52 protein-coding genes and 4 tRNA genes (2 of these 56 cut by a window edge) are annotated in these 56732 nt (G+C 65.5%); 46 read left to right on the top strand and 10 right to left on the bottom strand.

The window, feature by feature from the left end; translation table 11 throughout:
• Window positions 1-87, bottom strand: the beginning of a protein-coding gene (locus tag AAID08_RS28665) for a LysR substrate-binding domain-containing protein (protein WP_054504512.1). 795 nt of this gene lie to the left of the window's left edge; 87 of the gene's 882 nt are visible here — the first part of the coding sequence; it begins with the start codon at window positions 85-87; its stop codon lies beyond the left edge, outside the window.
• Window positions 88-209: 122 nt separating this feature from the next.
• On the opposite strand from AAID08_RS28665, the gene AAID08_RS28660 reads away from it, so the two are divergent.
• From AAID08_RS28660 to AAID08_RS28645, 4 genes are all read left to right on the top strand, one after another.
• Complete coding sequence (locus AAID08_RS28660; protein ID WP_054504511.1) at window positions 210-797, top strand: cysteine dioxygenase family protein; 588 nt, start codon at window positions 210-212, stop codon at window positions 795-797.
• A 5-nt stretch (window positions 798-802) separates the two neighbouring features.
• A complete protein-coding gene (gene metC, locus AAID08_RS28655; RefSeq protein WP_054504510.1) occupies window positions 803-2014 on the top strand; it encodes a cystathionine beta-lyase in 1212 nt (403 codons plus the stop codon).
• Between the two features lie 2 nt (window positions 2015-2016).
• Window positions 2017-3612, top strand: coding sequence for a rhodanese-like domain-containing protein (locus AAID08_RS28650; protein ID WP_175167888.1), 1596 nt, complete (start codon window positions 2017-2019; stop codon window positions 3610-3612).
• Window positions 3613-3778: 166 nt separating this feature from the next.
• Window positions 3779-4780, top strand: a complete 1002-nt coding sequence (locus tag AAID08_RS28645; protein ID WP_175167889.1) for a tripartite tricarboxylate transporter substrate binding protein — start codon at window positions 3779-3781, stop codon at window positions 4778-4780.
• A 7-nt stretch (window positions 4781-4787) separates the two neighbouring features.
• Here AAID08_RS28645 and AAID08_RS28640 read toward each other — a convergent pair whose 3' ends face one another.
• Genes AAID08_RS28640 through AAID08_RS28625 form a run of 4 tightly spaced genes read right to left on the bottom strand, consistent with a single transcriptional unit; the run spans window position 4788 to window position 9355 of the window.
• Window positions 4788-5549: a DeoR/GlpR family DNA-binding transcription regulator gene (locus AAID08_RS28640; protein WP_175143567.1), complete on the bottom strand. Its 762-nt coding sequence runs from the start codon at window positions 5547-5549 to the stop codon at window positions 4788-4790.
• A 17-nt stretch (window positions 5550-5566) separates the two neighbouring features.
• Window positions 5567-7249 (bottom strand): ABC transporter permease subunit, encoded by a 1683-nt coding sequence (locus tag AAID08_RS28635; protein WP_395757214.1) that lies wholly within the window; start codon window positions 7247-7249, stop codon window positions 5567-5569.
• A gap of 37 nt (window positions 7250-7286) precedes the next feature.
• Window positions 7287-8294 (bottom strand): ABC transporter ATP-binding protein, encoded by a 1008-nt coding sequence (locus tag AAID08_RS28630; protein ID WP_395757213.1) that lies wholly within the window; start codon window positions 8292-8294, stop codon window positions 7287-7289.
• Between the two features lie 50 nt (window positions 8295-8344).
• Window positions 8345-9355, bottom strand: a complete 1011-nt coding sequence (locus tag AAID08_RS28625) for an ABC transporter substrate-binding protein (RefSeq protein ID WP_020925801.1) — start codon at window positions 9353-9355, stop codon at window positions 8345-8347.
• 214 nt (window positions 9356-9569) lie between these two features.
• Between AAID08_RS28625 and hisN the strand changes: the two genes are divergently transcribed.
• The 17 genes from hisN (at window position 9570) to rpoC (ending at window position 28417) form a co-directional block, all read left to right on the top strand.
• Window positions 9570-10376, top strand: a complete 807-nt coding sequence (gene hisN, locus AAID08_RS28620; RefSeq protein ID WP_054504529.1) for a histidinol-phosphatase — start codon at window positions 9570-9572, stop codon at window positions 10374-10376.
• A gap of 64 nt (window positions 10377-10440) precedes the next feature.
• The gene (locus AAID08_RS28615) at window positions 10441-11826 is read left to right on the top strand and encodes a glutamine synthetase family protein (RefSeq protein ID WP_054504504.1); all 1386 of its coding nucleotides are present in this window, start codon (window positions 10441-10443) and stop codon (window positions 11824-11826) included.
• Between the two features lie 43 nt (window positions 11827-11869).
• Complete coding sequence (locus tag AAID08_RS28610; RefSeq protein ID WP_395757212.1) at window positions 11870-13261, top strand: aldehyde dehydrogenase family protein; 1392 nt, start codon at window positions 11870-11872, stop codon at window positions 13259-13261.
• Window positions 13262-13281: 20 nt separating this feature from the next.
• Window positions 13282-14445 carry an iron-containing alcohol dehydrogenase gene (locus tag AAID08_RS28605; protein ID WP_064527423.1) on the top strand — a complete coding sequence of 388 codons (1164 nt, stop codon included), beginning with the start codon at window positions 13282-13284 and terminating at the stop codon, window positions 14443-14445.
• A 113-nt stretch (window positions 14446-14558) separates the two neighbouring features.
• A tRNA-Tyr gene (locus tag AAID08_RS28600) sits at window positions 14559-14645 on the top strand.
• Between the two features lie 150 nt (window positions 14646-14795).
• Window positions 14796-14869: transfer RNA gene (locus AAID08_RS28595), tRNA-Gly, on the top strand.
• 12 nt (window positions 14870-14881) lie between these two features.
• A tRNA-Thr gene (locus tag AAID08_RS28590) sits at window positions 14882-14956 on the top strand.
• 68 nt (window positions 14957-15024) lie between these two features.
• The gene (gene tuf / locus AAID08_RS28585) at window positions 15025-16215 is read left to right on the top strand and encodes an elongation factor Tu (RefSeq protein WP_020925806.1); all 1191 of its coding nucleotides are present in this window, start codon (window positions 15025-15027) and stop codon (window positions 16213-16215) included.
• Between the two features lie 164 nt (window positions 16216-16379).
• A tRNA-Trp gene (locus AAID08_RS28580) sits at window positions 16380-16455 on the top strand.
• A gap of 64 nt (window positions 16456-16519) precedes the next feature.
• Entirely contained in the window at window positions 16520-16900 is a 381-nt protein-coding gene (gene secE, locus AAID08_RS28575) for a preprotein translocase subunit SecE (protein ID WP_006389585.1), read from the top strand.
• 9 nt (window positions 16901-16909) lie between these two features.
• On the top strand, window positions 16910-17443 hold the full coding sequence (gene nusG / locus AAID08_RS28570) for a transcription termination/antitermination protein NusG (RefSeq protein WP_006389586.1): 534 nt from the start codon (window positions 16910-16912) through the stop codon (window positions 17441-17443).
• Window positions 17444-17504: 61 nt separating this feature from the next.
• The gene (rplK, locus tag AAID08_RS28565) at window positions 17505-17936 is read left to right on the top strand and encodes a 50S ribosomal protein L11 (protein WP_006389587.1); all 432 of its coding nucleotides are present in this window, start codon (window positions 17505-17507) and stop codon (window positions 17934-17936) included.
• A gap of 2 nt (window positions 17937-17938) precedes the next feature.
• Complete coding sequence (gene rplA / locus AAID08_RS28560; protein WP_006389588.1) at window positions 17939-18640, top strand: 50S ribosomal protein L1; 702 nt, start codon at window positions 17939-17941, stop codon at window positions 18638-18640.
• Between the two features lie 270 nt (window positions 18641-18910).
• The gene (gene rplJ, locus AAID08_RS28555) at window positions 18911-19435 is read left to right on the top strand and encodes a 50S ribosomal protein L10 (RefSeq protein WP_006389589.1); all 525 of its coding nucleotides are present in this window, start codon (window positions 18911-18913) and stop codon (window positions 19433-19435) included.
• Between the two features lie 81 nt (window positions 19436-19516).
• Window positions 19517-19897: a 50S ribosomal protein L7/L12 gene (rplL, locus tag AAID08_RS28550; protein ID WP_006389590.1), complete on the top strand. Its 381-nt coding sequence runs from the start codon at window positions 19517-19519 to the stop codon at window positions 19895-19897.
• 163 nt (window positions 19898-20060) lie between these two features.
• Window positions 20061-24173 (top strand): DNA-directed RNA polymerase subunit beta, encoded by a 4113-nt coding sequence (gene rpoB, locus AAID08_RS28545; RefSeq protein WP_020925808.1) that lies wholly within the window; start codon window positions 20061-20063, stop codon window positions 24171-24173.
• A complete protein-coding gene (gene rpoC / locus AAID08_RS28540) occupies window positions 24173-28417 on the top strand; it encodes a DNA-directed RNA polymerase subunit beta' (protein WP_054504550.1) in 4245 nt (1414 codons plus the stop codon). The genes rpoB and rpoC overlap by 1 nt, the downstream gene beginning before the upstream one ends.
• A 111-nt stretch (window positions 28418-28528) precedes the next feature.
• On the opposite strand, the gene AAID08_RS28535 is transcribed toward rpoC, so the two are convergent.
• The gene (locus AAID08_RS28535) at window positions 28529-28924 is read right to left on the bottom strand and encodes a TssQ family T6SS-associated lipoprotein (protein WP_064527425.1); all 396 of its coding nucleotides are present in this window, start codon (window positions 28922-28924) and stop codon (window positions 28529-28531) included.
• 157 nt (window positions 28925-29081) lie between these two features.
• Here AAID08_RS28535 and AAID08_RS28530 point away from each other — a divergent pair, with 157 nt between their 5' ends.
• On the top strand, window positions 29082-30389 hold the full coding sequence (locus AAID08_RS28530; protein ID WP_395757211.1) for a serine/threonine protein kinase: 1308 nt from the start codon (window positions 29082-29084) through the stop codon (window positions 30387-30389).
• Between the two features lie 18 nt (window positions 30390-30407).
• Here AAID08_RS28530 and AAID08_RS28525 read toward each other — a convergent pair whose 3' ends face one another.
• The 3 genes from AAID08_RS28525 to AAID08_RS28515 are packed head-to-tail and all read right to left on the bottom strand — an operon-like array spanning window position 30408 to window position 34602.
• Entirely contained in the window at window positions 30408-32732 is a 2325-nt protein-coding gene (locus AAID08_RS28525; RefSeq protein WP_395757210.1) for a CHASE2 domain-containing protein, read from the bottom strand.
• A gap of 10 nt (window positions 32733-32742) precedes the next feature.
• On the bottom strand, window positions 32743-33852 hold the full coding sequence (locus tag AAID08_RS28520) for a FecR domain-containing protein (RefSeq protein ID WP_395757209.1): 1110 nt from the start codon (window positions 33850-33852) through the stop codon (window positions 32743-32745).
• Window positions 33853-33885: 33 nt separating this feature from the next.
• Complete coding sequence (locus tag AAID08_RS28515; RefSeq protein ID WP_395757208.1) at window positions 33886-34602, bottom strand: response regulator transcription factor; 717 nt, start codon at window positions 34600-34602, stop codon at window positions 33886-33888.
• 260 nt (window positions 34603-34862) lie between these two features.
• Between AAID08_RS28515 and AAID08_RS28510 the strand changes: the two genes are divergently transcribed.
• The 24 genes from AAID08_RS28510 (at window position 34863) to AAID08_RS28395 (ending at window position 56717) form a co-directional block, all read left to right on the top strand.
• Complete coding sequence (locus AAID08_RS28510) at window positions 34863-35564, top strand: response regulator transcription factor (RefSeq protein ID WP_054504555.1); 702 nt, start codon at window positions 34863-34865, stop codon at window positions 35562-35564.
• A 494-nt stretch (window positions 35565-36058) separates the two neighbouring features.
• Complete coding sequence (rpsL, locus tag AAID08_RS28505; RefSeq protein ID WP_005017264.1) at window positions 36059-36436, top strand: 30S ribosomal protein S12; 378 nt, start codon at window positions 36059-36061, stop codon at window positions 36434-36436.
• 175 nt (window positions 36437-36611) lie between these two features.
• A complete protein-coding gene (gene rpsG, locus AAID08_RS28500; RefSeq protein WP_006389600.1) occupies window positions 36612-37082 on the top strand; it encodes a 30S ribosomal protein S7 in 471 nt (156 codons plus the stop codon).
• A gap of 18 nt (window positions 37083-37100) precedes the next feature.
• Window positions 37101-39203: an elongation factor G gene (fusA, locus tag AAID08_RS28495; protein ID WP_054504556.1), complete on the top strand. Its 2103-nt coding sequence runs from the start codon at window positions 37101-37103 to the stop codon at window positions 39201-39203.
• Window positions 39204-39283: 80 nt separating this feature from the next.
• Complete coding sequence (gene tuf, locus AAID08_RS28490) at window positions 39284-40474, top strand: elongation factor Tu (RefSeq protein ID WP_020925806.1); 1191 nt, start codon at window positions 39284-39286, stop codon at window positions 40472-40474.
• Between the two features lie 74 nt (window positions 40475-40548).
• On the top strand, window positions 40549-40860 hold the full coding sequence (rpsJ, locus tag AAID08_RS28485; RefSeq protein WP_003806903.1) for a 30S ribosomal protein S10: 312 nt from the start codon (window positions 40549-40551) through the stop codon (window positions 40858-40860).
• Between the two features lie 332 nt (window positions 40861-41192).
• Complete coding sequence (rplC, locus tag AAID08_RS28480) at window positions 41193-41882, top strand: 50S ribosomal protein L3 (RefSeq protein WP_006392074.1); 690 nt, start codon at window positions 41193-41195, stop codon at window positions 41880-41882.
• A 4-nt stretch (window positions 41883-41886) separates the two neighbouring features.
• Window positions 41887-42504: a 50S ribosomal protein L4 gene (gene rplD, locus AAID08_RS28475; RefSeq protein ID WP_006389605.1), complete on the top strand. Its 618-nt coding sequence runs from the start codon at window positions 41887-41889 to the stop codon at window positions 42502-42504.
• On the top strand, window positions 42501-42797 hold the full coding sequence (gene rplW / locus AAID08_RS28470) for a 50S ribosomal protein L23 (RefSeq protein ID WP_006216557.1): 297 nt from the start codon (window positions 42501-42503) through the stop codon (window positions 42795-42797). The genes rplD and rplW overlap by 4 nt, the downstream gene beginning before the upstream one ends.
• Complete coding sequence (gene rplB / locus AAID08_RS28465) at window positions 42798-43625, top strand: 50S ribosomal protein L2 (protein ID WP_006389607.1); 828 nt, start codon at window positions 42798-42800, stop codon at window positions 43623-43625.
• Between the two features lie 12 nt (window positions 43626-43637).
• Window positions 43638-43913, top strand: coding sequence for a 30S ribosomal protein S19 (gene rpsS / locus AAID08_RS28460; protein WP_006216555.1), 276 nt, complete (start codon window positions 43638-43640; stop codon window positions 43911-43913).
• Between the two features lie 3 nt (window positions 43914-43916).
• Entirely contained in the window at window positions 43917-44246 is a 330-nt protein-coding gene (gene rplV, locus AAID08_RS28455) for a 50S ribosomal protein L22 (RefSeq protein ID WP_006389608.1), read from the top strand.
• A 9-nt stretch (window positions 44247-44255) separates the two neighbouring features.
• Window positions 44256-45047 carry a 30S ribosomal protein S3 gene (gene rpsC, locus AAID08_RS28450; protein WP_006389609.1) on the top strand — a complete coding sequence of 264 codons (792 nt, stop codon included), beginning with the start codon at window positions 44256-44258 and terminating at the stop codon, window positions 45045-45047.
• A 2-nt stretch (window positions 45048-45049) separates the two neighbouring features.
• The gene (gene rplP / locus AAID08_RS28445) at window positions 45050-45466 is read left to right on the top strand and encodes a 50S ribosomal protein L16 (protein WP_006389610.1); all 417 of its coding nucleotides are present in this window, start codon (window positions 45050-45052) and stop codon (window positions 45464-45466) included.
• A gap of 13 nt (window positions 45467-45479) precedes the next feature.
• Window positions 45480-45671, top strand: coding sequence for a 50S ribosomal protein L29 (gene rpmC / locus AAID08_RS28440; RefSeq protein WP_003806912.1), 192 nt, complete (start codon window positions 45480-45482; stop codon window positions 45669-45671).
• A 2-nt stretch (window positions 45672-45673) separates the two neighbouring features.
• Window positions 45674-45955, top strand: a complete 282-nt coding sequence (rpsQ, locus tag AAID08_RS28435; protein ID WP_006216549.1) for a 30S ribosomal protein S17 — start codon at window positions 45674-45676, stop codon at window positions 45953-45955.
• 227 nt (window positions 45956-46182) lie between these two features.
• On the top strand, window positions 46183-47523 hold the full coding sequence (locus AAID08_RS28430; RefSeq protein WP_054500210.1) for a Wzz/FepE/Etk N-terminal domain-containing protein: 1341 nt from the start codon (window positions 46183-46185) through the stop codon (window positions 47521-47523).
• Complete coding sequence (locus tag AAID08_RS28425) at window positions 47520-48497, top strand: CpsD/CapB family tyrosine-protein kinase (protein WP_064527432.1); 978 nt, start codon at window positions 47520-47522, stop codon at window positions 48495-48497. Before AAID08_RS28430 ends, AAID08_RS28425 begins: the two co-directional genes overlap by 4 nt.
• 11 nt (window positions 48498-48508) lie before the next feature.
• Window positions 48509-49903, top strand: coding sequence for an O-antigen ligase (locus AAID08_RS28420; RefSeq protein WP_054500212.1), 1395 nt, complete (start codon window positions 48509-48511; stop codon window positions 49901-49903).
• Window positions 49900-52185: a capsular biosynthesis protein gene (locus AAID08_RS28415; protein ID WP_175189543.1), complete on the top strand. Its 2286-nt coding sequence runs from the start codon at window positions 49900-49902 to the stop codon at window positions 52183-52185. Before AAID08_RS28420 ends, AAID08_RS28415 begins: the two co-directional genes overlap by 4 nt.
• Entirely contained in the window at window positions 52182-53111 is a 930-nt protein-coding gene (locus AAID08_RS28410; RefSeq protein WP_175143572.1) for a glycosyltransferase family 2 protein, read from the top strand. The genes AAID08_RS28415 and AAID08_RS28410 overlap by 4 nt, the downstream gene beginning before the upstream one ends.
• Window positions 53112-53115: 4 nt before the next feature.
• Entirely contained in the window at window positions 53116-54306 is a 1191-nt protein-coding gene (locus AAID08_RS28405; protein ID WP_395757207.1) for a glycosyltransferase family 2 protein, read from the top strand.
• The gene (locus AAID08_RS28400) at window positions 54303-55589 is read left to right on the top strand and encodes a lipopolysaccharide biosynthesis protein (protein ID WP_395757206.1); all 1287 of its coding nucleotides are present in this window, start codon (window positions 54303-54305) and stop codon (window positions 55587-55589) included. Before AAID08_RS28405 ends, AAID08_RS28400 begins: the two co-directional genes overlap by 4 nt.
• 63 nt (window positions 55590-55652) lie before the next feature.
• Entirely contained in the window at window positions 55653-56717 is a 1065-nt protein-coding gene (locus AAID08_RS28395; RefSeq protein WP_395757205.1) for an acyltransferase family protein, read from the top strand.
• On the opposite strand, the gene AAID08_RS28390 is transcribed toward AAID08_RS28395, so the two are convergent.
• On the bottom strand, window positions 56689-56732 hold the 3' end of the coding sequence (locus AAID08_RS28390; protein WP_144656178.1) for a capsular biosynthesis protein. Its footprint extends 973 nt past the window's final position; the window shows 44 of its 1017 coding nt (coding positions 974-1017); its start codon lies beyond the right edge, outside the window; it ends in the stop codon at window positions 56689-56691. The genes AAID08_RS28395 and AAID08_RS28390 overlap by 29 nt on opposite strands.

Genomic DNA, 56732 nt, shown 5'->3' with positions numbered 1-56732 from the left:
GTGCAGCCGGTTGGCCGCTTCGGAAAACGTTTCGTAACGCGCGATCGCGGTCAGCGTGCGTAGCAGGTCCAGATCGAGATTGCGCATGGGGGCGGTGGGTCTAAAGTATTAGCAGTGCTTATGGAATATTAAGGCAATTTAAATTGTTGGCGCCCCGGCGCGGCGATACAGTGACCGTAATAACTCATGAAAAACGAGGGAAAGTCACTGTGAGCACCACGCACCCCCAGCAGCAGGGCATCGATAGCGCCATCGGAAATATTAAAAATACTTTAGGAAATAAGGGCCTGAACCGCGACAGCCTGAAGGCCGTGCTGGACGAGCTGATCGGCCTGGCCAGCCACACCGACTGGTGGGCCCAGGACCGCTATCCGGCGCCGGAAGAGGGCGAGCGCCAGGCGCGCTACCTGATCGGCGAAGACGCCGACAAGAGCTACGCGCTCTACCTGAACGTGATGCGCCCCGGCAAGCAGATCGTGCCGCACAACCACACCACCTGGGCCTGTATCGCCGCCGTGGAAGGCGTGGAATACAACTACGTCTACGACCGCACCGACGACGGGTCGGTGCCGGGCGTGGGCCGCCTGGAAAAGACCGGCACCGTGGTGGTGGGACCCGGCAGCGGCATCGCGCTGATGCCCGACGACATCCATGCCGTCGAGATCCAGGGCGACAGCGTCATCCGCCACCTGCACATGTATGGCCGCGCCCTGGAGACGCTGACCGAACGACTCGCTTTCGACCTGGCGGCAGGCACCTGCAAGGTCATGCCGATCGGCGTGCAGACCCGCCGCTGAACATCATGAACAAGCCCCTGCGGCCCGCGACGCGCCTGCTGCGCGCCGGGCGTCCCCATGCCGGCTGGGTCAATACCCCGGTCACGCGCGCCAGCACCTATGTGTTCGACAGCGTCGCGGCCTGGCGTGACACCCGCGCGCGCCGCGAACAGGAACGCCTGCCGTCGTACGGCGCGCGCGGCACCGACAGCACGCACGCGCTGGAAGACGCGCTGGTCGAGCTGGAGCAGGGCCATCGCGCCCAGCTCTATCCGACGGGCCAGGCCGCGATCGCCGTCGTGCTGCTGGCCTATCTGCGCGCCGGCGACCATGTGCTGGTGACCGACGCGGTCTATGAGCCGGTGCGCCGCTTCTGCGCCGAGCACCTTGCGCGGCTGGGCATCGAATTCACCTTCTATCGGCCGGACGGCGCCGGCCTGGCGCAGTTGCTGCGTCCCAACACGCGCATGATCTATGCCGAGTCGCCCGGCTCGCTGACCTACGAGATGCCGGACCTGCGGCAACTGGCCGAGTTGGCGCGGCGCCACGATTGCTGGCTGGCTGTGGATAACACCTGGGCCTCGGGATTGCTGTGCCAGCCGCTGGCGCTGGGCGCGGATATCTCGATCCTCGCCGCCACCAAATACCTGGGCGGCCATGCCGACGTGATGATGGGGGCGGTGGTGACCAATGCCCGCGCCTGGCGCGCGTTGGAACGCGCCAGCATCGACTTCGGCCAGACCGTCGGCGCCGACGACGCCTTCCTGGTGCTGCGCGGCATGCGCTCGCTGCCGCTGCGCATGGCGCAGCACGCCCGCAGCGCCCTGCGCGTGGCCCAGTGGCTGCAGGGCAGGGCGGAAGTGGCGCGCGTGCTGTGCCCGGCCTTGCCCGACGATCCCGCGCATGCGGTCTGGCGGCGCGAATGCTCGGGCGCCAACGGCCTGCTGACGCTTGAGTTCGCCGCCGGCATCACCGACGCCGACATGGAACGCGCCATCGACGCGCTGCGCCTGTTCGGCATCGGCGCTTCCTGGGGCGGCTTCGAAAGCCTGGTGATTCCCGTCAATCTGTCCAAAGCGCGTTCCCTGCCCGTCGCCCCGCACGGCGCCATGCTGCGCCTGCATATCGGTCTGGAGGAGCCGGACGACCTGATCGCCGACCTCGACCAGGCATTCGGCCAATTGCGGCCCGGCCTGCAGACCCAGAACGCCCCTTCCTCCGATTCCCTGCGGATTTAACGATGCATTCCCATTCCCACCTGACACTGGCCGATATCGACTCGCACACCCTCAAGGGCTGGCTGCATGACGGCGGCGAGATTGCGCTGCTGGACGTGCGCGAGCATGGCCAGTACGGCGAGTCCCATCTGTTCTATGCGGCGCCCGTGCCGTTCAGCCGGCTCGAGGCCGACATCGCGCGCCTGGCGCCGCGTCGCGACGTGCGCCTGGTGGTTTATGACGAAGGTGGCGACGACGACGTCGCCGCGCGTTCGGCGACAGCGTTGCGCGCCCTGGGCTACACGCGGGTCTATCGCCTCGCCGGCGGCATCGCGCAATGGCAGCGCGACGGCTATGCCGCCTTCGCCGGGGTCAACGTGCCGAGCAAGACCTTTGGCGAACTGGCCGAAGAGGTTTTCCACACCCCGCGCATCAGCGCCGCCGACCTGGCCGAGCGCCAGCGCCGCGGCGACGACCTGATCGTGCTGGACGGCCGGCCCTACAGCGAATACCAGAAGATGAGCATTCCCGGCGGCATCTGCTGCCCCAACGGCGAGCTGGCCCTGCGCGCCCACACGCTGGCGCGCGACCCGAGCACCACCATCGTGGTCAATTGCGCCGGCCGCACGCGCAGCATCATCGGCGCACAGACGCTTATCAATCTGGGCGTGCCCAACCCGGTCTATGCACTGGAGAACGGCACGCAGGGCTGGTATCTCGCTGATTTCAAGTTGGAGCATGGCGCCAGCCGCCGCTACGACGACACGGTGGCCGCCGCGGACCTGCCCGACCTGGCGCAGCGCTCGGCTGGCCTGGCCCGCCGTCACGGCGTGCCGGAAGTGAACGCCGCGCAGGTGCGCGCCTGGCTGAACGACGCCAGCCGCAGCACCTTCCTGTGCGACGTGCGCAGCGCCGAGGAATTCGCGCGCGGCTCGCTGCCGGGCGCCCAGCACACGCCCGGCGGCCAGTTGATCCAGGCCACCGACCAGTACCTGGCGGTGCGCGGCGCGCGCATCGTGGTGTTCGATGGCGAAGGCGTGCGCGCGCCGGTGGTGGCCAGTTGGCTGCGCCAGATGGGCTGGGACGCGAGCGTGTTGCGGGAAGGCGTGGCCGCCGACCTGCAAGCGCCTCTCGCCCCGGCGGCGGAGCCCGCGTTGACGCTGCTCGACGACGCGGCCCTGGCCGCCGCGCAGGCGCAAGGCGCCCAATTGCTCGACATACGTCCCAGCATGCGCTATCGCGCGCAGCACATCGACGGGGCGCGCTGGTCGGTGCGGCCGCGTTTCACCGACCTGGCGCTGGATCCCTCGCGTCCGCTGGTGCTGCTGGCCGAAGAACGCGCGGTGGCCGCCTGGGCCGCGGCGGACCTGCGCGCGCTCGGCGTGCGCGACGTCAAGGCCAACCTGGGCACGCCCGCGGGTTGGTCGGCTGCCGGCCTGGCGCTGGTGTCTACGCCGGCCGAGCCGGCCGACGCCGATTGCATCGACTACCTGTTCTTTGTGCACGACCGCCACGACGGCAACAAGGCCGCCGCGCGCCAGTACCTCGCCTGGGAGACCAACCTGGTCAAGCAGATCGACGCGCGCGAACGCGCCGCCTACCGCTTCCCGGCCGGGTGACCGCCGTGACTGCATGATCCTCGCGGCCGCCGTGGCGGCCGCGCCCAACGCTTCATCCGATCAGCACGCCCCGACGCTTTCGACGGCGGGGCGCGGACGGTTCATGGCGAACCGAAATGCAATGGACGGCCGAGCATCCGGCCGCCAACCACAAGGGGAAATACCGATGATCAAGCTCAATCTGCAGCATGCCTGCAAGACCGCCGCGGCCCTGGCCTGCCTCGCCTGGGGGATGAATGCCCACGCCCAGGCGCCGGCGCCATTGGCCGACTATCCCAAGCAGCCCATCACCGTGGTCTCGCCGTTCCCGCCGGGGGGCGGCAACGATGGCGTCGCGCGTCTCCTCGCGCAGGAACTGGGCGCCATCACCGGCCAGAGCGTGGTGGTGGAAAACCGCTCGGGCGCGGGCGGCAACGTTGGCACTTCGCAGGTCTCGCGCGCCAAGCCCGACGGCTATACGCTGGTGATGTCGCAGACCAGCGTGATGGCGGTCAACCCGCGCCTGTACAAGAACGTGGGCTTCGATCCGCTCAAGGATTTCGTGCCGATCTCGCAGATCACCTCGGCGCCGCTGGTGCTGGTGGCGCGCAGCGAAAGCGCCTACAAGTCGCTGGGCGACTACCTGGACGCCGCGCGCAAGCAGCCCGGCGTCATCACCTACGCCACGCCCGGCAACGGCACCATGAGCCACCTGATGGGGGCGCTGCTGTCGCAGAAGGCCAACGTCAAGCTGGTGCACGTGCCGTACCGTGGCGCCGCGCCCGCGATCACCGACCTGATGGGCGGCACGGTCGACATGCTGATCACCTCGCCGGCCTCGGCCGAGCCGATGGTGGCGGCCGGCAAGCTGCGCATCCTGGCGCTGAGCCATGAGAACGGCATCGGCATCTTCAAGGGCGCGCCGACGCTTGGCCAATCCGGCATGGACGGCATCACGGCCGACGACTGGTACGGCCTGTTCGCGCCGGCCGGTACGCCGCCCGAACGCGTCGCCTACCTGGCGCAGGCGGTGGCGCAGGCCATGAAGTCGCCCAATGTGATCGCCAAGATCCAGGCCGGCGGCAGCCAGCCCGTCGGCAGCGCGCCCGATGCGTTCGGCAAGCGCCTGCAACAGGACACCGCGTACTGGGCCGACATGGTGAAGGTGGCGGGGGTGTCGGTGGATTGAGGCGGCGCTACACCACCAGCATCTTGCCGACCGCGCTCTTCAGGGCCGCGAAGGCCGGCTGTTTCTGTGCGTTGGTGTTGGTGACGAGGTGATCGATGCGGTTCACCTCGCAGTACGACACCCGGCTGCACAGGCCGATCTTGCTGAAGTCGGCCAGCAGGATGCGCTGTTTGGCGTTGGCCGCCATGGCGCGCGCCACCTCGGCTTCGCGCAGGTCGTAGCTGGTGGCGCCGCATTCGGCATCCACGCCCACCGGCGACAGCAACGCCACGTCGGCGCGGTAGCGGTGGATCTCGGCGACGGTGATGTCGCCGGCGGTGGCGCACACCGGCCCGCCCACCGATCCGCCCAGCATGATGAGTTCATTGGCGCCGTTGCCGGCGGCGCCGACCTTGAGTGCCACGTCGAAAGAATTGGTGATGAGGGTCAGGCCGCTCAGCTTGGCCAGCTCGTCCGCCAGCATGCTGGTGGTGCTGCCGGCGTCCAGGAACAGCGTCTGGCCGCTCGTCACCAGGCCGGCGGCGGCGCGCGCGATGGCGCGCTTGTACTTGACGCGGGTATGCACGCGTTCCGTGATGGGCGGCTCGCTGTGCACCGGCACCGCGCCGCCATGCACGCGGCGCAATTCGCCCATCGCCTCCAGCTCCAGCAGATCGCGCCGGACGGTCTCCCGCGATACCCCCAGTTCGCCGACGATACGGTCGGTCGATACTTGCTGCAGGGAAGACAGCAGGGCGCGGATTCTCTGATACCGCTCTTCTTGCCACATATCGGATGCTTCCTAATCTATTTGCGGCGTCGCGCCGGCAGCGCGATCAACGCGCGCATCGCCAGCAGCGAACCGCCCACGACCAGCATGATAAGCGTCGAATAGGCCGCGGCCTGCGAGACGAACCCGGCTTCGTCCAGCCGCAGTACGGAAACCGGCGCGACGCTGACCGACGGCGTGACCAGGAAGATCACCGCCGACAGCGTCACCATGGAGCGCATGAAGAGGAAAAAGAACACGCCCAGCACCGTTGGGGCGATCTGCGGCAGCACCGCGTCGCGCAGCACCTGCACAGTGCCGCCGCCCAGGCAGCTCACCGCCTCCTCCAGCGCCTGCGGCACGGCGCGCATGCCGGTCATCATCGTCAGGAAGCCCTGCGTGTGATAGTGGTAGAAGTTGCATAGCGCGATCAGCGCGGCGCTGCCATACAGCGCGTAGAGCGGATTGGCGGGCGAATTGAAGGCGAAGATGTACGACAGCCCCAGCACCAGCCCCGGCACGCCCACGGGCAGCACCGACACCAGGTACACCAGCTTGGCCCAGGCGCGCGGGATGCGGCACACGCCGAAGGTCAGGAAGAACAGCAGCAGCACCCCGCCGGCCGCGGCCGCCAGCGACAGGTACAGCGAGGTCCACAGCGGCGCATAACCGCCGCTGACGGTGATGTCGTAGTGCTTCAAGGTCCACTCCATGCGGTACGGCCACAGCCGCATGAAGCTGGCGAACACCACCGTGCCCACCGTCACCACGATGGCGCCGGCGCACAGCAATACGCCGGCCGTGAACGCCAGGTCGCGGCCGCGCGCCGGTTGCGGCGTGACGCGCAACCCGCTGGGCGAGGCGGCGCCGAACTGGCGCTGCGACGCCACCCGTTCGATCTGCACCGAGATCAGCGACGGCAGCAGCAGCAGGATGCCGACCACCGAGCCCATGCCGAAATTCATCTGCCCCGACACCTGGCTGTAGATCTCGGTGGCCAGCACGCGATAGTTGCCGCCGATCACCGCGGCGTTGCCGAAGTCGGTGATGGTGATGACGAACACCACGAACGCCGCGCTCAGCAGCCCGAATTTGCAGTTGGGCAGCGTGATGTCGAAGAACTGCCGCGCGCTCGACGCGCCCATCACCTCGGCCGCGTCGTAATAGCGCGCATCGGTGTTGCGCAGCGCCGCCTGCAGGATCAGCACGGCCTGGGGCAGGGCGTAGAACACGTTGGAGATCAGCAGGCCCCAGAACCCGTAGATATCGAATTCCCAGCCCGTCCAGCGATGCACCAGGCCGTTGCGTCCAAGGATGAAGATCAGCCCCAGCCCCTGCACCAGCGACGGTGCCAGCAGCGGCAGCACCAGCGCCAGCTTCACCAGCGCCTTTCCGCGCATGCGGCTGCGGTCCAGCCCGAAAGCGATGGCAAAGCCCAGCAGCAGGCTGACGGCGGTGGTGGCCGCGCTCATCGTCAGGCTGTTGGCGGTGGCGGTCAGGATGCCGCGGGTGGCGAACACGTCGGCGTAATTGCCCAGGCCGATAGCGCCGTCCTTTTCCACCAGACTGCGCCAGCCGACCGTGGCCAATGGATACAGGAAGAACAGCGCCAGGCCCGCCATCGGGATGCCGACGCAGGTCCATAGCAGCAGTCGATCCAGGGATGCCGACGAGCGATTGGCCCGCGGCGAAGTGGCGGCGCCGATACGAACCGTGTTCATGCCATGACTCCCGCGCGTGCCGGCGTGGCGGACGCAGTCATACGCGAACCCAGGCGCATTGTTCCGGCGCCAGGTCCAGCCGCACGGGCGCGCCCTGCGACAAGCCCGCCGCGCCCTGTTGTTCGACCAGCAACTCGCGACCTCGCCAGTCCACCCGCACGCGCGTCAGGTTGCCCATGAAGGTCATTTCGCGCACCCGGCCCGGCCCGCGCTCGTCGGCGGCGATGCGCAGGCTTTCCGGCCGCAGGCAGGCCTCGAAACGCTCGCTGGCGCCGTCCGGCCGGGTCGCCAGCAACGCCGGCATGGCCTCGCGCACCCAGTCGGTCGGCAGCAGGTTGCTCAGGCCGACGAAGTTGGCGACGAAGCGTGTGCTCGGCCGCAGATACAGGTCGGAAGGCGATCCCACCTGCTCGACGCGGCCGTCATTCATGCACACGATCTTATCGGCCAGCGTGAGCGCTTCCTCCTGGTCGTGCGTCACCATGATGGTCGGGATCCGCAGGCGTCGCTGCACCTCGTGGATCTCGGCGCGCATGTCGGTGCGCACGCGCGCATCCAGCGCCGACAGGGGTTCATCAAGCAGGATCAGCGCGGGGTCCACCGCCAGCGCGCGCGCCAATGCCACGCGCTGCTGCTGGCCGCCGGACAATTGGTGGGGATAACGCTGTGCATAATCCGGCAGCTTGATCAGCGCGAGCAATTCGCGCACCCGTGCGTCGATGCGCTCGCGCATCTCGCCGCGGATGCGCAACCCGTAGCCGACGTTCTCGGCCACCGTCATGTTGGGAAACAGCGAATACGACTGGAACACGATGCCGAAGCCGCGCTTGCGCGCTGGCAGCGCCGACAGGTCGCGTCCGCCCAGCGTGATGGTGCCGCTGTCGAATGGCAGCAGGCCGGCGACGATGCGCAGCAGGGTGGTCTTGCCGCAGCCGCTGGGTCCCAGCAGGCAGACGAATTCATGTTCGCCCACTGACAGGTCGATGCCTTCCAGCGCCACCGCGCCGTCGAAGGTCTTGCGGATCCCGCGCAATTCCAGGTACATGGCCACTCCAGGCGGTGGCGTGGCGGCCGGCGCGCCGGCCGCGCGCGCCGTCAGCGTTTGATGGTGTCCTGCCAGGTCTTGATGGTGGCGTCGCGTTCCGCCGCCGATTTCTGGAAGTCCACCGGATACAGCACGGCGGTCAGGTCCTTGGGCAGGCCCGCGGCTTCGGCCGCCTTGTTGGGGGCGGCGCCGGGAATCGTCACCAGCTCCTTGTACTTGCTGTACAGCCCGCCGGCCTGCGCCGACAGCGTCCAGTCGAGGAAGCGCTTGGCGTCCGCGGGATTCTTGGCGGTCTTCATCAGGCCCGAGGCTTCCAGCTCATAGCCCACCCATTTCGACGGGATCACCATCTTCACCGGAAAGCCTTCCTCGATCGATTGCATCGCCGGGAACGCGAACGACACGCCGATCGCATACTCGCCGGCGCGCGCCATCTTGCAGGGGCGCGACCCCGACGGCGTGTACTGCGCCACGTTCTTGTCCAGGTCCTTGAGCAGCGCCCAGCCTTTCTCGGCGCCCAGGCCCTGCAGCAGCGCGACGATCTGCAGATAACCGGTGCCGGATGCCGCCGGACTGGGGATGACGATCTCGCCCTTGTAGACCGGCTTGGTCAGGTCTTCCCACGAGGTCGGCATCGGCAGGTTCCTGGACTTGAGCCGGTCGGTGTTGACACAGAACGCGGCCACGTAGCCGGTGGCGGCGAACCATTTGTTGTCGGCGGCCTTGTATTGCGCGGGCAGGGCTTCGATGCCCTTGGCCGCATACGGTTCCAGCAGCTTCTGCAGGCGCGGATCCAGCATGTTGCTGACCGCGAAGCCCCAGATCACGTCCTGCTGCGGATTGCCGGCCTCGGCGATCAGGCGAGCGCCCAGGTCGCCGGTGGACAGGCGCAGCACATTGACCTTCACGTCGGGCAGGGCGGCGTTGGCGGCCTTCAGGTAGGCGGCGATCTCGTCTTCCTCCAGCGCCGTGTAGACGGTGATCGCGCCGGCGTGGACGGCCTGGGCAAAACCTAGGGAAATTACTGCAACCACAAGACCAAGCTTCTTCTTACATTGCATGATGGGACTCCGGAAAGGAATACATGGCAACGGCGATGAGCTGCTTTTCTGCGGACGGCGACCTGCGGGCGGGGCGGTAGGGTTGCGCGAGGAAACGTTGCGTTTCCCGGGTTGCGTTTTTAGGTATATTTGCAAATTTGTGGCAACGTGTCTAGACTGGAAAAACCCGAATCGCATGGGTCTTTCCGCGCCGCGTTACGCCTCGGAGCTCGTCATGCAAACTTCGCCGCTGCCCACCGCGCAGCAATTGGCCGCGTTTTCCTCGTTCGCCCAGACGCTGGCGGACCAGGTCCGGCCCTTGTCGCGCCAGTGGTTCCGCCACCCCCTGATGGTCGAAACCAAAGCGGATGAAAGTCCCGTCACCCGTGCCGACCGCGAGGTTGAGCAAGCGCTGCGCGAAGCCATCGCCCGCCAGTATCCGGATCACGGCATCTTCGGCGAGGAATACGGCGCCAGCCATGCCGAGGCCGAGTGGGTGTGGTCGCTCGACCCCATCGACGGCACCCGCGCGTTCATCTCCGGCAATCCCCTGTGGGGCACGCTGCTGGGCCTGCTGCACCGCGGCCGCCCGGTGCTGGGCCTGATCGACATTCCCATGATGGCCGAACGCTGGCTGGGCGTTGCCGGTTCGCCCGCGCGCCTGAATGGCGAACCCTGCCGTACCCGCCCCTGCACTGAACTGGGCCAGGCGATTCTCTACGCCACCTCGCCCGACATCTTCGAAGGCGCCGACCTGGACGCGTTCGAGGCGCTGGCGCGCTCGGTGCGCATGCGCCGCTATGGCGGCGATTGCTACAGCTATGGCCTGCTGGCCAGCGGCCATGTCGACCTGGTGGTCGAGGCCGGCCTGCAGCCGTATGACTACCTGGCGCTGATGCCCGTGATCGAAGGCGCGGGCGGCGTCATTACCGATTGGTCGGGGCAGCCGTTAGGCCTCGCGTCGCAGGGCCGCGTGATCGCGGCCGCCACGCCGCAACTGCATCGCGAGGCGATGCGGATGCTGGGGGCGGCCGTGACCTGAAACACCGCGCCCCGCGACCCCGCACGTCAACGCAACGCTTCAGCCACGACAAGGTGAACGAGCCATGCATGCACTAGGGGTAGCAACGGTGGAAGACGCGGAGCGGCTGGTCCAGGCCAGCACGCTTTCGCATATCAAGATCGGCCTGTCCGACGTCGATGGCGTCATGCTGGGCAAGTACGTCAGGCGCGACAAATTCCTGGCCGCGCTGCGCGGCGGGCTGGCGTTCTGCGACGTGGTGTTCGGCTGGGACCTGGACGACCAGCTCTACGACAACACCAAGTACACCGGCTGGCACACGGCCTATCCCGATGCCAAGCTGCGCATCGTGCCCAGCACCTGCCGCCGGTTGCCGCTGGAGCAGGGGCCCGGGGGCGAGGACATGCTGCTGTTCCTGGCCGAGTTCGAAGGCCCCGCCGCCGACATCTGCCCGCGCCGCCTGCTGCACCGCACGCTGGACCGCGCCGCCGGCATGGGCTTCGAGGTCTACGCCGCGCTCGAATACGAGTTCTTCATGTTCCGCGAGACGCCGCACTCGGTGCGCGCCAAGCACTACCGCGACATGGAGAACTGGACCCCCGGCAACTTCGGCTACTCGGTGCTGCGCAGCACCGTGCAGGGCGACTTCTATCGCAAGCTGCTCGACATGTGCGAGCGCATGGACATGCCGATCGAAGGCCTGCATACCGAGACCGGCCCAGGCGTGCTGGAGGCGGCCATCGCGGTCGACCAGGCCGCCGCCGCCGGCGACAAGGCCTTCCTCTTCAAGACCTTCACCAAGGCGCTGGCGCAGCAGAACGGTCTGATGGCCACCTTCATGGCGAAGTGGTCGCACGATCATCCCGGTCAGAGCGGCCACATCCACCTGTCGCTGCGCGACCGCACCAGCGGCCGCTCGGCGTTCCACGACGAGTCGCGCCCGCACGGCATGAGCGTGACGCAGGAAGCCTTCATGGCCGGCGTGCAGCGCTACCTGCCCGAATTCATGGCGCTATACGCGCAGACCATCAACAGTTATTCGCGCCTGGTGCCGGGCTACTGGGCCCCGCTGGACGCGACCTGGGGCATGGAGAACCGCACCACCGCGCTGCGTCTCATCCCGGGCAGCGACAAGTCGCAGCGTGTCGAAGTGCGCATCGGCTCGGCCGACGCCAATCCGTATCTGGCGCTGTCGGCCGCGCTGGCGTCGGGCCTGCGCGGCATCGAACAGGGCCTGCAACCCGAACCGATGGTGCAGGGCAACGCCTACACGCAGCAGTTTCCCGAGCACCTGCGCCTGCCCACGACGTTGTGGGAAGCGGCGCAGCGCCTGCGCCAGTCCGAAGCCGCGCGCGAGCTGTTCGGCGATGCCTTCGTCGAGCATTACGCCGCCACGCGCGAATGGGAAGAACGCCAGTTCCGCCGTCACGTCACCGATTGGGAACTGGCTCGTTATTTCGAGATCATCTGAACGCCGCCGCTTCATCTTTTCACCACGCATGCACAGGGTCGCCATGACGCAGGAACTCATCACCATCAGTCCCATCGACGGCCGCGAAGTCGTGCGCCGTCCCTACGCCAGCGAGGCGCAGGTCGCGCAGGCGCTGGCCGACGCGCAGGCCGCGCAGGGCGCCTGGCACGCGCTCGGCATCGAGCAGCGCGGCCGCATCCTGTCCGATGCGGTGACGCGCTTCGTCGTGGGCAAGGCCGAGATCGCGCGGGCCATCACGATCCAGATGGGCCGTCCCCTGCGCTACACGCCGGGTGAGGTCGATGGCTTCGAGGCGCGCGCGCGCCACATGATCGGCATCGCCGCCGAAGCGCTGGCGCCGATCCAGGTGCCCGAGATCGCCGGCTTCACGCGCTTCATCAGCCGCGAGCCGATCGGCGTGGCGTTGACGATCGCGCCGTGGAACTATCCGCTGCTGACGGCCGTGAACAGCATCGTGCCGGCGCTGATGGCCGGCAACACCGTCATCCTCAAGCACTCCGACCAGACCCCGCTGTGCGCCGAACTCATCGGCCGCGCCTTCAGCGAAGCGGGCGTGCCGCATGGCGTGTTCCAGTACCTGCACGCGAACCACGACGTCGCGCAACGCCTGATCCGCGCGCCCGAGATCGGCTATGTCTCCTTCACCGGTTCGGTGCGCGGCGGCCAGAGCGTGGAGCAGGCCGCCGCCGGCCGCTTCATCGGCGTGGGCCTGGAGCTGGGCGGCAACGACCCCGCGTATGTGCGCGCCGACGCCAACCTGGCGCATGCGGTCGAGACGCTGGTGGACGGCGCCTTCTTCAATTCCGGCCAGTCCTGCTGCGGCATCCAGCGCATCTACGTGGCGCGCGACCGCTACCAGGATTTCATCGATCGCGCCGCGGCGCTGACCCAGGAGTACGTGCTGGGCGATCCCCTGCAGCCGGACACCACGCTCGGTCCGGTGGTGCGCACGCGCGCCGCCGACGAGGTGCGCGAGGTGATCGCCGAAGCCGAAGCGCGCGGCGCCCGCAATCTGGTCGATGCCGCGCGTTTCGACGCCGCGCGCGCCGGCACGCCTTATGTGGCGCCGACGCTGCTGACGCAGGTGGATCACCGCATGCGCGTCATGAACGATGAATGCTTCGGCCCCGTGGTCGGCGTGATGCCGGTCGACAGCGACGAAGAGGCCGTCGCCTTGATGAACGACAGCCCCTATGGCCTGACCGCCGCCATCTTCACGCAGGATGAAGAGGCCGCATTGCATCTCGGCCGCCAGTTGCGCACGGGCACCGTCTTCATGAACCGCTGCGACTACCTCGATCCCGCGCTGGCGTGGACCGGCGTCAAGCACACCGGCCGCGGCGTTTCGTTGTCGCGCGTCGGCTACGAACAGCTCACCCAAGCCAAATCCTTCCATCTGCGCCGCAACGCCTGAGCGCGCGACCAGGAGCCGACATGACCGTCCCCAGCGTCAACTGGAACTATCCCACCGCCATCAAGGCCGGCCCCGGCCGCATCAAGGAGTTGCCCGACTGGTGCCGCGAACTCGGCATGGCGCGCCCCTTGTTGGTCACCGATCCCGGCCTGGCCGCGCTGCCCATGATCGCCGACGCGGTGCGCGGCTGCCGCCAGGCCGGACTCGAATGCGGCCTGTTCCACGAAGTGAAGGGCAACCCCACCGGCAGGAACGTGGACGATGGCGTGGCGCGCTATCGCGAAGGCCGCCACGACGGCGTGATCGCGTTCGGCGGCGGCTCGGCGCTGGACGCGGCCAAGGCCATCGCGCTGATGGCCGGACAGAAACGCCCGCTGTGGGATTTCGAAGACGTGGGCGACAACTACCTGCGCGTGAACGTGGCCGGCATGGCGCCAGTCGTCGCGGTGCCGACCACCGCGGGCACGGGCTCGGAAGTGGGGCGCGCCTCCGTCATCACCGACGAGGCGGCGCAGGTCAAGCGCATCATCTTCCACGCGCGCATGCTGCCCGCGATCGTCATCCTCGATCCCGAGCTTACCGTCGGCCTGCCGCCGCGCATCACCGCGGCCACCGGCATGGATGCGCTGTCGCACAACCTCGAAGCCTACTGTTCGCCGTTCTTCCATCCGATGGCCGCCGGCATCGCGCTGGAAGGCATGCGAATGATCAAGGAATACCTGCCGCAGGCCGTGGCCGATGGCGCCGACCTGCAGGCGCGCCAGCAGATGCTGGTGGCCTCCAGCATGGGCGCCACCGCATTCCAGCGCGGGCTCGGCGCGATGCACGCGCTGGCGCATCCGCTGGGGGCGTTGTACGACGCCCACCACGGCATGCTCAACGCCATCCTCATGCCCTACGTGCTCAAGGCCAACCAGCACGCGGTCGCGCCGCGGCTGCAGGCGCTGGCGCGCTATCTGGCGCTGCCGGACGACAGTCCCGGCGCCGTGCTCGACTGGGTCCTGGCGTTGCGCGAGACCGTCGGCATCCCGCACACCCTGGCCGACATCGGCATCGACGACGCGCAAGCCGAGCGGGTAGGGCGCATGGCCAGCGAGGATCCGTCCGGCGGCACCAACCCCGTCGTCTATACGTCAGACCAGTACGCCGAACTTTTTCGTGCAGCCGTTCGCGGAATCTTGTAAGCTTCGCCCCCTCTGCGCGGAAACGCGGCAGGCAGAACGAAAGTTTTGAATATTTTTCGTCCCAGGCGTTTGACAGCGGATTTGAAAGTGTTCATAATCTCAAGTTCTCCGCTGGAGGGGTGCCCGAGTGGTTAAAGGGGGCAGACTGTAAATCTGTTGGCCTTGCGCCTACGTTGGTTCGAATCCAACCTCCTCCACCAGAGACCCAAACCTGAATCCAGGCGATGTTTGCCTGGATTTTAAAATGTAGGCCTAGGGAACTGGGCGGCCTTCGCAACGAAGGTGGCTGGTTCTCCAAGGCCTTAATTTTGAAAGTCTGGGATAGATAGTGAGGTGGTGAAAGGACAGCCGCGGGTGTAGCTCAATGGTAGAGCAGAAGCCTTCCAAGCTTACGACGAGGGTTCGATTCCCTTCACCCGCTCCAAGCAGTACACATGCCCATGTGGCTCAGTGGTAGAGCACTCCCTTGGTAAGGGAGAGGTCGCGCGTTCGATCCGCGCCATGGGCACCACAAATTCCAAAGTCTTATCTTCAGTCAGCAGCTTCAGTCAAAAGCGCAATCCAGGTCAGGAGTCAGCCATGGCAAAAGGCAAGTTTGAACGTACCAAGCCGCACGTGAACGTGGGTACGATTGGTCACGTTGACCACGGCAAAACGACGTTGACGGCGGCCATCACGACCGTTCTGTCGACCAAGTTCGGCGGCGAAGCCAAGGGCTACGACCAGATCGACGCGGCACCTGAAGAAAAGGCTCGCGGCATCACGATCAACACGGCCCACGTCGAGTACGAAACGGAAACGCGTCACTACGCGCACGTTGACTGCCCGGGCCACGCTGACTACGTCAAGAACATGATCACGGGCGCCGCCCAGATGGACGGCGCGATCCTGGTCGTGTCGGCCGCTGACGGCCCGATGCCGCAAACGCGCGAACACATCCTGCTGAGCCGCCAGGTTGGCGTGCCGTACATCATCGTCTTCCTGAACAAGGCCGACATGGTTGACGACGCCGAGCTGCTCGAGCTGGTGGAAATGGAAGTTCGCGAACTGCTGAGCAAGTACGACTTCCCGGGCGACGACACCCCGATCGTGAAGGGTTCGGCCAAGCTGGCGCTGGAAGGCGACAAGGGCGAACTGGGCGAGCAAGCGATCCTGTCGCTGGCCCAAGCCCTGGACACCTACATCCCGACGCCCGAGCGTGCCGTTGACGGCGCGTTCCTGATGCCGGTCGAAGACGTGTTCTCGATCTCGGGTCGCGGCACCGTGGTGACCGGCCGTATCGAGCGCGGCGTGATCAAGGTTGGCGAAGAAATCGAAATCGTCGGTATCACCCCGACGGTCAAGACGACCTGCACCGGCGTGGAAATGTTCCGCAAGCTGCTGGACCAAGGTCAAGCCGGCGACAACGTGGGCATCCTGCTGCGCGGCACCAAGCGTGAAGACGTCCAGCGCGGCCAGGTTCTGGCCAAGCCGGGCTCGATCACCCCGCACACGGACTTCACCTCCGAGGTGTACATCCTGTCCAAGGAAGAAGGCGGCCGCCACACCCCGTTCTTCAACGGCTATCGTCCCCAGTTCTACTTCCGCACGACGGACGTGACCGGCACGATCGACCTGCCGGCCGACAAGGAAATGGTCCTGCCGGGCGACAACGTGACGATGACCGTCAAGCTGCTGGCCCCGATCGCCATGGAAGAAGGCCTGCGTTTCGCCATCCGTGAAGGCGGTCGTACCGTCGGCGCCGGCGTCGTCGCCAAGATCCTGAAGTAAGCAATACCCGGATGGGTAGAGTGGGCTCTCAAGCCCCTCTATCCATCTTTGCTGTAAAAGTAGTATGATGTATGGTTCCGCAAGCCGCTACACATGGTAGTGGCTTGATAGATGAAGCGGAACGATGAAAGTGCAGTGCACGTGAGTGCGAATGTGAGTGTTTTAGGGGCATAGCTCAATTGGCAGAGCGTCGGTCTCCAAAACCGAAGGTTGTAGGTTCGATTCCTACTGCCCCTGCCACCGCCAGGATAAACCCGCGGGAGATCATCGCGAGTTACGCATTCACGGCGGCTCGCGTCGCAATATGTCTAATACCAGCGTAGAAACCGTAACCAGTACCGCCGACCGGGTCAAGCTCGGGCTGGCGGTTCTTGTCGTTATTGCTGGCATCGTCGGGTTTTCCGTGCTCAGCGCACAACCGATGCCTGCTCGTATCGGCGTCTTTGTCGGTGGCCTCGTGATCGCGGCCGTGATCGCCTGGTTCAGCGAGCCGGGGCGCCGCACGCTGAGCTTTGCCAGCGAGTCCTACAACGAAGTCAAGCGTGTCTCGTGGCCCACCCGCAAGGAAACGACCCAGATGACGGGCATCGTTTTCGCGTTCGTGGCGGTCATGGGCATTTTCATGTGGGTGCTCGACAAGGGCATCGAATGGATTCTCTACGGCCTGTTGTTGGGCTGGAAATAAGGACGGCGAATGAGTAAGCGTTGGTATGTCGTCCATGTGTACTCCGGCATGGAAAAAAGCGTACACAAGGCCCTGAACGAGCGCATCGAGCGCGCGGGCCTGCAAACGTCTTTTGGCCGCATTCTTGTGCCCTCCGAGGAAGTCGTCGAGGTCAAGGGTGGCCAGAAGTCGATCACCGAGCGCCGCATTTTCCCCGGTTACGTCCTGGTTGAAATGGACCTGACCGACGAAACGTGGCACCTGGTCAAGAACACCAACCGCGTCACCGGCTTTTTGGGTGGCTCGGGCAATCGTCCGACCCCGATTTCCGAAAAGGAAGTCGAAAAGATCCTCTCCCAGATGGAAGAGGGCGTCGAGAAACCCCGCCCCAAGATCCTGTTCGAAGTGGGCGAGATGGTTCGGGTCAAGGAAGGTCCGTTTGCGGACTTCAACGGCAACGTCGAAGAAGTCAACTACGAAAAGAGTAAGGTTCGCGTGTCTGTCACGATCTTCGGTCGTGCCACCCCCGTCGAACTGGATTTCAGCCAGGTCGAAAAGACCTGATTTCAACCCCCGGGGAGCCCTGGCCGCGCGCTAGGGCGATATAACCCGCAAGGAGCAAAGCATGGCGAAGAAGATCGTCGGCTTTATCAAGCTGCAAGTGCCGGCTGGTAAGGCTAACCCCTCCCCCCCGATTGGCCCGGCCCTGGGTCAGCGTGGCCTGAACATCATGGAATTCTGCAAGGCGTTCAACGCCAAGACCCAAGGCATGGAGCCTGGTCTGCCGATTCCGGTGGTGATCACCGCTTTCGCCGACAAGAGCTTCACCTTCATCATGAAGACCCCGCCCGCGACGGTCCTCATCAAGAAGGCCGCCGGCGTGCAGAAGGGTTCGTCCAAGCCGCATACCGACAAGGTCGGCACGCTGACCCGCGCGCAAGCTGAAGAAATCGCCAAGGCCAAGGGCCCCGATCTGACCGCCGCTGATCTGGACGCCGCCGTCCGCACGATCGCTGGCAGCGCCCGCAGCATGGGCATCACGGTTGAGGGGATCTAATCATGGCAAAACTGAGCAAGCGCGCCGCCGCCATTGCGCAAAAGATCGACCGCACCAAGCTGTACCCGGTCGCCGAAGCCCTGACCCTGGTCAAGGAAACCGCTGTCGCCAAGTTCAACGAATCGATTGACGTGGCCGTGCAACTGGGCATCGACCCGAAGAAGTCGGACCAACTGGTCCGCGGCTCGGTCGTGCTGCCCGCCGGTACCGGCAAGTCGGTCCGCGTCGCCGTGTTCGCCCAAGGCGACAAGGCTGAGGCCGCCAAGGCCGCTGGCGCCGACATCGTCGGCCTGGACGACCTGGCCGACCAGATCAAGGCCGGTCAGATGGACTTCGACGTGGTCATCGCCTCGCCCGACACGATGCGTGTCGTCGGCGCCCTGGGTCAGATCCTGGGCCCGCGTGGCCTGATGCCGAACCCGAAGGTCGGCACCGTGACCCCCGACGTCGCCACCGCCGTCAAGAACGCCAAGGCCGGTCAGGTTCAGTACCGCACCGACAAGGCCGGCATCATCCACGCCACGATCGGCCGCGCGTCGTTCGGCGTGGAACAGCTGCAAACCAACCTGGCCGCGCTGGTCGACGCCCTGCAAAAGGCTCGTCCCGCCGCTGCCAAGGGCATCTACCTGCGCAAGCTGGCCGTTTCGTCCACGATGGGCGGCGGTGCGCGCGTGGAAATTGCCTCGCTGTCGGCTACCAACTAAGCCAACAGTTGTAAACGTACTTTGGGCCGCATCCGGATTCCTCCGGATGCTGCTGTCAAAGACCGCTGGAGCAGGTCAGCGCGAAGGTTCTCCTTCCGCTGGAAGCAGTACCCTCGCTGCCCCGCTTAATCCCGAAGCTCGCAAAGTTCGGATCCAGCGTAGACGGCGTCCCCAGGAAGATTTCTTTACCCGAAGAACTCGACCAGGCGCCGCATTCGGTTGACGCGCAAGGCTCCGGCCCCAGGCGTCTTTTGATGGAGTGTTCAAACCGTGAGTCTCAATCGTCAAGAGAAAGCGGTGGTAATCGAGGAAGTCTCGGCCGAAGTGGCCAAGGCGCAATCGATTGTTATCGCCGAGTACCGTGGTCTGGACGTCGCCTCTGTCACCGTACTGCGCAAAACTGCGCGTGAATCGGGCGTGTATCTGCGTGTTCTGAAGAACTCGCTGGCCCGTCGTGCTGTTGCCGGCACGGCTTTCGAGCCGTTGGCCGAGCAACTGACCGGTCCGCTGATCTATGGCATCAGCGCTGATCCGGTTACGGCGGCCAAGGTCCTCGCAGGTTTCGCGAAAAGCAACGACAAGCTGGTCATCAAGGCGGGCGCTCTGCCCAACAGCCTGCTGAACCAAGAAGGCGTGAAGGCTCTGGCCACCATGCCCTCGCGCGAAGAGTTGCTGTCGAAACTGCTGGGCACCATGCAAGCCCCCATCGCGCAATTCGTGCGTACGCTCAACGAAGTTCCGACCAAGTTCGCCCGTGGCCTCGCCGCCGTGCGCGACCAGAAGGCCGCGGCTTAATCCCCGCCCTTCACGGAAATTCGCTGAACGACCGAGCGACACCCAAACCCTGGCATTACCCAATATTTGGAGTTCTTAAAAATGGCACTTAACAAAGCTGAAATCCTTGACGCCATCGCTGGCATGACCGTGCTCGAACTGTCCGAGCTGATCAAGGAAATGGAAGAGAAGTTCGGCGTGTCGGCTGCTGCCGCCGCTGTGGCCGTGGCCGCTCCGGCCGCCGGTGGCGCTGCCGCCGCTGCTGAAGAGCAGACCGAGTTCACCGTTGTCCTGGCTGAAGCCGGCGCCAACAAGGTTTCCGTCATCAAGGCCGTGCGCGAGCTGACCGGTCTGGGCCTGAAGGAAGCCAAGGACCTGGTCGACGGCGCGCCGAAGCCCGTCAAGGAAGGCGTTGCCAAGGCTGACGCCGAAGCCGCCAAGAAGAAGCTGGAAGAAGCTGGCGCCAAGGTCGAAGTCAAGTAAGACCTGCGTCAATTTGCCCGGGGACAGCGCAATTTGCCGTCCCCGGGCTTTTGCGTTTCCAGGAAACCCCTGCTGGGGTCATGCCCTTTCCAGAGGGGTTTCCTGGAGTCGTATCACCTGGGGCCGTGGTTGACGGCCCATGCAACCTCGAGTCGGAGTGCTCATGCCTTACTCGTACACCGAAAAAAAGCGCATCCGCAAAAGCTTCGCCAAGCGTGAAGACGTTCAAAACGTTCCCTTCCTTTTGGCGACTCAGCTTCAATCCTACCTAACTTTCCTGCAGGCGGATACCGCCCCGTCCGATCGCGTAGCCGACGGTTTGCAGGCGGCGTTTTCGTCGATTTTCCCGATCGTTAGTCACAACGGTATGGCGCGCTTGGAGTTCGTGAGCTATGTGCTCGGCGAACCGGTGTTCGATGTCAAGGAATGTCAGCAACGTGGCCTGACCTATGCCTCGCCCCTGCGAGCCAAGGTCCGCCTGGTGCTGCTTGACCGCGAAGTCAGCAAGCCCACCGTCAAGGAAGTGAAGGAACAGGAAGTCTACATGGGCGAAATTCCGCTCATGACGGGCACCGGTTCGTTCGTCATCAACGGCACCGAGCGTGTCATCGTCTCGCAGCTGCACCGCTCGCCTGGCGTGTTCTTCGAACACGACCGCGGCAAGACGCACAGCTCGGGCAAGCTGCTGTTCTCGGCCCGCGTGATTCCCTACCGCGGCTCGTGGCTGGACTTCGAATTCGACCCCAAGGACATCCTGTTCTTCCGCGTCGACCGTCGCCGCAAGATGCCTGTCACGATCCTGTGCAAGGCCATCGGCATGACGCCGGAATCGATCCTGGCCAACTTCTTCGACTTCGACAACTTCGAGTTGAAGAGCGAAGGCGCCATGATGGAATTCGTGCCCGAGCGCTGGAAGGGCGAAATGGCCCGCTTCGACATCGCGGACCGCTCCGGCAAGGTCATCGTCGAAAAAGACAAGCGTATCAACGCCAAGCATCTGCGCGACCTGGCTGCCGGCGGCATCCAGCGCATCTCCGTGCCGGAAGACTTCCTGTACGGCCGCGTGCTGGCCAAGAACATCGTTGACGCCGATACCGGCGAAGTCATCGCCAACGCCAACGACGAGATCACCGAAAGCGTGCTGGGCGCCCTGCGCGCCGCCAACGTGCACGACATCCAGACGCTCTACACGAACGACCTGGATCGCGGCCCGTACATCTCGCAGACGCTGCGCACCGATGAAACCGCCGACCAGATGGCCGCGCGCGTTGCCATCTACCGCATGATGCGTCCTGGCGAACCGCCCACCGAAGAAGCGGTGGAAGCGCTGTTCCAGCGCCTGTTCTACAGCGAAGAAACGTACGATCTGTCGCGCGTCGGCCGCATGAAGGTCAACAGCCGCCTGGGCCGTGGTGAAGACATCACCGGCCCGATGACGCTGACCAACGAAGACATCCTTGAAACCATCAAGGTGCTGGTCGAGCTGCGTAACGGCCGTGGCCAGATCGACGACATCGATCACCTGGGCAACCGCCGCGTGCGTTGCGTCGGCGAACTGGCCGAGAACCAGTTCCGCGCCGGCCTCGTGCGCGTCGAACGCGCCGTCAAGGAACGTCTGGGCCAGGCCGAGACCGAAAACCTGATGCCGCACGACCTGATCAACTCCAAGCCGATCTCGGCCGCCATCAAGGAGTTCTTCGGTTCGAGCCAGCTTTCGCAGTTCATGGACCAGACCAACCCGCTGTCGGAAATCACGCACAAGCGTCGTGTCTCCGCACTGGGCCCGGGCGGTCTGACCCGCGAGCGCGCCGGCTTCGAAGTCCGCGACGTGCACCCGACCCACTACGGCCGCGTCTGCCCGATCGAAACGCCGGAAGGCCCGAACATCGGCCTGATCAACTCCATGGCGCTGTACGCTCGCCTGAACGAGTACGGCTTCCTGGAAACGCCTTACCGCAAGATCGTCGACGGCCGCGTCAGCGACCAGATCGACTACCTGTCGGCCATCGAAGAAAGCCATTACGTGATCGCGCAGGCCAACGCCGCGCTCGATGACGAAGGCAAGTTCGTGGACGACCTGGTGGCTTGCCGTGAAGCCGGCGAAACCATGCTGACCGCCCCGGCCAACGTGCACTACATGGACGTGGCCCCGTCGCAGATCGTGTCGGTCGCCGCTTCGCTGATTCCGTTCCTGGAGCACGACGACGCGAACCGCGCGCTGATGGGCGCCAACATGCAACGTCAGGCCGTGCCTTGCCTGCGTCCGGAAAAGCCGGTCGTGGGCACGGGTATCGAGCGCACCGTGGCCGTTGACTCGGGCACCACCGTGCAGGCGCTGCGTGGCGGCCTGGTCGACCACGTCGACGCCGAGCGCGTGGTTATTCGCGTGAACGACGAAGAAAACGTCGCCGGCGAAGTCGGTGTCGATATCTACAACCTGATCAAGTACACGCGTTCCAACCAGAACACGAACATCAACCAGCGTCCCATCGTCAAGCGTGGCGACCGTGTCGCCAAGGGTGACGTGCTGGCCGACGGCGCATCGACGGACCTGGGCGAACTCGCCCTGGGCCAGAACATGCTGATCGCGTTCATGCCCTGGAACGGCTACAACTTCGAAGACTCGATCCTGATCTCCGAAAAGGTCGTGGCCGATGACCGCTACACCTCGGTGCACATCGAGGAACTGACGGTTGTCGCTCGCGATACCAAGCTGGGTCCGGAAGAAATCACGCGCGACATCAGCAACCTGGCCGAGACGCAACTGAACCGCCTGGACGATTCGGGCATCACGTACATCGGCGCCGAAGTCAGCGCCGACGACGTGCTGGTCGGCAAGGTCACGCCCAAGGGCGAAACCCAACTGACGCCGGAAGAAAAGCTGCTGCGCGCCATCTTCGGTGAAAAGGCGTCCGACGTTAAGGACACCTCGCTGCGCGTGCCTTCGGGCATGACCGGCACCGTGATCGACGTGCAGGTGTTCACCCGCGAAGGCATCGTGCGCGACAAGCGCGCCCAGTCCATCATCGACGATGAACTGCGCCGCTATCGCCAGGACCTGAACGACCAGCTGCGCATCGTTGAAAACGACCAGTTCGACCGTATCGAGAAGATGCTGGTCGGCAAGACCGTCAATGGCGGCCCGCGCAAGCTGGCCAAGGGCGCGACGATCACCAAGGCCTACCTGGCCGACCTGGATCGCTGGCAGTGGTTCGACATCCGCCTGGCCGACGAGCCCCACGCCGTGGTGCTGGAGCAGGCCAAGGAATCGCTCGAGCAGAAGCGTCACCAGTTCGACCTGGCCTTCGAAGAGAAGCGCAAGAAGCTGACGCAGGGCGACGAGCTGCCCCCGGGCGTGCTGAAGATGATCAAGGTCTACCTGGCCGTGAAGCGTCGTCTGCAGCCTGGCGACAAGATGGCAGGCCGTCACGGCAACAAGGGCGTGGTCTCGCGCATCACCCCGGTGGAAGACATGCCGCACATGGCTGACGGCACGCCGGCCGACATCGTTCTGAACCCGCTGGGCGTGCCCTCGCGGATGAACGTGGGCCAGGTGCTGGAAGTGCACTTGGGCTGGGCTGCCAAGGGCGTGGGTCACCGCATCGCCGACATGCTGCGCGACGAGCGCACCGCGCAGGTCAAGAACGTCCGTGCTTACCTGGACAAGGTCTACAACACGACCGGCACCGGCGCGCGCATCGACGAGCTGACCGACGAAGAAGTCATGGAAATGGCCCAGAACCTCAAGAACGGCGTGCCGTTCGCGACGCCCGTCTTCGACGGCGCGACCGAAGAGGAAATCACCAAGATGCTGGAACTGGCCTATCCGGACGACGTCGCCAAGCGCATGGCCCTGACGCCCTCGCGCACGCAGGCGTGGCTGTACGACGGCCGCACCGGCGAGAAGTTCGAGCGTCCGGTCACCGTCGGCTACATGCACTACCTGAAGCTGCACCACTTGGTCGACGACAAGATGCACGCGCGTTCGACCGGCCCGTACTCGCTCGTGACGCAGCAGCCGCTGGGCGGCAAGGCGCAGTTCGGTGGCCAGCGTTTCGGGGAAATGGAAGTGTGGGCGCTGGAAGCCTACGGCGCCGCCTACACCCTGCAGGAAATGCTGACGGTGAAGTCCGACGACATCACCGGCCGCACCAAGGTATACGAAAACATCGTCAAGGGCGATCACGTCATCGATGCCGGCATGCCGGAATCGTTCAACGTGCTGGTCAAGGAAATCCGCTCGTTGGCCCTGGACATGGATTTGGAGCGTAACTAATGAAAGCGCTACTCGACCTCTTTAAGCAAGTCTCGCAAGACGAGCAATTCGATGCCATCAAGATCGGCATCGCCTCGCCCGAGAAGATCCGTTCGTGGTCCTACGGCGAAGTTCGCAAGCCCGAGACCATCAACTACCGCACGTTCAAGCCCGAGCGTGACGGTCTGTTCTGCTCCAAGATCTTCGGCCCGATCAAGGACTACGAGTGCCTGTGCGGCAAGTACAAGCGCCTGAAGCACCGTGGCGTGATCTGCGAGAAGTGCGGCGTTGAAGTTACCGTTGCCAAGGTTCGCCGTGAACGCATGGGCCACATCGAGCTGGCCAGCCCCGTCGCGCACATCTGGTTCCTGAAGAGCCTGCCGTCGCGTCTGGGCATGGTGCTCGACATGACCCTGCGCGACATCGAACGCGTCCTGTACTTCGAAGCCTGGTGCGTGATCGAACCCGGCATGACGCCGCTCAAGCGCGGCCAGATCATGTCGGACGACGATTTCCTGGCCAAGACCGAGGAATACGGCGACGACTTCCGTGCCCTGATGGGCGCCGAGGCCGTGCGCGAACTGCTGCGCACCATCGACATCGACCGCGAAGTGGAAACGCTGCGCGGCGAACTGAAGGCCACCAGCTCGGAAGCCAAGATCAAGAAGATCTCCAAGCGCCTGAAGGTGCTGGAAGGCTTCCAGAAGTCCGGCATCAAGGCCGAGTGGATGGTCATGGAAGTGCTGCCCGTGCTGCCGCCGGACCTGCGTCCGCTGGTGCCGCTGGACGGCGGCCGCTTCGCGACCTCCGACCTGAACGACCTGTACCGCCGCGTCATCAACCGCAACAACCGTCTGAAGCGCCTGCTGGAGCTGAAGGCCCCTGAAATCATCCTGCGCAACGAAAAGCGCATGCTGCAGGAAGCCGTCGACTCGCTGCTGGACAACGGTCGTCGCGGCAAGGCCATGACCGGCGCCAACAAGCGCCAGCTCAAGTCCCTGGCCGACATGATCAAGGGCAAGAGCGGTCGTTTCCGTCAGAACCTGCTGGGCAAGCGCGTCGACTACTCGGGCCGTTCGGTCATCGTGGTGGGTCCGCAGCTCAAGCTGCACCAGTGCGGCCTGCCCAAGCTGATGGCCCTGGAACTGTTCAAGCCGTTCATCTTCAATCGCCTGGAGATGATGGGCCTGGCCACGACCATCAAGGCCGCCAAGAAGCTGGTGGAAAGCCAGGAACCGGTGGTCTGGGACATCCTGGAAGAAGTCATCCGCGAACACCCGGTCATGCTGAACCGTGCGCCCACGCTGCACCGTTTGGGCATCCAGGCGTTCGAGCCGGTCCTGATCGAAGGCAAGGCCATCCAGTTGCACCCGCTGGTCTGCGCGGCGTTCAACGCCGACTTCGACGGTGACCAGATGGCCGTCCACGTGCCGCTGTCGCTGGAAGCCCAGCTCGAAGCGCGCACGCTGATGCTGGCGTCGAACAACGTGCTGTTCCCGGCCAACGGCGAACCGTCGATCGTGCCGTCCCAGGACATCGTGCTGGGTCTGTACTACACGACGCGCGAGCGCATCAACGGCAAGGGCGAAGGCATCTTCTTCACCGACGTCGCTGAAGTGCAACGCGCCTACGACAACGGCGAAGTGGAGCTGCAAAGCCGCATCACCGTGCGCCTGAAGGAACACGAGCGTGACGAGAATGGCGAATGGCAGCCGGTGATCCGCCGCCACGAAACCACCGTCGGCCGCGCGCTGCTGTCCGAGATCCTGCCCAAGGGCCTGCCCTTCACCGTGCTGAACAAGGCGCTGAAGAAGAAGGAAATCTCGCGCCTGATCAACCAGTCGTTCCGCCGTTGCGGCCTGCGCGACACGGTGATCTTCGCCGACAAGCTGATGCAGTCGGGCTTCCGCCTGGCCACCCGCGGCGGTATCTCCATCGCCATGGGCGACATGCTGATCCCGTCGGCCAAGGAAGGCATCCTGGCCGAAGCCAGCCGTGAAGTGAAGGAAATCGACAAGCAGTACTCGTCGGGTCTGGTCACGTCCCAGGAACGCTACAACAACGTGGTGGACATCTGGGGCAAGGCCGGCGACAAGGTCGGCAAGGCGATGATGGAGCAACTGGCCACCGAACCCGTGATCAACCGTCACGGCGAGGAAGTGCGCCAGGAATCGTTCAACTCCATCTACATGATGGCTGACTCGGGCGCTCGCGGTTCGGCCGCCCAGATCCGCCAGTTGGCCGGCATGCGCGGCCTGATGGCCAAGCCGGACGGCTCGATCATCGAGACGCCCATTACCGCGAACTTCCGTGAAGGCCTGAACGTGCTTCAGTACTTCATCTCGACTCACGGCGCGCGTAAGGGTCTGGCCGACACGGCACTGAAGACCGCGAACTCGGGTTACCTGACCCGTCGTCTGGTCGACGTGACGCAGGACCTGGTGATCACCGAGGACGATTGCGGCACCTCGCAGGGCTACAACATGAAGGCCCTGGTGGAAGGCGGTGAAGTCATCGAGCCGCTGCGCGACCGCATCCTGGGCCGCGTGGCCGCCATCGACATCGTCAATCCGGACACGCAGGAAACGGCGATCACCGCCGGCACCCTGCTGGACGAAGACATGGTCGACATGATCGACCGCATCGGCGTGGACGAAGTCAAGGTCCGCACGCCGCTGACGTGCGAAACGCGCCATGGCCTGTGCGCGCACTGCTACGGCCGTGACCTCGGCCGCGGCACGCCGGTCAACCAGGGCGAAGCGGTCGGCGTCATCGCCGCCCAGTCCATCGGTGAACCGGGCACGCAGTTGACGATGCGTACGTTCCACATCGGTGGCGCGGCGTCGCGTTCGGCCCTGGCCAGCGCGGTGGAAACCAAGTCCAGCGGCGTGGTCGGCTTTGCCAGCACCATGCGCTACGTCACCAACGCCAAGGGCGAACGCGTCGCGATTTCGCGCTCGGGCGAACTGGCGATCTTCGACGACAACGGCCGCGAACGCGAGCGCCACAAGATCCCGTACGGCGCGACCGTGCTGGTGGGCGATGGCGAGGCCGTGAAGGCCGGCGCGCGCCTGGCGACGTGGGATCCGCTGACCCGTCCGATCGTGTCGGAATACGGTGGCGCCGTCCGCTTCGAGAACATCGAAGAAGGCGTGACCGTGGCCAAGCAGGTGGACGAAGTCACCGGCCTGTCGACGCTCGTCGTCATCACGCCCAAGACCCGTGGCGGCAAGATCGTCATGCGTCCGCAGATCAAGCTGGTCAACGAGAACGGCGAAGACGTCAAGATCGCCGGCACCGATCACTCGGTGAACATCTCGTTCCCGGTCGGCGCGCTGATCACCGTGCGTGACGGCCAGCAGGTTGCCGTGGGTGAAGTCCTGGCGCGTATTCCGCAGGAATCGCAAAAGACCCGCGACATTACCGGCGGTCTGCCGCGCGTGGCCGAGCTGTTCGAAGCCCGTTCGCCCAAGGATGCCGGCATGCTCGCCGACGTCACCGGCACGGTCTCGTTCGGCAAGGACACCAAGGGCAAGCAGCGCCTGGTCATCACCGACCTGGAAGGCGTCAGCCACGAGTTCCTGATTCCGAAGGAAAAGCAGGTGCTGGTGCACGACGGCCAGGTGGTGAACAAGGGCGAAATGATCGTGGACGGCCCGGCCGATCCCCACGACATCCTGCGCCTGCAGGGCATCGAGAAGCTGGCGACCTACATCGTCGACGAAGTGCAGGACGTGTACCGTCTGCAGGGCGTGAAGATCAACGACAAGCACATCGAAGTGATTGTTCGTCAGATGCTGCGCCGTGTGAACATCGTCGATGCGGGCGATACCGAGTTCATCCCGGGCGAGCAGGTCGAGCGCTCCGAGCTGTTGAACGAGAACGACCGCGTCAACGCTGAAGACAAGCGTCCGGCCACGTACGAAAACGTGCTGCTGGGTATCACCAAGGCCTCGCTGTCGACCGACTCGTTCATCTCGGCCGCCTCGTTCCAGGAAACCACGCGTGTCCTGACCGAAGCCGCCATCATGGGCAAGCGCGACGACCTGCGTGGCCTGAAGGAAAACGTCATCGTCGGCCGCCTGATCCCGGCCGGTACCGGCCTGGCGTACCACCATGCCCGCAAGGACAAGGAAGCCCTGGAGGCCGCGGAACGCGAAGCCGCCCGCCAGTTGGCCAACCCGTTCGAAGACTCGCCGGTCACGGTGGGCTTGGACGCCGATGCCCCGTCGTCCGACCTGGGCAGCGAGGACGCCGCCGAATAAGGGCGACGTCCGGTGCACCCCCCGCGCAGGCCCGGCGGGGGAGGCCAGAAGCAAAAAGGCCGCTGATGCGAATCAGCGGCCTTTTTTTGTCTGCGCGGCGGGGCGCTGACGCTACCTGGCGGCCTGGTTCTTGGCGCGCTGGAATACCGGGCCCCAGACCGGATGGCCGGCTTCGTTCGGCGCCAGTTCGAAGGCGGGATCCAGTTGCAGGATGCGGCTGAAGCTGTCTTCGCAAAGTTGCGGATACTTGCTGACGCAGTAGCTGAACGCCTGCAGCTTGTAGGCCTCGATGCGCACGGCCTTGCTGGAGCCGGCCAGCTCGTCGGACCTGGCCACCCGGCGGATGACCTCGCCGTAGTGCCCGGCGCTATATTGGTCACGAACCTGTTGCAACTGTTCCAGCGCCTCGGGCGTGGGCGGATGGTCGGGCTGGGCGACCGGAAGGCCGGAACAGCCGGCCAGGGCGAACGATAATCCGAGCAAACTGCCAAGCAGGCGAATTTTCATGGGCTTTCATCTAGGTGGGGGAATTTGACGATACGCTATCGTGCCACAGCCTGATGCGCTCCGACATTTTCGGCAATGTCCTGGCGTAACGGATTGGATAATATTCCGCCTATCTGCCCTTAACCCGTTTTCGCGCCCCTTGCGCAGTATGTTGAACATGTCCTCACCCGCCGGCCTGCACACGCCGCGCAGCCCTTTTTCAGGTGCCGCGCCGCTCGCGTTGCGCCCCTTGAGCGCCATCGCCGCCAGTGCGGCGGGCGGAGTGCCGGAAACCCGCATCAAGCGGTTGTTGTCGGATCTGCTGCCTTCGCTGATGGGCCTGCATGCGCAAGGCGAAATATGCGGCGACATCTCGCTGGATACGGTGGGCATGGACGAAGGCGCGCGTGCGCACCTGTTGCCGGAGCTGTCGGTGCCCCGCTCGCGCCGCTCGGGGCTGACGCCCGTGCCGGGCTTTGCCCCGTTCGAGCTGTACACGGATTCGGCCGAATGGCCGCGCGGCCCGTGGACAGACGTCTACGCGCTCTGTGCGGTGATGCACGCACTGGTGATCGGGCTGCGCCCGCCGCCGGCGCCGGAGCGCCGCGCCACGGACAATTACGAGCCCCTGGCATCGCTGGGCCTGACGAAATACAGCCCGGCGTTCCTGAACGCGATCGATCGTGGCCTGGCCATGCTGCCGGCCGACCGACCGCAGACCCTGGGGGAGCTGGCCGCCCTGCTGGACATCGCGGTCTACGTGGACGAGTCGCCCGCCGCGCCGGAAACGGCCGCGGCCGAGGTGGTGGCCGTGCCGGCCGCGCCTGCGGCAGTGGCCGCCAAGCCGCGCGGCGGCGGCCGGCCGCTGCTGTTTCTGCTGTTGTTGGTGGCGCTGATCGGGGCCGGCGCCTACGCCTGGATCCGCTCGGGGCTCGGCACCGGCAATGCCCTCATTACCCGTTCCGAAGTGGTGCAGCCGAATCCGCCGGCGGCGCCTGTTGCGCCACCCGCAGCCAGCCCCGCGGCTCCCGCCGCCGAACCGACGCCGCCACAGTCGGCTGCGCCCGCGCCGCAGGCCGTCCTGCCCGATACGCCCGCACCGGACGCGGGCGGCCCGGCGGCGACGCCGCCCGCCGTCCCTCCTGCCGGACTTGGGGCGGCCGCGCCCTCCGCGCCGCCCGCCGCGTCGGAGCCGGACGCCAATGCCGCGCCACGCCTGCAGGAACCCGCCGCGTCGGCCGCGGCGCCGCAGGACGACGCGCCCAAACCCAAGCCCGTGCCCGTGCTGGTGCGCCTGGACATCCGGCCGTGGGGAGAAGTGTGGATCAATGGCGTGGCGCGCGGCATCAGTCCGCCGGTCAAGGAATTGCGGCTGATTCCCGGCAAATACCAAGTGTTGCTTCGCAACGCCGACCTGCCGCCCTATCGGGCGACTCTGGAAGTCAAGCCGGGCAAGCCGGCCGTCATTTCGCACACCTTCCAGTGATGTGAACGCCGCCAGGTCCTAATGGGTCGTGGTGTCCTCGGGCGCCACCGGCAGGCACAGCGTAAACACCGAGCCGACGCCCGTCTGGCTGTTCACCTCGACCTCACCGCCGTGGCGTTGCGCCACGGTGCGCACGAAGGCCAATCCCAATCCGGCGCCGCCTACGTCCCCGCGGGTGGCGACCCCGACGCGCGCGAACGGTTCGAACAGCCGCGCCAGATCCTGCGCCGCGATGCCTTGCCCCTGGTCGCGGATGTGCACGCGCCAGTAGCCGGCTGCCTGGTCGATGTCGCAGGTGATGCGGGTGTCGGGTGGGCTGTACTTGATGGCGTTGTCGATCAGGTTGCTCAAGGCCCGCATCAGCAGCGTCTGGTCGCCGAGTACGTAGGCGACCGGCAGCGAGGGCGCGACCGCCAGCGTGATGCCGCGCTTGTGCGCGGCCGCCCAGAATTCATCGACGCCGTCCTGCAGCAGGCTGCCCAGGTCGAGCTCGACCGCGTTGATGGCCATCGATTCGGCCCGCGTCAGGTGCACGAAGTCGTCGACCAGGTGCAGCGTGCGATTGGCCAGCGCGGCGATGCGGGTGAGGGTCTCGTCGCGGCCGTCCTGAGGCACGCCATCCTGCTTCATTTCCACCAGCGCCAGGATCGAGCTTTGCGGCGCGCGCATGTCGTGCGAGATGAAGCGCAGCGTTTCTTCGCGCTGCCGTTCGGCCTGGCGTATGCCGGAGATGTCGGTCAGGGTGGCGACGGTGCCCGCGAAGTTGCCCTCGGCCGTATGGATCGGCGCGCATTTCAGGATCAGGTCGCGGCCGGCGTGGTCGCGCACTTCCAGGTCGGCGCTCCAGGGCGATTGCTCGGCCGTGTGTCCCTGGCCGCTCAATACCTGCGCCACGCGTTGTCGCGTGGCGTCGTCGCCGATGGTCTTTTCCAGCAGGTGGATGGCCGGATGGCCGACCCGCGGCGGCCGCATGCCCAGCCGCTGGAAGTACATCACGGCGGCCTGGTTGCGAAATTGCATGCGGCCGTCCTGGTCGAACACCAGCGTTGCGTCGGGCATGCCATCCAGCCCGTCGGCCAGGAAGCGCCGCAGGTTGCGCACCCGCGCCAGCGCGCGCCGCAGTTCGCCGACGCGGCTTTCCAGCGAGGCGCTGGGGCCGCCCGATTGCGCCCGGGCTTCGTTCAGCACGGGCGGGTATTCGCGCTGCAGGCGGCGCAATTCGTTGTCCATGTAGCGCAGCGCGGCCTCCTGGCTGCGCCAGCTCCACAAGGGATAACACAGCGCCACGCCCACCAGCGCGGCGGTCGGCGCGAACCATTGATAACTGTGCCCCAGCAGCAGCAGGCTGGCCAGCAGCACCAGCGCCAGCAGCCCGATGTTGACGAGCAGCGCGAGGTTGGGCGAAAGGCGCCACAGCGCCAGGCAGGCCAGCAGCACCGGCAGGGCCGAGAACAGGGCATTGAGCCAGGGCACGGGCGGCCGGAAGGCGATGTCGTCGTTGGCCGCCTGCAGCAGGTTGGCGATGATCTCCACGCCCGGCATGCCGCTCACCTCGTGCGAGACCGGGGTGGTGTAGGCGTCGCCCAGGCCCGTGGCCCAGGCGCCCACCAGCACATACTTGCCGCGCAACTGCTCGGGCGGCACGTCGCCGCGCAGGACCGACAGGTAGGACACCGCACGGGTGTGCGCCGCGGGGCCGGCGTAGGGGATCAGGATGCCGCCGTCCTTGCCCGCGCGGCGCAGCAGTCGGTCGGCCATCGCCGCCTGGCCGCCCACGTCCAGCATGCTCAACGCGAAATGCTGCCAGCGCTCGCCGGCGAAACGCGCCGTCAGTACCGCCGACCGCAGCACGCCGTCGGCATCGAGGTTGGCGTTGATGAAGCCGCTGCCCGCCGCGGCTTGCGCCAGGATCGGGATGGGCGTGCTGATGGAGGAGGGGTAGGCCAGGCGGTCCAACACCACCGGCAACACGGTGCGGCCGTTGCGGCGCAAGCTGTCGGCGAGGATCGCGTCGTCACCGGGATGAGTGGTGTCGGGCTCGGCGAAGATCAGGTCCAGGCCGACCGCGCGCGCGCCCTGCAGGCGGTCCAGCAACGCCGCGTGCACTGCCCGGCGCCAGGGCCAGCGGCCGAGCGCATCGATACTGGTATCGTCGATCGCCACGATCACGATGTCGGGCGACATGTCGCGCCCTGTCAGCGCGACGGCGCGGTCATACAGGATCTGATCGACGCGCCCCAGGCCATTGAAGGATCCGAGCAGCGCGGCCAGCAGCGCCAGCGCCACCGTCAACCACAGGCCTGATCGCGAGGCCCGGTCGTTGGGGTCGGCGGCATCTGCCATGGGCGTGGATCTAGTAATCGTTCAGCGTCACGAATCCGCCGAAGCCGGTGGCGACGCCCAGGCCGCTGTTGGTCATCAGCTGGTTCACCCCGGTGAAGGTGGCCGTGGCGTCCAGGCCGCCCAGGCCCAGTTCGTCGATGGCCCGCACCGAAACGTAGAAAGTGCCGGGACCGGGAGCGCTGAAGCGGATGTCCGGACCGGGAAAACGGGTGGAGGACACCGGTTGCGTGCCGTCGGCGTCGCGCGCCACGCGCACGACGTAGGCCTGTGCGCCAGGCACGGGGGGGAACGCGCTGGTCCAACTGCCACCGCCGGCGCGCACCGGCTCGCCGAGCTGGGGCGCGGCCAGCAAGGGCCGCACGCCCGCCACGCTGCCGTCGGCGCCGATGGCGGCGCCGTAGCCCCGGGCCACCGCCACCGGTTGCGCCGGGGCGGCGCCGGGGGCGTGCGGCTGCAGCCGCACACTGCCTTCCAGCACTTCGCTGCGCACGCCCTGGCTGCCGCTCTGCACACGGAAACGCGTGCCGCGCACGCCCGTCACGGCCACCGGCGTGCGGACCTCGAAACGGCCCACGCCCTGGCCGCCGGGCGCGACGCTGGATTCGACGCTGCCGCGTTCGACATGGATGACCGAGTCGGTCAGGTCGGTGCCTTCGAATTGTCGCAGTCGCGTCAGCTCGACGGCGCCGTCGGCCGGCAGCGTGAGCTTGGAGCCATCGGCCAGCTCGAGGGTCACGAAGCCGTTGGGGGCGGTCACGACCTTGCTGCCTTCGGCCACGTTGGCGCCCGACTTGAGGGCCTGGCCGTCCAGGTTCGCCTGGCCGCTGACGTGGACCACGCGCGCATCGGCGGCGCGCTCCGGAATCATCGACAGGGGGATGCGTAGTTCAAGCCCGATGGGCAGGCGTTCGGGCGTGGCGACCTGGTTAAGCGATTGCAACGGGCTCCAGTTGGCCTGGTTGCGCGTGTAGGTCGCGGCGATGTTGATCAGCGTGTCGCCCTGGCGCACGCGGTAGATGAAGTTCTCTCCCAGCGCGCCCGCAGGTTGGCTGTGGGAGGAGGTTGCGAGCAGCAGGCCGGAAAGCAGGGCAAGCAAAGAAAGCGCGCGGCAGCGGCTCATGTCGTTCAAATCTCCAGGTAATGCCGCCGGGCGCTAGGGCGCGGGGGGCGGGCTATCTTCGGACGCGGATATCAATTCCAGCCGGTAGCCGAGCGCATAGGACGAGCTCAGGCGCACGCCGTGTTCCGGGCGCAGTTGCAGCTTCTGCCGGATGTTCGACAGGTGCGTGTCGAGCGTGCGCGAGGTGGCGGGGATCTCGCGGTTCCAGACGCATTCGGCCAGCACGTCGCGCGACATGAGGCGGCCGAGGTTGCGGAAAAAGAGCAGCGCCAGTTCGAATTCCTTGGGCGCCAGCGTGACCGCCGCGCCCTTGAGCAGGATCGTGCGCGCGGCGGGCTCGATGCGGTAGTCGGCCACGTCGAACGATTCATCGGCGGGCTCGGCGATCTGGCTGCGGCGCAGCAGCGCCGCGACGCGCGCCAGCAGCTCCAGCGGCCGCAGCGGCTTGACGATGTAATCGTCGGCGCCGGCGCGCAGGCCCTCGACCAGGTCGTCCTCGCTGGAACGGTTGGTCAGGAAGATGACCGGAATGCGCGGGCCGATGTTGGCGCGCAGCCAGCGCACCACATCGTCGCCATCGATATCGGGCAGGTGCCAGTCCAGCCGCACCAGGTCGAACGTTTCAGTGCGCAAAGCGGCAAGCAGGTCGCGGCTTTGCTGATAGCTGGTGCAGGTATATCCGGCGGCAGTCAGGACTTGCTGGATACGTTTCGCCTGGTCCAGGTCGTCTTCCAGCGACGCGATTTTCATCAGACGTGGTCTCGCGAAGGTTGGCTGCGCAAGCGCGCCCTGTGGCGCCCTACTGCAAGAAGAAGAAAGGATTGTGTAATGGAATGATAACTCGCGTGGCGTCACTGTTGGCTACGTTGTGCCAAGAACTGTCAAACATTGCAAACTTAACGAATCTTGACTGGAGTTGTTGCACAACAACGCGCCACACTGTCCCGACCCCTCCCGTCAACCGGCGCAGTCTGCCGGGCGCGGGCGGGGCAGATGGGATGGAAAGAACTATGAATCAATTGCGCGTACTGATGATGTCGCCGGACGAGGCCGCACGTAATACCGCTGTGTCTGCGCTGCTTCAAGCTGGAATTTCGGCCCGCGGCTGCTCGACTTCCCTGGAATTGTTCGGCCTGCTCAGCAACAGTCCCTATGATGCCGTGGTGCTGAATGTGGGCACCCTCGGTGAAATCGGCTATGCCCTGGTGGCCCGCCTGCACGGCTCGTCGCCGCTGGGTATCGTGGTGATGGGCAACAACCTGTCCCTGGATACCCGCCTGCGTTGCCTGCAGAGCGGCGCGGACGCCTGCCTGCCGCCGCCGCACGACCCTCGCGAATTGGCCTGCATCCTGCTGGCGCTGGCGCGACGCCTGCCCGCCGTGCAGGATAATCTGGCGACCGAGGAGCCCACCCTTGGCCAGTGGGAACTGCGTGACCAGGGCTGGACCCTGGCGGCGCCGTCCGGCACCACGATTTCGCTGTCGGCCAACGAACGCCTGATCGTGCGCTCGCTGCTCGAGGTGGCGGGCAGGGCGGTCGGCCGCGACGAATTGGGCGAAGAGCTGCGCCAGGAGGGCGGCGGCGCGCGCGCCAGCGGCACGCGCAGCATCGATGTGATCGTCAGCCGTCTGCGCCGCAAGGCGGAAATGGCGGGGTTGATGTTGCCGATTCGCACCGTCTACGGCAGCGGCTACCTGTTCGCCGACCAATAAGCCGCGCGGCCAAGACCCGCGCCTTTGTGTCGTCAATTTGGCCCCAATTTTCCCGACCTGGGCCGGACCTGCGCCTAACTGGCCGTCTTTTGCCGCCAACGTGTCCCCACGCAACGCTTACAAAAGATTTTGACAGTGCGCCGGAATCTAAGCTATGCTAAAGGGCTTACTGCTTTAATCGCGCGCAAAGTCGATGCCAGGACTGGCATTTGAGGCGCCAGGAAGACAGGTCCGGCCATATCCCAAGCAAAGCCTTCGCGCCCAGCTTGGCGGCCCAAGGCCACAGGGGTGCGTCACGAGCCCCCGTCAACCGACGCCGCCATCTCCGAAGCATCCGGTTTGTGCGTTTGTCATGGTTTGTTGGCAAGCCCGCTCTTTTACGTATCTGAACGTTTGAGGCGGATTTGCGCGAGCCGCCTTCTCCGAGAGTCATCACTCGAAGAGACGAGTACGTAAGTACTTACCAGTGGTACGTAAAAGGGATTTCAAAGGTCATGCCTACCATTAGCCAACTCGTGCGCAAGCCGCGCGAAGTCAGCATCATCAAAAGCAAGAGCCCCGCGCTCGAAAACTGCCCGCAACGCCGCGGCGTGTGCACTCGCGTGTACACCACCACCCCCAAGAAGCCGAACTCCGCTCTGCGTAAGGTTGCCAAAGTGCGTCTGACCAACGGTTACGAAGTCATTTCGTACATCGGCGGCGAAGGCCACAACCTGCAAGAGCACTCGGTGGTTCTGGTGCGTGGCGGTCGTGTGAAGGACTTGCCCGGTGTGCGTTATCACATCGTGCGCGGTTCCCTCGACCTGCAAGGCGTCAAGGATCGCAAGCAAGCCCGCTCGAAGTACGGCGCCAAGCGCCCGAAGAAGGCCTAAGGATTCGCAACGCGAATCAGCAGTACCCCCGCGTGGCGGCCATCCGTCATTAGGGAAGTGCAACCGCGCCATCCGGAACATGGGAAGGTGCGCGGCACGTAAGGGGTCGTCTTATTGGACGGCCATGGCCGTGTAATGAAACACGGTTCAACTGAACAGACACAAGGAAGCAACAATGCCCCGTCGTCGCGAAGTACCCAAGCGCGAGATCCTGCCCGATCCCAAGTTCGGCAGCGTCGAGCTCGCCAAGTTCATGAACGTCGTCATGCTGGACGGCAAGAAGGCCGTCGCCGAGCGCATCGTCTACGGTGCCCTCGAGCAAGTCGCCACCAAGACCGGCAAGGAGCCGATCGAGGTGTTCAGCCTGGCGATCAACAACATCAAGCCGATCGTCGAAGTTAAGAGCCGCCGCGTTGGCGGTGCCAACTACCAAGTGCCGGTTGAAGTGCGCCCCGTGCGCCGCCTGGCCCTGGCTATGCGTTGGCTCCGTGAAGCCGCCAAGAAGCGTGGCGAGAAGTCGATGGATCTGCGTCTTGCTGGCGAACTGATCGACGCCTCCGAAGGTCGTGGCGCCGCGATGAAGAAGCGCGAAGACACGCACAAGATGGCCGAGGCCAACAAGGCCTTCAGCCATTTCCGCTGGTAATTTAAGGACTAACCCACCATGGCCCGCAAAACCCCGATCGAGCGCTATCGCAACATTGGCATCTCTGCGCACATCGATGCAGGGAAAACCACCACGACCGAACGTATCCTGTTCTACACCGGCGTCAATCACAAGATTGGCGAAGTGCATGATGGCGCCGCCACCATGGACTGGATGGAACAAGAGCAAGAGCGTGGCATCACCATTACGTCGGCTGCTACGACGGCGTTTTGGCGTGGCATGGCCGGCAACTACCCCGAGCACCGCATCAACATCATCGACACCCCGGGGCACGTGGACTTCACCATCGAGGTGGAACGTTCCATGCGCGTCCTGGACGGTGCCTGCATGGTCTACTGCGCGGTGGGTGGTGTTCAGCCCCAGTCCGAAACCGTGTGGCGTCAAGCCAACAAGTACGGCGTGCCGCGTCTGGCGTTCGTCAACAAGATGGACCGTACCGGCGCGAACTTCTTCAAGGTCTATGACCAGTTGAAGACGCGTCTGCGCGCCAACCCCGTGCCCATCGTGATCCCCATCGGCGCCGAAGACACGTTCCAAGGCGTGATCGACCTGGTCAAGATGAAGGCGATCATCTGGGACGAAGCCAGCCAAGGCACCAAGTTCGACTACAAGGACATTCCGGCCGAGCTGGAAGGCGCCGCCGCCGAATGGCGCGAAAAGCTGGTTGAAGCCGCCGCCGAGTCGTCGGAAGAGCTGATGAACAAGTACCTGGAAACGGGTTCCTTGGACGAAGCCGAAATCAACCTGGCCATCCGTCAACGCACCATCGCTGGCGAAATCCAGCCGATGCTGTGCGGCACCGCCTTCAAGAACAAGGGCGTGCAGCGCATGCTGGACGCGGTCATCGACTACCTGCCTTCGCCCGTGGACATTCCCCCGGTCGACGGCCAGGACGACGATGGCAACGCCATCAACCGCAATGCCGACGACAACGAGAAGTTCTCGGCGCTGGCTTTCAAGCTGATGAGCGATCCGTTCGTGGGTCAGTTGACCTTCGTGCGCGTCTACTCGGGCGTCCTGAAGTCGGGCGACACGGTCTACAACCCCATCAAGGGCAAGAAGGAACGTATCGGCCGCATCCTGCAGATGCACGCGAACAACCGCGAGGAAATCAAGGAAGTTCTGGCCGGCGACATCGCCGCCGTGGTGGGCCTGAAGGACGTGACGACCGGCGAAACGCTGTGCGACGTCGATTCGCACATCCTGCTCGAGCGCATGGAGTTCCCCGAGCCCGTGATTTCGCAGGCCGTCGAACCCAAGTCGAAGGCTGACCAGGAAAAGATGGGCCTGGCGCTGTCGCGTCTGGCTCAGGAAGATCCGTCGTTCCGCGTGCGCAGCGACGAAGAATCCGGCCAGACCATCATTTCCGGCATGGGCGAGCTGCACCTGGAAATTCTGGTCGACCGCATGAAGCGCGAATTCGGCGTGGAAGCGAACGTCGGCAAGCCCCAGGTGGCCTACCGCGAAACCATCCGCAAGACCTGCGAAGAAGTCGAAGGCAAGTTCGTCAAGCAGTCGGGCGGTCGTGGTCAGTACGGTCACGTGGTCCTGAAGGTCGAACCGCTCGAGCCGGGTGGCGGCTACGAGTTCGTCGACGCCATCAAGGGCGGTGTGGTTCCTCGCGAATTCATCCCCGCGGTGGACAAGGGCATCCAGGAAACGCTGCCCGCCGGCATCCTGGCCGGTTACCCGGTCGTGGACGTCAAGGTCACGCTGTTCTTCGGTTCGTACCACGATGTGGACTCGAACGAAAACGCGTTCAAGATGGCCGGCTCGATGGCGTTCAAGGAAGGCATGCGCAAGGCTAGCCCCGTGCTGCTGGAACCGATGATGGCCGTTGAAGTCGAAACGCCTGAAGACTACGCCGGTACCGTGATGGGCGATCTGTCCTCGCGTCGCGGCATGGTCCAGGGCATGGACGACATGGTCGGCGGTGGCAAGACCATCAAGGCCGAAGTTCCGCTGGCCGAGATGTTCGGTTACGCCACGAACCTGCGTTCGCTGACGCAAGGCCGTGCCACGTACACGATGGAATTCAAGCATTACTCCGAGGCCCCCAAGAACGTCGCTGACGAAGTCATCGCCGCTCGGGCCAAGTAAATAACCCTTTGCCGGGCCCGCCCCATCCGGGCGGTCCCGGCAGAAATTAAAGTTTCCTTGAAAGTCAAAGGATAGAGATCATGGCAAAAGGTAAGTTCGAACGCACCAAGCCGCACGTGAACGTCGGCACGATCGGTCACGTCGACCACGGCAAGACCACCCTGACGGCGGCCATCACGACCGTTCTGTCGACCAAGTTCGGCGGCGAAGCCAAGGGCTACGACCAGATCGACGCGGCACCTGAAGAAAAGGCTCGCGGCATCACGATCAACACGGCCCACGTCGAGTACGAAACGGAAACGCGTCACTACGCGCACGTTGACTGCCCGGGCCACGCTGACTACGTCAAGAACATGATCACGGGCGCCGCCCAGATGGACGGCGCGATCCTGGTCGTGTCGGCCGCTGACGGCCCGATGCCGCAAACGCGCGAACACATCCTGCTGAGCCGCCAGGTTGGCGTGCCGTACATCATCGTCTTCCTGAACAAGGCCGACATGGTTGACGACGCCGAGCTGCTCGAGCTGGTGGAAATGGAAGTTCGCGAACTGCTGAGCAAGTACGACTTCCCGGGCGACGACACCCCGATCGTGAAGGGTTCGGCCAAGCTGGCGCTGGAAGGCGACAAGGGCGAACTGGGCGAGCAAGCGATCCTGTCGCTGGCCCAAGCCCTGGACACCTACATCCCGACGCCCGAGCGTGCCGTTGACGGCGCGTTCCTGATGCCGGTCGAAGACGTGTTCTCGATCTCGGGTCGCGGCACCGTGGTGACCGGCCGTATCGAGCGCGGCGTGATCAAGGTTGGCGAAGAAATCGAAATCGTCGGTATCACCCCGACGGTCAAGACGACCTGCACCGGCGTGGAAATGTTCCGCAAGCTGCTGGACCAAGGTCAAGCCGGCGACAACGTGGGCATCCTGCTGCGCGGCACCAAGCGTGAAGACGTCCAGCGCGGCCAGGTTCTGGCCAAGCCGGGCTCGATCACCCCGCACACGGACTTCACCTCCGAGGTGTACATCCTGTCCAAGGAAGAAGGCGGCCGCCACACCCCGTTCTTCAACGGCTATCGTCCCCAGTTCTACTTCCGCACGACGGACGTGACCGGCACGATCGACCTGCCGGCCGACAAGGAAATGGTCCTGCCGGGCGACAACGTGACGATGACCGTCAAGCTGCTGGCCCCGATCGCCATGGAAGAAGGCCTGCGTTTCGCCATCCGTGAAGGCGGTCGTACCGTCGGCGCCGGCGTCGTCGCCAAGATTCTGAAGTAATCCGGATCACGTAAGCAGCACACAACCAGCGGGGGCGAATCAAAGCCCTCGCCTCTCGTTCTTTAGGAAACGCCATGAAAAACCAAAAGATCCGTATCCGCTTGAAGGCTTTCGATTACAAGCTGATCGATCAATCGGCCGCTGAAATCGTCGACACCGCCAAGCGCACGGGCGCCGTTGTCCGCGGCCCGGTGCCGCTGCCCACGCGTATTCGCCGTTACGACGTGCTGCGTTCGCCGCACGTCAACAAGACGTCGCGCGACCAGTTCGAAATCCGTACCCATCAGCGCCTGATGGACATCGTTGATCCCACCGACAAGACCGTTGACGCCCTGATGCGTCTGGACCTGCCGGCTGGCGTCGACGTCGAAATCGCGCTGCAGTAAGGCGTATCGCGAGTCCGCTACCTTCGCCAGTGGACTTGTGCAGAATGGCCGCAATCCTTCGGGACTGCGGCCATTTGTTTTTGCGCCACAGCCTGGCGCGCCGGGGGCAGGGCAGGCGCCTTTTCACGCTAAGTGCTTGTGCTGCCTGAAAAAAACGTGCTAATATGCCAAGCTTGCCATTTTGTGGCAGGTCTAACTATGGTGAGGCGCGCGCAAGTCCGGGATTTTCCGGGCCGGCAACCCCAAGCCAGGTTGAACATAGTCGTAGGGCAAAGGCCGTTACCTTTTGCCTGATTAGCCCCGACCAATCGCAGTCGGGAATGGAGAAAACGATGTCGAATTCGACACCCACGCCCGCCGCTCACCGGCTGGGGCTGGTGGGTCGCAAGGTCGGCATGACCCGCATTTTTACCGAGGAAGGTGAATCCATCCCGGTGACCGTGCTGGACGTGTCGAACAACCGCGTGACCCAAGTTAAGTCGCTGGAAACCGACGGCTACGCCGCGATCCAGGTGGCTTATGGCGCTCGTCGCGCCTCGCGCGTGCCGCAAGCACAAACGGGCCACTACGCCAAGGCCGGCGTTGAAGCCGGTAGCATCCTCAAAGAATTCCGCCTTGATCCCGCCCGCGCCGCTGAATTTGCGGCGGGTTCCGTGATCGCCGTGGAATCGGTGTTCGAAGCCGGCCAACAGGTCGACGTCACGGGCACCACCATTGGTAAGGGCTTTGCCGGTACCATCAAGCGCCACAACTTCGGCTCGCAACGCGCCTCGCACGGTAACTCCCGTTCGCACCGCGTTCCCGGCTCGATCGGCCAAGCTCAAGATCCGGGCCGTATTTTCCCGGGTAAGCGCATGGCGGGTCACCTGGGTGATGTCACCCGCACCGTTCAAAACCTCGACGTCGTTCGCGTTGACGTGGAGCGCGGCCTGCTGCTGGTCAAGGGCGCTGTCCCCGGCCACGCTGGCGCCGATATCGTCGTGCGTCCGGCCATCAAGGCCCCGGCCAAGAAGGGAGCGTAAGTAAATGGATCTCAAGCTCCTGAACGACCAAGGTCAGGCCGCGACTTTCAGCGCGCCCGACACGATCTTCGGCCGTGACTTCAACGAAGCGCTGATTCATCAGATCGTGGTGGCTTTCCAAGCCAACGCCCGTGCCGGCAACCGCGCTCAGAAGGATCGCTCGGAAGTCAAGCACTCGACCAAGAAGCCCTGGCGCCAGAAGGGTACCGGCCGCGCTCGCGCCGGTATGACCTCGTCGCCGCTGTGGCGTGGCGGTGGTCGGATTTTCCCGAACTCGCCGGAAGAGAACTTCAGCCAGAAGGTCAACAAGAAGATGTACCGCGCCGGGATCCGCTCGATCCTGTCGCAACTGGCTCGCGAAGACCGCATCGCCGTCGTCGAATCGTTCGATCTGGAATCGCCCAAGACCAAGGCCGCCGCTGCAAAGCTGAAGAGCCTGGGCCTGGATTCGGTCCTGATCATCACCGACAACGTTGATGAAAATGTTTACCTCGCCACCCGCAACCTGCCGCACGTTGCCGTTGTCGAGCCCCGTTATGCCGATCCGTTGTCGCTGGTCCACTACAAGAAAGTGCTGATCACCAAGCCGGCCATCGCTCAACTCGAGGAGATGCTGGGATGAACGCTGAACGCTTGATGCAAGTCATTCTGGCTCCGATCGTGACCGAAAAGGCCACGTTCGTCGCTGAGAAGAATCAGCAAGTCGCTTTCCGTGTCGTGGCTGACGCTACCAAGCCGGAAATCAAGGCTGCCGTCGAACTGCTCTTCAAGGTGCAGGTCGAGTCCGTGCAGGTCCTCAACCGTAAGGGCAAAGTCAAGCGCTTTGGCCGATTCGTTGGCCGCCGCCGCAATGAGCGCAAGGCCTACGTCTCGCTCAAGGACGGCCAGGAAATCGACTTTGCGGAGGTGAAGTAAATGGCCCTCGTAAAAGTTAAGCCGACTTCGGCTGGCCGCCGTGGCATGGTGAAGGTTGTCAGCCCGAACCTGCACAAGGGTGAGCCCTACGCGCCGCTGCTGGAAAAGAAGACCCGTGGTTCGGGCCGTAACAACAACGGTCACATCACGATCCGCCACCGTGGCGGCGGTCACAAGCAACATTACCGTGTCGTCGACTTCCGTCGCGACAAGGATGGCATCCCCGCGAAGGTCGAGCGTCTGGAATACGACCCGAACCGTACGGCGCACATCGCTCTGCTGTGCTACGCCGACGGCGAGCGTCGCTACATCATCGCTCCGCGCGGCCTGGAAGTGGGCGCCACGCTGATCTCGGGCATCGAAGCCCCGATCCGCGCCGGCAACACGCTGCCGATCCGCAACATCCCGGTGGGTACGACGATTCACTGCGTCGAAATGCTGCCCGGCAAGGGTGCCCAGATGGTCCGTTCGGCCGGCGCTTCCGCCGTCCTGCTGGCTCGCGAAGGCACCTACGCTCAAGTGCGTCTGCGCTCGGGTGAAGTCCGCCGTGTGCACATCGAATGCCGTGCCACCATCGGTGAAGTCGGTAACGAAGAACACAGCCTGCGCCAAATCGGCAAGGCCGGTGCAATGCGTTGGCGCGGTGTCCGCCCGACGGTTCGTGGCGTGGCCATGAACCCGGTCGACCACCCGCACGGTGGCGGTGAAGGCCGTACCGGTGAAGCACGCGAACCGGTCAGCCCGTGGGGCACCCCGGCGAAGGGTTACAAGACCCGTCGCAACAAGCGGACGAACAATATGATCGTCCAACGGCGCAAGCGCAAGTAAGAGGCGAACACTATGTCACGTTCGATCAAGAAAGGCCCGTTTGTCGATGCTCACCTGATCAAAAAGGTGGACACGGCCGTCGCGGGCAAAGACAAGAAGCCGATCAAGACCTGGTCGCGTCGCTCGACGATCCTGCCCGAGTTCATCGGTCTGACGATCGCTGTGCACAACGGCAAGCAGCATGTTCCCGTTTACATCAACGAGAACATGGTCGGTCACAAGCTGGGCGAGTTCGCGCTGACCCGTACGTTCAAGGGTCACGCCGCGGACAAGAAGGCGAAGAGGTAAGCGATGGAAACTACTGCCATTATCCGTGGGGTTCACATCTCCGCTCAAAAGACGCGTCTGGTTGCGGATCTGATCCGCGGCCAGAAGGTCGGCCGTGCGCTCGAGATCCTCACCTTCTCGCCGAAGAAGGCCGCCGCCATCCTGAAGAAGGCTGTCGAGTCCGCCATCGCCAACGCCGAGCACAACGACGGCGCCGATATCGACGAACTGAAAGTCACCACGATCTTCGTGGACAAGGCTCAGTCGATGAAGCGCTTCTCCGCTCGCGCCAAGGGCCGCGGCAACCGTATCGAGAAGCAGACCTGCCACATCACGGTCAAGGTCGGAGCTTAAGGAGTCACGATGGGTCAGAAAATTCACCCCACTGGGTTCCGTCTCGCGGTCACCCGTAATTGGTCCTCGCGTTGGTTCGCCGACGACAAGGCATTCGGCAGCATGCTGGCCGAAGACATCCGCGTCCGCGAGTACCTGAAGAAGAAGCTCAAGAGCGCCTCCGTCGGTCGCGTGATCATCGAGCGTCCCGCCAAGAATGCCCGCATCACCGTCTACTCGGCTCGTCCGGGCGTGGTGATCGGCAAGCGCGGCGAAGACATCGAAAGCCTGAAGGCTGATCTGCAGCGCCTGATGGGCGTGCCCGTGCACGTCAACATCGAAGAAATCCGCAAGCCGGAAACCGATGCTCAACTGATCGCCGACTCGATCTCGCAACAGCTCGAGAAGCGCATCATGTTCCGCCGCGCCATGAAGCGCGCGATGCAGAACGCCATGCGTCTGGGTGCCCAAGGCATCAAGATCATGAGCTCGGGCCGTCTGAACGGTATCGAAATTGCTCGCACCGAGTGGTATCGCGAAGGCCGTGTGCCGCTGCACACCCTCAAGGCCAACATCGACTACGGCACCTCCGAAGCCCACACCACGTACGGCGTGATCGGCATCAAGGTCTGGGTCTACAAGGGCGACATGCTGGCCAACGGCGAACTGCCGCCGGAAACCGCCGCCCCGCGTGAAGAAGAACGTCGTCCGCGCCGCGCTCCGCGTGGTGATCGTCCGGACGGTGCTCGCACCGGTCGTCCGGGTGGTCGTGGCCGTGGTCCCCGCAAGGCGGACGCTGCTCCGGCGCCTGAAGGAGAATAACCATGCTGCAACCCTCTCGCAGAAAGTATCGCAAAGAGCAGAAGGGCCGCAACACCGGTCTGGCGACCCGTGGCACCCACGTGTCGTTCGGCGAATTCGGTCTGAAGGCCACCGGCCGTGGCCGTCTGACCGCTCGCCAGATCGAAGCCGCTCGTCGTGCCATCAACCGTCACATCAAGCGCGGCGGCCGCATCTGGATTCGCATTTTCCCGGACAAGCCCATCTCGCAAAAGCCTGCCGAAGTCCGTATGGGTAACGGTAAGGGCAACCCGGAGTACTGGGTCGCCGAGATTCAGCCCGGCAAGGTGCTCTACGAAATGGAAGGGGTTAGCGAAGAGCTCGCGCGTGAAGCTTTCCGCCTGGCCGCTGCCAAGCTGCCGATTTCGACCACGTTCGTCGCGCGTCATATCGGTGCTTAAGGAGTACTAAGACATGAAAGCCAGCGAACTCCGTTCGAAAGACGCCGCCGAGCTCGGCAAAGAGCTCGAAAGCCTGCTGAAGGCGCAATTCGGTCTGCGTATGCAGAAGGCCACGCAGCAGCTTGCCAACACCAGCCAGCTGCGTAACGTGCGCCGCGACATCGCGCGCGTGCGTACCTTGCTGACCGAGAAGGCAGGGAAATAAAGATGAGCGAAACCCAAAACACCCAAGTGGCCAAGCGCCAGCGTACGCTGGTCGGCAAGGTCGTCAGCAACAAGATGGACAAGACTGTCGTCGTTCTGGTCGAACGCCGCGTCAAGCACCCCATCTTCGGCAAGATCATCATGCGTTCCGCGAAGTACAAGGCGCACGATGAGTCGAACCAGTACAACGAAGGCGATACGGTTGAAATCGCTGAAGGCCGTCCCATCTCGCGCTCGAAGTCGTGGCGCGTGGTGCGTCTGGTTGAAGCCGCACGTATCATCTAAGTGAAAGCTGTTGGAGCGGTCCGCCGTTCCAGGCTAGAAAGGCAAGGGTCCAGGCCCTTGCCTTTTTTTTGCCATAAATACCGTCATCGGGCGTTTTATTTCCGGTATTTTTCCCATCTGGCCCCCAGATCGGACTCTCCGGTAGAATCAGTCATTACGCCACGCTGACTCCAGATCCCGCCGTGACTCCCGAATACAGTCTGCTCTCGTTGAATCAGGTGTGGGCAATGCTGGCCGCCCGCGCGAGGTTGATCGCCCGGGTGACCCTGGCCACGCTGGCGTTGACCTGCCTGCTGCTGCTGGTGCTGCCGCGCGTGTGGACGGCATCGTCGGACGTCTTCATCGACTACCGCGAAAACGACCCAATCAACGGACGCTCGTTTTCGGCGCTGCTCGACGAAAGCTATATGCAGACGCAGATCGACATGATCCGCAGCCAGGCGGTCGCGGACCACGTGATCTCGACCCTGGAGCTGCTGTCGGGACCGGACGCGGCGCAGGGCACCAAGGCGCACAACGACCTTGTGGACTACATCCGCCGCAACCTGGAGGTGGTCAAGCAGCAGAACAGCCGGGTGCTGACGGTGTCGTTCTCCGCCAATACGCCGCAGAAGGCGCGCGAATTCACCAACGCGGTGGTCAATTCCTACCTGGCGGTCAGCCAGAACATCTCGTCGGCGGCTGCCCGCGCGCGCAGCGAACAGTACACGGCGCAGCTCGAGCAGTTGCGCGGCGAAGTCGACGCCATCCAGGACAAGCTGACGCGCTACCAGCAGGAAACCGGCATCGTCGACACGGAACAGACCGGCGGCGATATCGACGTGCGCACGCTCAACGACATGACGACGTCAATGCTGACGCTGGACGCGCAATTGGAGGCGGCAAAGGCGCGCAACGAAACCACAGAACGCCTGCTCAAGAGCGGCATCCGTCCTGAGGATCTGCCCGAGGTGGGGCAGATTGCGCCCATCAACGATCTGCGCAACGGCCTGACGGTGGTGGATCACCAGCTCGGCCAATTGCGCGGCTCGCTGGGGCCGAGGCACCCGACCGTGGCCGGGCTGCTGGCGCAACGCTCGCAGATGCTGGCTGATATCTCGCGCCAGTCCAAGGCCGCCATCGAGGCGCAGCGCGGCGAGCTGGAACGCCTGCAGACGCAGAAGGCGGCGCTGCAGCGCGATATAGATGCGCAGCGCGCCAAGGTCCTGGACCAGATGGCCAAGCGCGATCGCATCGCGGCCTACCGGCGCCAGTTCGCCGGCGTCGAGCAGGTTTACCAGACCGCGCTGCAGAAGTACGACAGTATCCTGATGGCCAGCAATATTTCCCTACCCAACCTGGCGGTGCTGCGCGCGGCCGATGTGCCGACTTCGCCATCGCGCCCGAAGGTGCGCAGCAGCCTGGCGCTGGGCCTGGTGGTGGGCCTGCTGGCGGGCCTGGCGCTGGCGATGCTGCTGGAGCTGAGCCGCCGCCGCATCCGCTGCGCCGAAGACCTGGAGCGCAATACGCGGCAGCCCGTTCTGGGCCGCATCGGCCGCAACCCGACTCCCGCGACGGTGACGTCATGAGCGATTCCACGCTGCGCCCTCTGTTTGACCGCCTCAACCAGCAACAGGCTGGCGAACCCGCTTCGAACCAGGCGCCCGATACCGTGCCGGGCGAGAAGATGGGCGAGCGCTTCGTGCGCCTGGGCCTGCTGACCGAGGACCAGGTGCAGCACGTGGTCCAACTGCAGCAGGCCGAGCGCCTGCGCTTTGGCCAGGCCGCCGTGAAGCTCGGCTTCGTGTCGGAAGCGCGCGTGCAGTCGGTGCTGGCCGAGCAATACCGCTATGACTACGCCTCGGCCCAGCATGGCGACATCCAGCTCGCGATCGCGGCGGCGCCATTCAGCCGGGAGGCCGAGGCGATCCGCCAGGTGCGCGCCGAAATCTCGATCCGCCTGGAAGATCTGCCGCGCATCGCGGTGGCGGTGGTGAGCCCGGATGACAGCGAGGGCCGCGCCTACCTGTCGGCCAGCCTGGCGCTGGCGTTCGCGCAGACCGGCCGCCGCACGCTGCTGGTCAATGCCAACCTGCGCGCCAGCGGCCAGGATGACATTCTGGGCGCCGCCAGCGGCGCGGGCCTGTCCTCGATCCTGGCGGGACGCGCGCCGGCTGGCGACAGCCGCGCCGTGCCGGGTTTTCCGACGTTGGGCGTACTGGACGCCGGGCCCCAACCGCCCAACCCCGCCGAACTGCTGCGCGAGCCGGCGCTGGACCGGCTGCTGGCCGCTTATGCCGACCAGTATGAGATCTTCATCGTGAACACGCCGGCGGCGACCCATTCCTCGGACGCGCAAAGCATCGCGCGCCAGGTGGATGCCTGTGTGCTGGTGGCGCGCAAGGACGTGACGTCGCTGAGCGCCCTGACGCGGACCGCGGAGGTGCTGGAGACGGCCGGCGTGCGCGTGCTGGGCACGGTCTACAACGAATACGAGCCGGATGCGCCGCGTGGCTGGAAGGACCGGCTGCGCGCGCTGCTGCCGGCGCGGCTGCGGCGTTGAGGGGAACGGCCATGGGCGCGCCCGCGGTCGTGGCGGTTGGCGGACAGAGCCGAGGCGATCGCTGGGCCGTCTGGCTGCTGGTGGGGCTGAGCCTGCTGTTCGCCATCGTGCCCGACACGCTGTCGGTCAACGCGGTAGGTCCGGAGGCCAATCACACCATCGAGCAGGGTTCGATGCTGCGCCAGGTGCAGTACGGGTCGCTGTTCCTGGGCGCGTTGTTCGTGCTCTGGCACCACGTCCGCCCGGCGCTCATGAACCTGCGCGCGTCCAATCTGTTCCTGATGCTGCTGGTGCTCTATTGCCTGGTCAGCGCGACCTGGTCGCCCTATCCGGACATCACGATCAAGCGCACCATCATTTTCGCGGGGCTGGTGCTGATTGGGCTGACCGTGGCGCCGCCCTTCAGCAATCCGCGCCAGTTCCTGCGCGTCATCCTGGGCACGTACACGATCGTGCTGGTGCTGTCGTGCCTGGTGGCGGTGTTCATCCCGAGCATGGGGGTGGACACCCTGCTGGGCAACGCCTGGCGCGGCATCACGTGGCAGAAGAACATGCTGGGCTCGATTGCCGGCTTCGCCGTGCTGCTGTGGTTGCGCGAATGGCTGATGACGCCGTCGATCCGGCGCCTGAGCGCGGTGGGGCTGCTGTTCAGCGTGTTCATGCTGGTGATGGCCAAGAGCGCGACGGCCATGCTGGTGACGGGGTTGGGCGCCGGGGTCTACCTGCTGACGCGCAAGCGGTTTTTCGGCGGCCGCCATACCGGGCAGATCCTGATGCTGGCCGCGCTGCTGGTGGCGCTGTACTTCCTGCTGATGTTCTACGTGGCGGTGGGCCGCATGCCGCGTATCGACGATCTGGTGCTGGTGGTCACGTCGCTGTTCAACAAGAGCAATGACCTGACGGGCCGCGGCGAGATCTGGGCGCTGGTGGACCTGGCCATCCAGCGGCATCCCGTCTGGGGCATCGGCTACAGCGCCTTCTGGGTGGGCGAAGGCGGTCCGGCGCAGTTCATCGCCGACAAGCTGGGCTGGCTGCCGGGACAGGCGCACAACGGCTATATCGATATCCTGCTGGACCTGGGCCAGGTCGGCATGGGGCTGTTCCTGGGGTGCCTGCTGTGGCACGTGGTCAGCATCATGCGCCTGTTCAAGATCGACCGCGAGGACGCGGCGATGCACCTGGGCATCTGCGTGACGATCATGGTCAGTAATTTCTCGGAAAGCCAGATTCTGCGGGACACCAATTTCCAGAACATCATGTTCATCTATTCGTCGCTGGCGATCAGCGGCCGCCTGGCGATGGAACGCTGGCGGCAGCGCGCGGCGGCGGCGTCCAAGCCGGCGCCACCGCCTGTCCGCGCCGCCGCCGCGCGGTCCTATGCCGTGCGCCGGGAGCGCGAGGCATGAAGCGCTGGCGCGCCGTGCTGGCCCCGGCCCTGGCGCTGGCGTGGGTGATGAGCGCCGCGGCGGCGGCGCCCGGCGGCTGGTTCGGGTTCGAGATGAACCCGGCGGCGCTGTCCGGCGCGCCGGATGTGTCGGCGCTGAATCGGCCGCTGGACGCGGCCTCGCGCATTGTCGTGCGCGACGGGCATTTCTATCGCGTCGGCGCCGACGGCCTGCCTGGAACGGCCGACGATGCGCGGGTGCGCTTGTTCGGCGTGAACCTGACGTTCGGCGCCAACTTCCCCGATCCGGTCGAGGCCGCCGTGCTGGCGCGGCAACTGCGCAAGCTGGGTTTCAACGCGGTGCGCCTGCATCATCTGGATTCGCTGCCGTCGGACTACCCGGACGCACCGATCAGCATCCTGACGACGGGGCCGTTTCCGACGTTCAGCCCGACGGCGGTGGCGCGGCTGCGCGGACTGATCGAGGCGCTGGCGCGCGAGGGCATCTACGTCAACCTGAACCTGCACGTGGGCTATCGCTTCCGCCCGCGGGTGGATGGGTTGCCGGCGCTGGATGGCGGCGCGGAGATGCCGCCGCTGACAGCGCCGATCCATGTGTACGACCCGCGCCTGATCGCGATGCAGGAAGACTATGCGCGACGGCTGATCCAGGCGCTGGGCCTGAAAGACAATCCGGCGCTCGCCATGGTCGAGCTCAATAATGAGTCGTCGCTGCTGGCGGCCTGGCTGGGACCGGATTGGCTCGCGGCGATTCCGTCGGCCTATGCGCCTGAATTGCGCAGGCAGTGGCGCGCCTGGCTTATGCTGCGCCATGGGTCGCTGGCGCAGGCCTGCGCGGCCTGGGGCGGCTGCGCGGGCGGCAACGACAACGCGGTCGAGTTCCCGGTGCCGGGCCAGCAGCAGCCGCTCTACGAGAGCGGCCTGGCGCAGTTGCGTTCGGGGATCGTGCGGCGCGTCAACGCGCTGTTCGGCAGCGATGCCAAGGTGGATCTGCGGGAACGCGATTTCCTGTCGTTCCTGGCGGCGACCGACCAGGCCTATTTCGAGCGCCTGCGCCGCGTGGTGCATGAGAGCGCCGATCCGCGGGTGCCGGTGACCGGCACGCAGATGGGCTATGGCGGCCTGCTGAATTTCGATTCCCAGGTCGCCATGGACTATATCGATGAGCACTTCTACGTCGGGCATCCTGACATCCGCGCCGATAATGACTGGCGCATCCCGGACCTGAGCGCCAGCGGCAACGAGTTCGACCGCGTGTTGGCCCTGTCGCTGCGGCGCGATGCCAAGCGGCCCTTCGTGGTCAGCGAATTCAACCAGCCCTTCCCCAACCCCCGCGGCGCCGAGATCCTGCCGCTGATGAGCGCGGTCGGCGCCCTTCAGGACTGGGATGGCCTGTTCTATTTCGATTACAGCGACGCCCAGCGGCTGCCGCAATCGCCGTCGCGCTTCGCCCTGAGCGGCGATTGGGGACGCATGGCGCTGGCGGGCCAGAGCGCGCGGTTGTTCCGTCAGCCGCTGTTGGCCGCGCTGCCAGACGCGATCACCCTGCCGGTGGGGCCGCGGCAGCGCCTGCAGCTCGGCGCCGACCGGCGCTTCGATGCAATCACCACCGGGCTGGCCGATGGCCTGGGCGTAAAGCCGCAATGGGCGTTGCGGGGCCGCGTGGGACTGGACCTGGCCGCGGCCCCCGATGTGGCGCTGCCGAGCCTGGCGAACGCGACGCCCTTGCTGAGCCACGACGCGTCGGCGGGCCGCATCGTGATCGACGCGCCGGCCCTGTGGGCCGTGTTCGGCGCGGTGGGCAGCGGCCGCATCGGCGGTTCGTCCGTCTGGATGCAGTTCGACGCGGCGGGCGCGGCCAGCGCCATGCTTACGCCGCTGGACGGCCAGCCGCTGGCGCGGTCGCGGCATATGCTGCTGGGCCTGGGCAACGACACCACCGGCACGCAGCCGGGGTCGATGCCGGCCCGGCCCAAGCTGCGGGTGCCCTATCGCGGCCAGGGCGCCTGGTCGACGCTGGAGCCGGACGCCGGTTCGCCGGGGCCGTCCGGCAGCTACGCCACACGCTCGCCAGCCTGGCTGCGCCGTACGCCGGCCATGCTGGGCCTGGCGCCGCGCACCGGCCGGTTGTCGGTCTATCCGCTGGATGGCGAAGGCCGGCGCCGGGCGGCGCTGCCTGCCGCCGATGCGACCTCGGGCACCGATGGCGTGCGCGTGCGGGTGCAGACCCGCGATGACGGCGCCAGCCCCTGGTATGAACTGGTTTTCGAGGAAACGCCATGAGCACCGGCCCCATCAGTGTGTGCATCGCCACCTACCGCCGTCCGGTGATGCTGGACCTGCTGCTGGGCGATATGGCGGCGCAGACCTTGAGGCCCGCGCAGATCGTGGTGGTGGACAACGATGCCCAGGGCAGCGCGCGCGCCGTGGTCGAGGCTCGGCGCGCGGCCTTCGCGGCCCAGGGCGTCGCGCTGGACTACGCCATCCAGCCCGAGAAGAATATTTCGTTGACCCGCAATATGACGGTCTCGTTGGCGCGCGGCGATTGGCTGGCGATGATCGACGATGACGAGCGCGCGCCGGCCCAGTGGCTGGCACTGCTGGCCGCGGCGGCCCGCGATCATGGCGCCGACGTGGTGCAGGCGCCAGTCGTGCCGGAGATTCCGCCAACCGCGCCGGCCTGGATACGGCGAGGCCGCTTCTACGACTGGCCACGCTTTCGTACCGGCGAAGTCTTGCCGCGCAACGCGGTGCGTACCGGCAATTGCTTCATTGCCGCCACGTGGCTGCGGCGCCAGGAGCAGGTCTTCAATCCCGCCTACGGCCTGACCGGTGGCGAGGATGGCGACCTGTTGATGCGCCTGATGGGCCAGGGCGCGCGCGTGATCTGGTGCGACGAGGCGTATGTGACGGAGCCCGTGCCCGAGAGCCGGATGCGCACCGGCTGGATCCTGAAGCGCGCCCTGCGCGGCGGCCAGGATTTCGCCATCCACTTCGAGGCCGGCCGCCTGCGCGACCGTCGCCCCGCGATCATGCGCCGCGTGGCGTTCTATGCGCGGGCGCTGGCGCAGATGGCGGTCGCGGGCATCCTGGCGCTGGTATCGTGGCCGCTGGGCCGGCATCACGCGGTGCACTGGCTGGGCCGCGCCTGTGCCAACTATGGAAAACTGTCCGTGCTGTGGGGCGGGCATTACCAAGAGTACGCCTGAGCACATGGCCGGCTTCCTGCACCTGATCCTGTTCATCATCGCCTTGCCCGTCACGGCGGCCACCGCCTATCTGGGCCTGCTGACGCTGCTGTCGGCGCGCCTGCCGCGGCCACAGCCGCAACGGCGCGACATGCGCTTCGACATCCTGGTGCCGGCGCACAACGAGACCGCGGTGATCGAGCGCACGGTGCGCAGCCTGGCGGCCATCGACTGGCCGCGCGAGCATTACCGCGTCATCGTCATCGCCGACAATTGCACCGACGACACGGCGGCGCTGGCGCGCGCCGCGGGCGCCGAGGTGATCGAGCGCCATGACGACCAGCATCGCGGCAAGGGCTACGCGCTGGAGTACGGCATCGCGCGCAGCGCGGCCGACGGCTTCGCGCATGCGGTCGCGGTGATCGACGCCGACACCGAGGTCACGCCCAACCTGCTGGCCGCCTACGCCGCGCGCATCGAGCAGGGGGCGGCGGTGATGCAGGTGCATTATGGGGTGCTCAATCCGGACGAGTCGTGGCGCACGCGCATCATCACCATCGCCTATGGCGCCTTTCATGCGGTGCGGGGCCGCGCGCGTGAACGGTTGCGCGCCTCCAACGGCCTGCGCGGCAATGGCATGTGCATGACGCACGCGTTGCTGCGCGAGGTGCCGTTCAATATCCATTCGATGGCGGAAGATCTGGAGTATGGCGTGGTGCTGGGCCTGCACGGCCACCGCGTGGTCTATGTCGACGAGGCCAGCGCCGACGCGGAACTGGTGGCGTCCGAGCGCGGTTCGCGCACGCAGCGCCAGCGCTGGGAGGGAGGCCGCCTGGCGGTGATGCGGACCTATGTCGGCCGCCTCTTGCGCCAGGCCCTCATGCGGCCGAGCTGGATCTGCCTGGAGCTGGCGATTGACCTGCTGACCATGCCGCTGGGCTACATCGCGCTGCAGATCGGCGCGTTGCTGGTGCTGGGCGGGCTGGCCGCGTGGCAGCTGCCCGGCGCCGGGCTGGCCACATGGCCGCTGCTGGCGCTGGTCCTGCTGGGCGTGCTGGCGCTGCACGCGTTGCGCGGCTGGCAACTGTCGCCGCTGGGGCCGCGAGCGCTGCTGGACCTGCTGCGCGTGCCGTTTTTCGTGCTGTGGAAACTGTACGTGCTGTTGCGCAACCGCCGCAACAAGCATTGGATCAGAACCGATCGGGATTCCAAGTGACGCGGACACGCTTTTCGGCTTCGGGCCTGGCGCGCCTGTTCGGCAGCTCGATTGCCGACCAGGCCATGCTGTCGGCCGCCAACTTCGGCGTCGGCCTGATCCTGATCCGCTACGCGCCCGAGGCGCAGTACGGCTATTACATCCTGGCCTTCAACACCATGATGTTGCTGACGACGCTGCAGGGCACCTTCATTGGCACGCCGATGGTGATCCGCCTGCCCGCCCTGGACGAGGCGGCGCGGCGCCAGTGGATGGGCAGCCTGCTGCGGGACCAGAAATGGCTGGGGGCGCTGGGCGGTGCGCTGGCGCTGGCCGTGGCGCTGGCCGGCTGGGCGATGGGACTGTTCGACGGCGGATCGACGCTGGTGGTGGTGGCGGCCATCGGCCTGGTGCTGGCGGCGCTGTACCGCGAATACCTGCGCGGCATCCTGTTGATGTACCACCGTCCACAACAGGTGCTGGGCGCGGACGCGATCTACGTGGCGGTGCTGCTGGCCGGCTGCGCGCTCGCGGTCAGGACGCCGGCGGCGGCGGCCGGCGCCCTGCTTGCAGGCACGATGGCGGCGCTGGCCTGCGCCGGGGCGCTGCGCCGGGTGCTGGCCAACGATATCGAGCGCGACGCGGCGCCCGGCCGCCTGCGCGAGATCGCCCGCATGGGGTTCTGGGCTGCCTCGGGCGGCGTCATCTATTGGTTGTTCAACCAGGGCTACAACTTCCTGACCGCGGCCACGCTGGACCTGGCGGCCGTGGCGGCGCTGGCCGCCTCGCGCCTGACGCTGATGCCGATCAACCTGCTGCTGGCCGGCATGCAGAAGCAGTTGACGCCGCTGGCGTCCGACTGGATGCACGGCATGGGCGCGCGCCGTACGCTGCGCCGCCTGATGCTGTTCTCGCTGGCGCTGGCGCTGTTCACGCTGCTGTACGGGGCGGTGATCTGGCTGCTGCGCGACTGGATCTTCCTGGACCTGATGCGCAAGGATTTTCCGCAGCGCGACCTGTTGCTGGTGCTGTGGATCGGGCTGTTCGTGCTGATGGTGATCCGCGAGCCGATCATGATGGTGCCGCTGCTGCGCCAGCGCTTTCGCGCGCTGAGCGCGGCCACCCTGATCTGTGCGCTGATCGCATTGGCGATAAGCTATGTCGGCATGCTGCAGTTGGGTCCCATTGGCGCGGTCATCGGCATCCTGGTCGGCGAAGCCTGCTATGGGCTGGCGGTGCTCGTCATGGCATGGCGCGAAGTGCGGCGCGATGACGGCTACGCCATCCGGGAGGCGCGGTCATGACTCCTTGCCATCCGGCGGCGCGCATGCCCGCTTTCCATTCTTACCGTACCAGGTAAATCGTTCATGGACATTCTTTCGATTCAGTACCTGCGCGGCGTCGCGGCCATGATGGTGGTGCTGGTCCACCTGTATCCGCAGCTCGAGCGCATGGGCTACCAGGGCTACTGGCCGCATTGGCTGGCCGCCGGCGTGGACATCTTTTTCGTCCTGAGCGGCTTCCTGATGTGGATCACGACGCGCGGCAAGAAAGTCGGCGTGCTGGAGTTCTACCGCCGTCGCGCGGTGCGCATCGTTCCGCTTTACTGGGTGCTGACCTCGGTGGCGGTGGCGGTGATGTTGATCGCGCCGCACCTGCTGCAGACTACCCGCTTCGGCCTGTTCCATGTGATTGCCTCGTACCTGTTCGTGATGGTGCCGAATCCGGCGGGCCTGATCGAACCTGTGCTGACGGTGGGGTGGACGCTTAATTACGAGATGCTCTATTACGTCATTTTCGGCCTGACGCTGGTGCTGCCGACGGCGTGGCGCTTCGCGACCACGACCCTCGTGCTGCTCGCCCTGAGCATGCTGGGATGGTTCGTGGTGGGCGACGACACGCCCATTCTCAAGGTCTATACGTCGGACATCGTGCTCGAGTTCGTGCTGGGCATGAGCGTGGGCTGGTGGTTCTCGCGGCCGCACAAGGGCGGCTCGGCGGGGCTGGGCTGGACGCTGGTGCTCGGCGGCTTCGTGGTGATCGGGCTGATGTCGGTGCTGGCGCCAAACGCCTCGCGGCCCTTGGCGCAGGGCGTGCCGGCGGCGGCGATCGTGGTGGGCGCGATTCTGCTGGAACGCTTCCAGGCGCTGCCGCGCCTGAATTTCCTGCACAAGCTGGGCGACGCCTCGTACTCGCTGTACCTGTCTCACGCCTTCGTGCTGTCGGCCGTCAGCCAGGGCTGGCGCAAGCTGCACCTGGACAGCCTGCCGGGCGGGCAGGTGGCGTTCTGCGTCGTCGGCATCCTGGCCTGCACGGTGGTGGGGCTGCTGGTCTACCAGTTGATGGAGCGGCCGCTGATCAACCTCTTCAAGAAGCCGCGCGAGCAGGAGGCCTCCAAGGCCGCTACCCGCCGATCCGTAGCCGGTCTTTGAGCAGGCGCAGCCAGC

The sequence above is a fragment of the Achromobacter sp. EB05 genome (assembly GCF_044232075.1).
Classification (GTDB): domain Bacteria; phylum Pseudomonadota; class Gammaproteobacteria; order Burkholderiales; family Burkholderiaceae_B; genus Achromobacter; species Achromobacter dolens.
This window is presented reverse-complemented; position numbering and strand designations above follow the sequence as displayed.

Excerpts from the sequence above, each read along its gene's own strand:
- metC (WP_054504510.1), top strand. The coding sequence starts at position 803 with ATGAACAAGCCCCTGCGGCCCGCGACGCGCCTGCTGCGCGCCGGGCGT.
- AAID08_RS28650 (WP_175167888.1), top strand. The coding sequence starts at position 2,017 with ATGCATTCCCATTCCCACCTGACACTGGCCGATATCGACTCGCACACC.
- AAID08_RS28645 (WP_175167889.1), top strand. The coding sequence starts at position 3,779 with ATGATCAAGCTCAATCTGCAGCATGCCTGCAAGACCGCCGCGGCCCTG.
- AAID08_RS28640 (WP_175143567.1), bottom strand. The coding sequence starts at position 5,549 with ATGTGGCAAGAAGAGCGGTATCAGAGAATCCGCGCCCTGCTGTCTTCC.
- AAID08_RS28635 (WP_395757214.1), bottom strand. The coding sequence starts at position 7,249 with ATGAACACGGTTCGTATCGGCGCCGCCACTTCGCCGCGGGCCAATCGC.
- AAID08_RS28630 (WP_395757213.1), bottom strand. The coding sequence starts at position 8,294 with ATGTACCTGGAATTGCGCGGGATCCGCAAGACCTTCGACGGCGCGGTG.
- AAID08_RS28625 (WP_020925801.1), bottom strand. The coding sequence starts at position 9,355 with ATGCAATGTAAGAAGAAGCTTGGTCTTGTGGTTGCAGTAATTTCCCTA.
- hisN (WP_054504529.1), top strand. The coding sequence starts at position 9,570 with ATGCAAACTTCGCCGCTGCCCACCGCGCAGCAATTGGCCGCGTTTTCC.
- AAID08_RS28615 (WP_054504504.1), top strand. The coding sequence starts at position 10,441 with ATGCATGCACTAGGGGTAGCAACGGTGGAAGACGCGGAGCGGCTGGTC.
- AAID08_RS28610 (WP_395757212.1), top strand. The coding sequence starts at position 11,870 with ATGACGCAGGAACTCATCACCATCAGTCCCATCGACGGCCGCGAAGTC.
- AAID08_RS28605 (WP_064527423.1), top strand. The coding sequence starts at position 13,282 with ATGACCGTCCCCAGCGTCAACTGGAACTATCCCACCGCCATCAAGGCC.
- tuf (WP_020925806.1), top strand. The coding sequence starts at position 15,025 with ATGGCAAAAGGCAAGTTTGAACGTACCAAGCCGCACGTGAACGTGGGT.
- secE (WP_006389585.1), top strand. The coding sequence starts at position 16,520 with ATGTCTAATACCAGCGTAGAAACCGTAACCAGTACCGCCGACCGGGTC.
- nusG (WP_006389586.1), top strand. The coding sequence starts at position 16,910 with ATGAGTAAGCGTTGGTATGTCGTCCATGTGTACTCCGGCATGGAAAAA.
- rplK (WP_006389587.1), top strand. The coding sequence starts at position 17,505 with ATGGCGAAGAAGATCGTCGGCTTTATCAAGCTGCAAGTGCCGGCTGGT.
- rplA (WP_006389588.1), top strand. The coding sequence starts at position 17,939 with ATGGCAAAACTGAGCAAGCGCGCCGCCGCCATTGCGCAAAAGATCGAC.
- rplL (WP_006389590.1), top strand. The coding sequence starts at position 19,517 with ATGGCACTTAACAAAGCTGAAATCCTTGACGCCATCGCTGGCATGACC.
- rpoB (WP_020925808.1), top strand. The coding sequence starts at position 20,061 with ATGCCTTACTCGTACACCGAAAAAAAGCGCATCCGCAAAAGCTTCGCC.
- rpoC (WP_054504550.1), top strand. The coding sequence starts at position 24,173 with ATGAAAGCGCTACTCGACCTCTTTAAGCAAGTCTCGCAAGACGAGCAA.
- AAID08_RS28535 (WP_064527425.1), bottom strand. The coding sequence starts at position 28,924 with ATGAAAATTCGCCTGCTTGGCAGTTTGCTCGGATTATCGTTCGCCCTG.
- AAID08_RS28530 (WP_395757211.1), top strand. The coding sequence starts at position 29,082 with ATGTCCTCACCCGCCGGCCTGCACACGCCGCGCAGCCCTTTTTCAGGT.
- AAID08_RS28525 (WP_395757210.1), bottom strand. The coding sequence starts at position 32,732 with ATGGCAGATGCCGCCGACCCCAACGACCGGGCCTCGCGATCAGGCCTG.
- AAID08_RS28520 (WP_395757209.1), bottom strand. The coding sequence starts at position 33,852 with ATGAGCCGCTGCCGCGCGCTTTCTTTGCTTGCCCTGCTTTCCGGCCTG.
- AAID08_RS28515 (WP_395757208.1), bottom strand. The coding sequence starts at position 34,602 with ATGAAAATCGCGTCGCTGGAAGACGACCTGGACCAGGCGAAACGTATC.
- AAID08_RS28510 (WP_054504555.1), top strand. The coding sequence starts at position 34,863 with ATGAATCAATTGCGCGTACTGATGATGTCGCCGGACGAGGCCGCACGT.
- rpsL (WP_005017264.1), top strand. The coding sequence starts at position 36,059 with ATGCCTACCATTAGCCAACTCGTGCGCAAGCCGCGCGAAGTCAGCATC.
- rpsG (WP_006389600.1), top strand. The coding sequence starts at position 36,612 with ATGCCCCGTCGTCGCGAAGTACCCAAGCGCGAGATCCTGCCCGATCCC.
- fusA (WP_054504556.1), top strand. The coding sequence starts at position 37,101 with ATGGCCCGCAAAACCCCGATCGAGCGCTATCGCAACATTGGCATCTCT.
- tuf (WP_020925806.1), top strand. The coding sequence starts at position 39,284 with ATGGCAAAAGGTAAGTTCGAACGCACCAAGCCGCACGTGAACGTCGGC.
- rpsJ (WP_003806903.1), top strand. The coding sequence starts at position 40,549 with ATGAAAAACCAAAAGATCCGTATCCGCTTGAAGGCTTTCGATTACAAG.
- rplC (WP_006392074.1), top strand. The coding sequence starts at position 41,193 with ATGTCGAATTCGACACCCACGCCCGCCGCTCACCGGCTGGGGCTGGTG.
- rplD (WP_006389605.1), top strand. The coding sequence starts at position 41,887 with ATGGATCTCAAGCTCCTGAACGACCAAGGTCAGGCCGCGACTTTCAGC.
- rplW (WP_006216557.1), top strand. The coding sequence starts at position 42,501 with ATGAACGCTGAACGCTTGATGCAAGTCATTCTGGCTCCGATCGTGACC.
- rplB (WP_006389607.1), top strand. The coding sequence starts at position 42,798 with ATGGCCCTCGTAAAAGTTAAGCCGACTTCGGCTGGCCGCCGTGGCATG.
- rpsS (WP_006216555.1), top strand. The coding sequence starts at position 43,638 with ATGTCACGTTCGATCAAGAAAGGCCCGTTTGTCGATGCTCACCTGATC.
- rplV (WP_006389608.1), top strand. The coding sequence starts at position 43,917 with ATGGAAACTACTGCCATTATCCGTGGGGTTCACATCTCCGCTCAAAAG.
- rpsC (WP_006389609.1), top strand. The coding sequence starts at position 44,256 with ATGGGTCAGAAAATTCACCCCACTGGGTTCCGTCTCGCGGTCACCCGT.
- rplP (WP_006389610.1), top strand. The coding sequence starts at position 45,050 with ATGCTGCAACCCTCTCGCAGAAAGTATCGCAAAGAGCAGAAGGGCCGC.
- rpmC (WP_003806912.1), top strand. The coding sequence starts at position 45,480 with ATGAAAGCCAGCGAACTCCGTTCGAAAGACGCCGCCGAGCTCGGCAAA.
- rpsQ (WP_006216549.1), top strand. The coding sequence starts at position 45,674 with ATGAGCGAAACCCAAAACACCCAAGTGGCCAAGCGCCAGCGTACGCTG.
- AAID08_RS28430 (WP_054500210.1), top strand. The coding sequence starts at position 46,183 with ATGCTGGCCGCCCGCGCGAGGTTGATCGCCCGGGTGACCCTGGCCACG.
- AAID08_RS28425 (WP_064527432.1), top strand. The coding sequence starts at position 47,520 with ATGAGCGATTCCACGCTGCGCCCTCTGTTTGACCGCCTCAACCAGCAA.
- AAID08_RS28420 (WP_054500212.1), top strand. The coding sequence starts at position 48,509 with ATGGGCGCGCCCGCGGTCGTGGCGGTTGGCGGACAGAGCCGAGGCGAT.
- AAID08_RS28415 (WP_175189543.1), top strand. The coding sequence starts at position 49,900 with ATGAAGCGCTGGCGCGCCGTGCTGGCCCCGGCCCTGGCGCTGGCGTGG.
- AAID08_RS28410 (WP_175143572.1), top strand. The coding sequence starts at position 52,182 with ATGAGCACCGGCCCCATCAGTGTGTGCATCGCCACCTACCGCCGTCCG.
- AAID08_RS28405 (WP_395757207.1), top strand. The coding sequence starts at position 53,116 with ATGGCCGGCTTCCTGCACCTGATCCTGTTCATCATCGCCTTGCCCGTC.
- AAID08_RS28395 (WP_395757205.1), top strand. The coding sequence starts at position 55,653 with ATGGACATTCTTTCGATTCAGTACCTGCGCGGCGTCGCGGCCATGATG.